At 59.9% G+C, this 57,093-nt stretch carries 54 protein-coding genes (2 of these 54 only partly in view); 29 read left to right on the forward strand and 25 right to left on the reverse strand.

Going from position 1 to position 57,093, the window contains the following annotated elements; all coding sequences use genetic code 11:
• Together mgtE and ACP15U_RS03090 are read left to right on the forward strand one after the other, a co-directional pair.
• Positions 1-461 carry the end of a magnesium transporter gene (gene mgtE, locus ACP15U_RS03085; RefSeq protein WP_425043652.1) on the forward strand. Its footprint begins 937 nt before the window's first position, so the window shows 461 of its 1,398 coding nt (coding positions 938-1,398); the start codon falls outside the window, past its left edge; the stop codon is at positions 459-461.
• Entirely contained in the window at positions 458-1,015 is a 558-nt protein-coding gene (locus ACP15U_RS03090) for a 5-formyltetrahydrofolate cyclo-ligase (RefSeq protein ID WP_425043653.1), read from the forward strand. The genes mgtE and ACP15U_RS03090 overlap by 4 nt, the downstream gene beginning before the upstream one ends.
• Positions 1,016-1,042: 27 nt before the next feature.
• Here ACP15U_RS03090 and ACP15U_RS03095 read toward each other — a convergent pair whose 3' ends face one another.
• Positions 1,043-1,270, reverse strand: coding sequence for a DUF333 domain-containing protein (locus ACP15U_RS03095; protein WP_425043654.1), 228 nt, complete (start codon positions 1,268-1,270; stop codon positions 1,043-1,045).
• A gap of 86 nt (positions 1,271-1,356) precedes the next feature.
• Between ACP15U_RS03095 and ACP15U_RS03100 the strand changes: the two genes are divergently transcribed.
• The 4 genes from ACP15U_RS03100 (at position 1,357) to ACP15U_RS03115 (ending at position 5,907) form a co-directional block, all read left to right on the forward strand.
• A complete protein-coding gene (locus ACP15U_RS03100; RefSeq protein ID WP_425043655.1) occupies positions 1,357-2,169 on the forward strand; it encodes a TIGR00282 family metallophosphoesterase in 813 nt (270 codons plus the stop codon).
• Entirely contained in the window at positions 2,166-3,119 is a 954-nt protein-coding gene (locus tag ACP15U_RS03105; protein WP_425043656.1) for a DMT family transporter, read from the forward strand. Before ACP15U_RS03100 ends, ACP15U_RS03105 begins: the two co-directional genes overlap by 4 nt.
• Positions 3,120-3,149: 30 nt before the next feature.
• On the forward strand, positions 3,150-4,928 hold the full coding sequence (locus tag ACP15U_RS03110; RefSeq protein WP_425043657.1) for an SLC13 family permease: 1,779 nt from the start codon (positions 3,150-3,152) through the stop codon (positions 4,926-4,928).
• Positions 4,929-5,232: 304 nt separating this feature from the next.
• Positions 5,233-5,907, forward strand: coding sequence for a YbaY family lipoprotein (locus tag ACP15U_RS03115; RefSeq protein ID WP_425043658.1), 675 nt, complete (start codon positions 5,233-5,235; stop codon positions 5,905-5,907).
• A 47-nt stretch (positions 5,908-5,954) separates the two neighbouring features.
• On the opposite strand, the gene ACP15U_RS03120 is transcribed toward ACP15U_RS03115, so the two are convergent.
• From ACP15U_RS03120 to ACP15U_RS03135, 4 genes are all read right to left on the reverse strand, one after another.
• On the reverse strand, positions 5,955-7,616 hold the full coding sequence (locus ACP15U_RS03120) for an FAD-binding dehydrogenase (RefSeq protein WP_425043659.1): 1,662 nt from the start codon (positions 7,614-7,616) through the stop codon (positions 5,955-5,957).
• A gap of 22 nt (positions 7,617-7,638) precedes the next feature.
• Positions 7,639-8,514 (reverse strand): bile acid:sodium symporter family protein, encoded by an 876-nt coding sequence (locus ACP15U_RS03125; RefSeq protein ID WP_425043660.1) that lies wholly within the window; start codon positions 8,512-8,514, stop codon positions 7,639-7,641.
• A 76-nt stretch (positions 8,515-8,590) separates the two neighbouring features.
• Positions 8,591-9,325, reverse strand: coding sequence for a glutamine amidotransferase (locus tag ACP15U_RS03130; protein WP_425043661.1), 735 nt, complete (start codon positions 9,323-9,325; stop codon positions 8,591-8,593).
• 110 nt (positions 9,326-9,435) lie between these two features.
• Positions 9,436-11,208 carry an SLC13 family permease gene (locus ACP15U_RS03135; RefSeq protein ID WP_425043662.1) on the reverse strand — a complete coding sequence of 591 codons (1,773 nt, stop codon included), beginning with the start codon at positions 11,206-11,208 and terminating at the stop codon, positions 9,436-9,438.
• Positions 11,209-11,324: 116 nt separating this feature from the next.
• Between ACP15U_RS03135 and ACP15U_RS03140 the strand changes: the two genes are divergently transcribed.
• A complete protein-coding gene (locus ACP15U_RS03140; protein ID WP_425043735.1) occupies positions 11,325-12,065 on the forward strand; it encodes a YebC/PmpR family DNA-binding transcriptional regulator in 741 nt (246 codons plus the stop codon).
• Positions 12,066-12,401: 336 nt separating this feature from the next.
• Entirely contained in the window at positions 12,402-13,049 is a 648-nt protein-coding gene (gene trhA, locus ACP15U_RS03145; RefSeq protein ID WP_425043663.1) for a PAQR family membrane homeostasis protein TrhA, read from the forward strand.
• Positions 13,050-13,227: 178 nt separating this feature from the next.
• Here trhA and ACP15U_RS03150 read toward each other — a convergent pair whose 3' ends face one another.
• The 4 genes from ACP15U_RS03150 to ACP15U_RS03165 form a co-directional block, all read right to left on the reverse strand.
• Entirely contained in the window at positions 13,228-13,578 is a 351-nt protein-coding gene (locus tag ACP15U_RS03150) for a cupin domain-containing protein (protein WP_425043664.1), read from the reverse strand.
• 205 nt (positions 13,579-13,783) lie between these two features.
• Positions 13,784-14,587: a hypothetical protein gene (locus ACP15U_RS03155; RefSeq protein ID WP_425043665.1), complete on the reverse strand. Its 804-nt coding sequence runs from the start codon at positions 14,585-14,587 to the stop codon at positions 13,784-13,786.
• 102 nt (positions 14,588-14,689) lie between these two features.
• Positions 14,690-15,379, reverse strand: a complete 690-nt coding sequence (locus tag ACP15U_RS03160; RefSeq protein WP_425043666.1) for a nitroreductase family protein — start codon at positions 15,377-15,379, stop codon at positions 14,690-14,692.
• A gap of 24 nt (positions 15,380-15,403) precedes the next feature.
• Entirely contained in the window at positions 15,404-16,309 is a 906-nt protein-coding gene (locus tag ACP15U_RS03165; RefSeq protein ID WP_425043667.1) for a LysR family transcriptional regulator ArgP, read from the reverse strand.
• Between the two features lie 90 nt (positions 16,310-16,399).
• Here ACP15U_RS03165 and ACP15U_RS03170 point away from each other — a divergent pair, with 90 nt between their 5' ends.
• The 6 genes from ACP15U_RS03170 (at position 16,400) to ACP15U_RS03195 (ending at position 22,234) form a co-directional block, all read left to right on the forward strand.
• Positions 16,400-16,999, forward strand: coding sequence for a LysE/ArgO family amino acid transporter (locus ACP15U_RS03170; protein ID WP_425043668.1), 600 nt, complete (start codon positions 16,400-16,402; stop codon positions 16,997-16,999).
• Between the two features lie 39 nt (positions 17,000-17,038).
• The gene (locus tag ACP15U_RS03175) at positions 17,039-17,944 is read left to right on the forward strand and encodes a DMT family transporter (RefSeq protein ID WP_425043669.1); all 906 of its coding nucleotides are present in this window, start codon (positions 17,039-17,041) and stop codon (positions 17,942-17,944) included.
• A 109-nt stretch (positions 17,945-18,053) separates the two neighbouring features.
• The gene (gene betI / locus ACP15U_RS03180; RefSeq protein ID WP_425043670.1) at positions 18,054-18,626 is read left to right on the forward strand and encodes a choline-binding transcriptional repressor BetI; all 573 of its coding nucleotides are present in this window, start codon (positions 18,054-18,056) and stop codon (positions 18,624-18,626) included.
• Positions 18,623-20,131, forward strand: a complete 1,509-nt coding sequence (betC, locus tag ACP15U_RS03185; RefSeq protein ID WP_425043671.1) for a choline-sulfatase — start codon at positions 18,623-18,625, stop codon at positions 20,129-20,131. The genes betI and betC overlap by 4 nt, the downstream gene beginning before the upstream one ends.
• 93 nt (positions 20,132-20,224) lie before the next feature.
• Positions 20,225-21,883 (forward strand): choline dehydrogenase, encoded by a 1,659-nt coding sequence (gene betA / locus ACP15U_RS03190; RefSeq protein ID WP_425043672.1) that lies wholly within the window; start codon positions 20,225-20,227, stop codon positions 21,881-21,883.
• 111 nt (positions 21,884-21,994) lie between these two features.
• Complete coding sequence (locus ACP15U_RS03195; RefSeq protein WP_425043673.1) at positions 21,995-22,234, forward strand: YdcH family protein; 240 nt, start codon at positions 21,995-21,997, stop codon at positions 22,232-22,234.
• Between the two features lie 122 nt (positions 22,235-22,356).
• On the opposite strand, the gene ACP15U_RS03200 is transcribed toward ACP15U_RS03195, so the two are convergent.
• Positions 22,357-23,751: a helix-turn-helix domain-containing protein gene (locus ACP15U_RS03200; RefSeq protein ID WP_425043674.1), complete on the reverse strand. Its 1,395-nt coding sequence runs from the start codon at positions 23,749-23,751 to the stop codon at positions 22,357-22,359.
• A gap of 90 nt (positions 23,752-23,841) precedes the next feature.
• On the reverse strand, positions 23,842-25,056 hold the full coding sequence (locus tag ACP15U_RS03205; RefSeq protein ID WP_425043675.1) for a multidrug effflux MFS transporter: 1,215 nt from the start codon (positions 25,054-25,056) through the stop codon (positions 23,842-23,844).
• A gap of 182 nt (positions 25,057-25,238) precedes the next feature.
• Between ACP15U_RS03205 and ACP15U_RS03210 the strand changes: the two genes are divergently transcribed.
• From ACP15U_RS03210 to ACP15U_RS03240, 7 genes are all read left to right on the forward strand, one after another.
• Positions 25,239-26,771 (forward strand): acyl-CoA carboxylase subunit beta, encoded by a 1,533-nt coding sequence (locus ACP15U_RS03210; RefSeq protein WP_425043676.1) that lies wholly within the window; start codon positions 25,239-25,241, stop codon positions 26,769-26,771.
• Positions 26,772-26,813: 42 nt separating this feature from the next.
• On the forward strand, positions 26,814-27,212 hold the full coding sequence (locus tag ACP15U_RS03215) for a cupin domain-containing protein (protein ID WP_425043677.1): 399 nt from the start codon (positions 26,814-26,816) through the stop codon (positions 27,210-27,212).
• Positions 27,209-27,691 carry a DUF6497 family protein gene (locus tag ACP15U_RS03220; protein ID WP_425043678.1) on the forward strand — a complete coding sequence of 161 codons (483 nt, stop codon included), beginning with the start codon at positions 27,209-27,211 and terminating at the stop codon, positions 27,689-27,691. The genes ACP15U_RS03215 and ACP15U_RS03220 overlap by 4 nt, the downstream gene beginning before the upstream one ends.
• A 208-nt stretch (positions 27,692-27,899) precedes the next feature.
• Positions 27,900-28,037 carry a hypothetical protein gene (locus ACP15U_RS03225; protein WP_425043679.1) on the forward strand — a complete coding sequence of 46 codons (138 nt, stop codon included), beginning with the start codon at positions 27,900-27,902 and terminating at the stop codon, positions 28,035-28,037.
• Between the two features lie 105 nt (positions 28,038-28,142).
• The gene (locus ACP15U_RS03230) at positions 28,143-28,490 is read left to right on the forward strand and encodes a hypothetical protein (protein ID WP_425043680.1); all 348 of its coding nucleotides are present in this window, start codon (positions 28,143-28,145) and stop codon (positions 28,488-28,490) included.
• 349 nt (positions 28,491-28,839) lie between these two features.
• Positions 28,840-29,043 carry a hypothetical protein gene (locus ACP15U_RS03235; protein WP_425043681.1) on the forward strand — a complete coding sequence of 68 codons (204 nt, stop codon included), beginning with the start codon at positions 28,840-28,842 and terminating at the stop codon, positions 29,041-29,043.
• Between the two features lie 150 nt (positions 29,044-29,193).
• The gene (locus ACP15U_RS03240; RefSeq protein WP_425043682.1) at positions 29,194-31,239 is read left to right on the forward strand and encodes an acetyl-CoA carboxylase biotin carboxylase subunit; all 2,046 of its coding nucleotides are present in this window, start codon (positions 29,194-29,196) and stop codon (positions 31,237-31,239) included.
• Positions 31,240-31,332: 93 nt separating this feature from the next.
• On the opposite strand, the gene ACP15U_RS03245 is transcribed toward ACP15U_RS03240, so the two are convergent.
• Positions 31,333-31,788 carry a DUF4174 domain-containing protein gene (locus tag ACP15U_RS03245; protein WP_425043683.1) on the reverse strand — a complete coding sequence of 152 codons (456 nt, stop codon included), beginning with the start codon at positions 31,786-31,788 and terminating at the stop codon, positions 31,333-31,335.
• Positions 31,789-31,896: 108 nt separating this feature from the next.
• Between ACP15U_RS03245 and ACP15U_RS03250 the strand changes: the two genes are divergently transcribed.
• The 3 genes from ACP15U_RS03250 (at position 31,897) to ndk (ending at position 35,674) form a co-directional block, all read left to right on the forward strand.
• On the forward strand, positions 31,897-32,904 hold the full coding sequence (locus ACP15U_RS03250) for a hypothetical protein (RefSeq protein WP_425043684.1): 1,008 nt from the start codon (positions 31,897-31,899) through the stop codon (positions 32,902-32,904).
• The gene (gene scpA, locus ACP15U_RS03255) at positions 32,864-34,996 is read left to right on the forward strand and encodes a methylmalonyl-CoA mutase (protein WP_425043685.1); all 2,133 of its coding nucleotides are present in this window, start codon (positions 32,864-32,866) and stop codon (positions 34,994-34,996) included. Before ACP15U_RS03250 ends, scpA begins: the two co-directional genes overlap by 41 nt.
• Positions 34,997-35,251: 255 nt before the next feature.
• A complete protein-coding gene (gene ndk, locus ACP15U_RS03260) occupies positions 35,252-35,674 on the forward strand; it encodes a nucleoside-diphosphate kinase (RefSeq protein ID WP_425043686.1) in 423 nt (140 codons plus the stop codon).
• A 61-nt stretch (positions 35,675-35,735) separates the two neighbouring features.
• Here ndk and ACP15U_RS03265 read toward each other — a convergent pair whose 3' ends face one another.
• Positions 35,736-36,071, reverse strand: coding sequence for a TfoX/Sxy family protein (locus ACP15U_RS03265; RefSeq protein WP_425043687.1), 336 nt, complete (start codon positions 36,069-36,071; stop codon positions 35,736-35,738).
• Between the two features lie 129 nt (positions 36,072-36,200).
• Between ACP15U_RS03265 and ACP15U_RS03270 the strand changes: the two genes are divergently transcribed.
• Positions 36,201-37,421: a cytochrome P450 gene (locus tag ACP15U_RS03270; RefSeq protein ID WP_425043688.1), complete on the forward strand. Its 1,221-nt coding sequence runs from the start codon at positions 36,201-36,203 to the stop codon at positions 37,419-37,421.
• A gap of 7 nt (positions 37,422-37,428) precedes the next feature.
• Here the strand turns inward: ACP15U_RS03270 and ACP15U_RS03275 are convergent, their stop codons facing one another.
• From ACP15U_RS03275 to ACP15U_RS03310, 8 genes are all read right to left on the reverse strand, one after another.
• Positions 37,429-39,519 carry a molybdopterin oxidoreductase family protein gene (locus ACP15U_RS03275; protein WP_425043689.1) on the reverse strand — a complete coding sequence of 697 codons (2,091 nt, stop codon included), beginning with the start codon at positions 39,517-39,519 and terminating at the stop codon, positions 37,429-37,431.
• 135 nt (positions 39,520-39,654) lie between these two features.
• Complete coding sequence (locus tag ACP15U_RS03280) at positions 39,655-40,815, reverse strand: ABC transporter substrate-binding protein (protein WP_425043690.1); 1,161 nt, start codon at positions 40,813-40,815, stop codon at positions 39,655-39,657.
• Between the two features lie 60 nt (positions 40,816-40,875).
• Complete coding sequence (locus ACP15U_RS03285) at positions 40,876-42,759, reverse strand: AMP-dependent synthetase/ligase (RefSeq protein WP_425043691.1); 1,884 nt, start codon at positions 42,757-42,759, stop codon at positions 40,876-40,878.
• A gap of 5 nt (positions 42,760-42,764) precedes the next feature.
• Positions 42,765-43,538 carry an ABC transporter ATP-binding protein gene (locus ACP15U_RS03290; RefSeq protein ID WP_425043692.1) on the reverse strand — a complete coding sequence of 258 codons (774 nt, stop codon included), beginning with the start codon at positions 43,536-43,538 and terminating at the stop codon, positions 42,765-42,767.
• Complete coding sequence (locus ACP15U_RS03295) at positions 43,535-44,299, reverse strand: ABC transporter ATP-binding protein (protein WP_425043693.1); 765 nt, start codon at positions 44,297-44,299, stop codon at positions 43,535-43,537. The genes ACP15U_RS03290 and ACP15U_RS03295 overlap by 4 nt, the downstream gene beginning before the upstream one ends.
• The gene (locus tag ACP15U_RS03300) at positions 44,296-45,393 is read right to left on the reverse strand and encodes a branched-chain amino acid ABC transporter permease (protein ID WP_425043694.1); all 1,098 of its coding nucleotides are present in this window, start codon (positions 45,391-45,393) and stop codon (positions 44,296-44,298) included. The genes ACP15U_RS03295 and ACP15U_RS03300 overlap by 4 nt, the downstream gene beginning before the upstream one ends.
• Positions 45,394-45,397: 4 nt before the next feature.
• Positions 45,398-46,273, reverse strand: a complete 876-nt coding sequence (locus tag ACP15U_RS03305) for a branched-chain amino acid ABC transporter permease (RefSeq protein WP_425043695.1) — start codon at positions 46,271-46,273, stop codon at positions 45,398-45,400.
• Positions 46,274-46,351: 78 nt separating this feature from the next.
• A complete protein-coding gene (locus ACP15U_RS03310) occupies positions 46,352-47,386 on the reverse strand; it encodes a zinc-binding dehydrogenase (protein WP_425043696.1) in 1,035 nt (344 codons plus the stop codon).
• Positions 47,387-47,577: 191 nt separating this feature from the next.
• Between ACP15U_RS03310 and ACP15U_RS03315 the strand changes: the two genes are divergently transcribed.
• Entirely contained in the window at positions 47,578-48,102 is a 525-nt protein-coding gene (locus ACP15U_RS03315; RefSeq protein ID WP_425043697.1) for a hypothetical protein, read from the forward strand.
• Positions 48,103-48,120: 18 nt separating this feature from the next.
• Here the strand turns inward: ACP15U_RS03315 and ACP15U_RS03320 are convergent, their stop codons facing one another.
• From ACP15U_RS03320 to ACP15U_RS03335, 4 genes are all read right to left on the reverse strand, one after another.
• A complete protein-coding gene (locus ACP15U_RS03320; protein WP_425043698.1) occupies positions 48,121-50,952 on the reverse strand; it encodes an AsmA family protein in 2,832 nt (943 codons plus the stop codon).
• Between the two features lie 181 nt (positions 50,953-51,133).
• The gene (locus ACP15U_RS03325) at positions 51,134-52,531 is read right to left on the reverse strand and encodes an NAD(P)/FAD-dependent oxidoreductase (RefSeq protein WP_425043699.1); all 1,398 of its coding nucleotides are present in this window, start codon (positions 52,529-52,531) and stop codon (positions 51,134-51,136) included.
• Entirely contained in the window at positions 52,524-52,856 is a 333-nt protein-coding gene (locus ACP15U_RS03330) for a (2Fe-2S)-binding protein (protein ID WP_425043700.1), read from the reverse strand. Before ACP15U_RS03330 ends, ACP15U_RS03325 begins: the two co-directional genes overlap by 8 nt.
• Entirely contained in the window at positions 52,822-53,943 is a 1,122-nt protein-coding gene (locus tag ACP15U_RS03335; RefSeq protein WP_425043701.1) for an NAD(P)/FAD-dependent oxidoreductase, read from the reverse strand. The genes ACP15U_RS03330 and ACP15U_RS03335 overlap by 35 nt, the downstream gene beginning before the upstream one ends.
• A gap of 222 nt (positions 53,944-54,165) precedes the next feature.
• Here ACP15U_RS03335 and ACP15U_RS03340 point away from each other — a divergent pair, with 222 nt between their 5' ends.
• From ACP15U_RS03340 to ACP15U_RS03350, 3 genes are all read left to right on the forward strand, one after another.
• Positions 54,166-55,809, forward strand: coding sequence for a hypothetical protein (locus ACP15U_RS03340; protein WP_425043702.1), 1,644 nt, complete (start codon positions 54,166-54,168; stop codon positions 55,807-55,809).
• 108 nt (positions 55,810-55,917) lie between these two features.
• Positions 55,918-56,043 (forward strand): hypothetical protein, encoded by a 126-nt coding sequence (locus ACP15U_RS03345; RefSeq protein WP_425043703.1) that lies wholly within the window; start codon positions 55,918-55,920, stop codon positions 56,041-56,043.
• Positions 56,044-56,331: 288 nt separating this feature from the next.
• A protein-coding gene (locus tag ACP15U_RS03350; protein WP_425043704.1) for a tyrosine-type recombinase/integrase crosses the window boundary here: on the forward strand, positions 56,332-57,093 show its 5' portion. The gene runs 432 nt beyond the window's last position; the window shows 762 of its 1,194 coding nt (coding positions 1-762); it begins with the start codon at positions 56,332-56,334; the stop codon falls past the right edge of the window.

The following is a 57,093-nucleotide window of genomic DNA, read 5'->3' on the forward strand; positions in this document are numbered from 1 at the left end:
TCTGTGCCTCGCTGGTGATTTCACAATTCGAGGCGACGATCTCTCAGTTGGTGTCGCTGGCGATCCTGATGCCCATCGTTGCGTCTATGGGGGGCAATGCAGGAACCCAGTCACTGACAATTGCGGTGCGGTCGCTGGCAACCAAGGACCTTACCGGTGCGAATATCTGGCGGGTGATCCGTCGCGAGCTTCTGGTAGGGCTGCTCAACGGGGTCAGTTTTGCAATCGTGCTGGGGATTGTCGGGATGCTCTGGTTCCACTCGCCCATGCTGGGTGTGGTGATCGGGTCGGCGTTGGTCGTGAACATGATTATTGCCGGTTTCGCGGGAACGGTGGTGCCGATTGCGCTGGACAGGATCGGTATAGACCCGGCGCTGGCATCGGGCACCTTTGTGACGACCACAACCGATGTCATGGGGTTCTTCATCTTTCTTGGATTGGCGTCGGTGGTGTTGCTGTGACGGATCTTTCGGAAATCAAGGCACAGGCACGCAAGGCTGCGTTCGCCCGCCGCAAAGCCGCGTTCGAAACATGCCGGCCAGGCGCAGCAGGGCGGCTGTCAGAGATATTGGCCGGCCATCGCGGGGTTTCGCTGGCGGGATATGTGCCAATCCGGACCGAAATCGATCCGCTTCCCGCCATGGCAGAAGCCTCTGCCTATGGCCCGGTGAGTGTGCCGGTCATACAGGGTGCGGGCCTGCCCCTGAAGTTTTCCCGCTGGGAGCCGGGCCTGCCCATGCGCGAAGGGCCATTCGGGGCAAGCGTTCCCGAAGTGGACGACTTCTTCGAACCTGAAATACTGATCGTGCCGCTGGTGGCCTTTGACAGCAACGGGGGGCGGCTGGGTTATGGCGGCGGGTTCTACGACCGGACGCTTGAACTCCTGCGGGCGCGCCGGGCGACGCTGGCCATCGGGTTCGCGTTTGATGCGCAGGAGGCAGAGAACCTGCCATTGGAGCCCACGGATCAGACGCTCGACATGCTGGTCACGGAAACCCGTGTGCTCAGTTTCTGACGCACCGCGCAGTCAAACCTTTCGCGCTCAGTCCGGGTTGCTGTCGCGGAAATACTGCCATGCGTCGACCTCGGTTCCATCCGCAAGAACGCAGATCCCGACCTGTCCGTCATTGCCTTCGCGAATGTCGTATCGGCCGCCGTTTTCGATGCAGAAAGTGGCCGCGGGATTTGCCGTTTGCGGTCTCTGATCCGGCTGCGGGGAACAGGCGACCATGAGGGAAAGACTGACGCAGGGGATCAAAAAACGGGTCACAACAGGCTCCTGAAAGGTGATCACGGGTTTTCTCTCGCCATCCTATTCACTTGCGCTTGTCGAATGCCAGACTTAGGAGCAACCCTATGAGGATTTTGTTTCTTGGAGATATCATGGGCCGGGCCGGACGCTCGGCGGTTCAAACCCATCTTCCGCGCCTGCGCGATGAGTGGCGGTTGGATTTCGTAGTGATCAACGGCGAAAATGCCAGCAATGGCATGGGGCTGACGGGCGCGCATGCCCGGCTTCTGCTCGAGGCTGGTGCGGATTGCGTGACACTGGGCGACCACGCCTTTGACCAGAAGGACATGCTGCAGTTCATCGAGAGTGAGCCCCGCATCATCCGGCCGATCAATTTCGCCAAGGGGGCTCCGGGCAAGGGATACCGCCTGTTTGATGCGCCCGGAGGACGCAAGGTGCTTGTGGCTCAGGTGCTCGGGCAAGTCTTCATGAAACGCCCCTTTGACGATCCGTTCTCCGCCATCGAGCCAGTGCTCAAGTCTCACCCGCGGGGCGGACTTGCCGACGCAGTGATTGTCGATATGCATTGCGAAGCAACGTCCGAAAAGATGGCAATGGGCCACTTTTGCGACGGCAGGGCAAGCCTTGTTGTCGGCACGCACACGCATGTTCCGACCGCCGATGCACAGGTTCTGCAGGGAGGCACGGGCTATTTGACCGATGCCGGTATGTGTGGCGACTACGACTCGGTGATCGGGATGGAAAAGATGGAACCCATGCGCCGGTTCATCACTGGCATGCCGAAATCCCGGTTTACCCCCGCAGTCGGTGAGGCAACCTTGTCGGGAGTATTTGTCGAAACCGATGATCGGGGCGGGACGGCCAAGTCTGTCTGCATGGTCCGGGTCGGCGGACGGTTGCAGCAATCGGGGCCGTGACCCGGCGCACGCTCTGGGCTTATGGCCTGTTTCTCGTGATCCTTGGCATGGGGTGGGGGCTGACCCAGCCGCTGGCCAAGTTGGCCGTCAGCACCGGGCATGGCCCGATCGGCCTTATTTTCTGGCAAATGGTGATCGGAGCGATCGTGCTGGGCCTTGTATCGCTTGTGCGGGGCAAGGGAGTGCCGTGGACACCGGCTGCGCTGCTGTCATCCATCCTCATAGCGCTGATCGGGACGGTGATCCCCAATTCGGCCTCCTACACGGCTATTGCTTATCTGCCGTCGGGAGTGATCTCGATCCTGCTGTCGCTGGTTCCGATGATGGCCTTTCCCATTGCGCTCGGCCTTGGGCTTGAACGATTCTCGCCCCGGCGCCTGGCCGGGCTCGCGATTGGGCTAACCGGGGTGATGCTGCTGGTGCTGCCCGAAGCAAGCCTGCCGGATCGTGCCATGCTGGCATGGATCCCCTTGGCGCTGTTGGCGCCGCTCTGTTACGCGTTTGAAGGCAATTACGTGGCGCGCTGGGGCACCGGCGGTCTCGACCCGATCCAGACGCTCTTCGGAGCCTCTTTGGCAGGGGCGGCGATCTCCCTGCCGCTTGCAATCTTCAGCGACCAGTTCATTTCGCCGCTCAGGCCGTGGGAAATCGCCGAATGGGCGCTGGTTGCCTCTTCGCTGATTCATGCCGTGGTCTATACCGGATACGTCTGGCTGGTTGGGCGGGCTGGCCCGGTCTTTGCAGTGCAGGTGAGTTATCTCGTCACAGGGTTCGGCGTGATCTTTGCGATGCTGCTGCTTGGCGAGCGATATTCGCCCTTTATCTGGCTTGCCATGATGCTGGTGCTGGCTGGCGTGTTCCTTGTGCAGCCGAAACGCCGGGCGGCAACGGATGAGCGACTTGCCCCTGCGGCAGCAATCGGGGAAACTGGGGATCAGGCTGAACAATAGCCGGTCAGAACGGGCAGACAGAACAACCGAATGGATATTCTCTCTCTGAGTGATACCGGCAGCGCGGTCTTGTCGCTGGTCATTGTCGCGGGCATGTTCGTCATGTTCCTACGCGAAGCCTATCCGACCGAGGTGGTGGCCATAGCCGGCGTCGCCCTGATGCTGCTGACAGGAATTCTGCCGTATCAGGCCGCGCTGACCGTGCTGTCTAACCCCGCGCCGTGGACCATCGCGGCCATGTTTATCATCATGGGGGCACTGGTGCGCACCGGGGCGCTCGACGCGTTCACTACCTTGGCGCAGAAAAACGCCGAACATAAACCGCGTATGGCAATCGGTCTGTTGATGGCCTTCGTGGTCATCGCCTCGGCATTCGTCTCCAACACGCCAGTGGTGGTGGTGATGATCCCGGTGTTCATCCAACTGGCGCGCACGCTGGATGTTTCGGCGTCAAAACTACTGATCCCGCTCAGCTATGCCGCCATTCTGGGGGGCACACTGACCCTGATCGGAACCTCCACCAACCTGCTTGTGGACGGTGTGGCCCGGGCACAGGGTTTGAAACCATTCACAATCTTCGAGGTTACACCACTGGGCCTGGCGCTTGTGGCCTGGGGCATCATCTATCTGCGCCTTGTTGGTCCGCGTCTGCTACCCGATCGCGACAGTATGGCGACGCTGCTGTCGGACCGGTCGAAAATGAAATTCTTTACCGAGGCGGTAATACCACCGGAATCCAACCTGATCGGGCGCGAGGTGACCGGCGTTCAGCTGTTCAAGCGCGATGGTGTCAGGCTGATCGACGTGATCCGGGGTGACGCCTCGCTGCGGCGCAATCTCAAGGGTGTCGAGTTGCAGGTTGGTGACCGGATCGTGCTGCGAACCCGCATGACCGAGTTGCTGAGCTTGCAGCGCAACAAGGAACTCAAGCGTGTCGATCAGGTCTCGGCTGTCGAAACCTCGACGGTCGAGGTACTTATTACGCCGGGGTGCAAACTGGTCGGGCGGCGCCTTGGCGACACGCGCCTGCGCCGGAGATACGGGATCTATGTTCTGGCCGTTCACCGCCGGAACCAGAATATTGGTCGCCAGCTTGACGATCTGGTTGTGCGGGTGGGTGACACGCTGCTGCTCGAAGGCGCTCCGGCGGATATCCAGCGGTTGGCCAGCGACATGGACATGGTCGATGTTTCGCAACCTTCGGTGCGGGCTTATCGGCGCAGCCATGCACCGATTGCCATTGCCGCGCTGGTGGGAATCGTGGCCCTTGCGGCGATTGGCGTCGCGCCGATCCTGCTGCTCTCGGTGGTCGCGGTAGCCCTGGTACTGATGACCCGCTGCATCGACGCGGACGAGGCGTTTTCCTTTGTCGATGGACGGCTGCTGGCGCTGATCTTCTCGATGCTGGCCATTGGCGCCGCCCTTCAAAGCTCGGGCGCCGTGACCATGATCGTCGATGCGATCGCCCCGGGACTCCGCATGGTTCCGCCATTCCTTGTCGTCTGGGCGGTCTATCTGCTGACCTCCGTTCTGACCGAGCTCGTTTCCAACAATGCCGTGGCCGTCGTGGTCACCCCGATCGCCATCGGGCTGGCCGAGGCGATGGGGATCGATCCGCGCCCGCTGGTGGTGGCGGTGATGGTCGCGGCCTCTGCTTCCTTCGCCACACCGATCGGTTACCAGACCAACATGCTGGTCTATGGCCCGGGCGGATACCGGTTCACCGATTTCATGCGCGTGGGCATTCCGCTTAACCTGTCGGTCGGCTTGCTGGCGTCAGCCCTGATCCCGTTCATCTGGCCGCTCTGATCCCCGCAATACACTCCACCTCCTTTCATCTTTTCGGAAGTACTCCGGGGGAGGCGCGCGCAGCGCGACGGGGGCAGAGCCCCCATCCGTCCTTTTCTCAAGACGCCGCGTCAGCCGGCGGAAACCCGCGGTATTTCGCAGGCTTGACTTGAACCGCGCAGATCTGTTCCGATCTCTTGTGCGAACAGATACTTGCAAAGAGGACTGCACCGTCATGGGATACGGAAATCTTGACATGAAACAGCTGGGGAAACGGGTCGCAGTTGCGGCACTGACAGCTTCCCAATTGTGCGGAGGAGCACTAATGGCAGGCACCGTTTCAGGAACTGTGACGTATCTGGAGCGGATCGCTGTTCCGCCCGGAGCGGTGCTCGAAGTGCAGCTGCAAGACGTGTCGCGAGCCGATGCACCATCGGTGACACTGGCCAGCCAGCGCTGGGCGCTGTCCGGTGTTCCGATACCTTTCTCGCTGACCTATGATGACGCTCTGATCGACGAACGGATGCGCTACAATGTTCAAGCCGCAATCTGGGTCGGGGATGAGCGCAGGTATCTTACGACCTCTGCCTACCCGGTACTGACCCACGATGCGCCGGCTCAGGTCGACGTGGTGGTCGATCGGATCTCGAAATCGGCAGCGACGACGCTGGAAAACTCCGGTTGGCGGGTGACCGAGATCGGCGGAAAACCAATCGAAGGTGAACAGCCTTCCGAGATCCACTTTGCCGAAGGCGGTGCGTTCGGCGCGCTTGGTGGCTGCAACCGGTTCCGGGGCAAAGCAGAGATCTCTGCCGGCGCTCTCTCGTTCCCTGACAACATGGCCGGAACGCTGATGGCCTGTCCGCCGCCTCTGGACGAGCAGGAACAAACGTTCCTCAAGGTTTTGGGCGATGTTGCAGGATACCAAAGGGACGGCAGCAATCTGCAGCTTCTGAACGCGGAAGGCGAGACTGTGCTCAGGCTGATCCTGTTGCCATAAATTGCGCCCGGTCTGGCATCCGGTCAGGCCGGGTCTTTGTGCTCGGGTCAGGCAATGGCGCGGCTTCGGCCGGCATTGCGTCCGGAAAAAATGCACCCGCCCAGGAATGTGCCTTCGAGCGCGTTGTATCCGTGATACCCCCCGCCGCCGAACCCGGCGACTTCTCCGGCGGCGAACAGGCCTGGCACCACGGTCCCGTCGGGGTCGAGCATCTGGCTGTCGAGATTGGTGTGCAGCCCGCCCAGAGTCTTGCGGGTCAGCACGTGCAGCTTGACCGCGATCAGCGGGCCGTTGGCAGGATCGAGAAACTTGTGCGGTTTTGCTGTGCGGATCAGCCGGTCGCCGCGATAATTCCGGGCCGCATGGATAGCCATTAACTGGGCGTCCTTGGTGAACGGGTTGTCCACCTGCGAGTCGCGCGCCTCGATCTGTTCGCGCAGGCGAGCTTCGTCGATCAGGCCATTGCCGATCTGGTTCATGCCACGCACCAGATCGCCGAGTGTATTGGCGACAACGAAATCCTCGCCCTTTTCCTTGAAGGCTTCGACCGGTGCCGTCGCATCTTTTCCGGACAGAATGCGCTGCCGGATCACCTCGGCCCATTTGCCTGAGGTGAAATCGGGGTTCTGTTCCGACCCTGATAGGGCGAACTCCTTCTTGATCACTTTCTGGGTCAGCACGAACCAGCTGTATTCATGTCCGGTCTTCAGGATCTCACGCAGAGTGGTCAGGGTGTCGAAACCCGGCAGGCACGGCGGTTCGAGCCGGTTTCCGTCGGCATCGAACCACATTGACGATGGCCCCGGCAGGATACGGATACCGTGATTGGGCCAGATTGGATCCCAGTTGCGCACGCCTTCGGTATAGTGCCACATCCGATCGCCGTTGATGACATGCCCTCCGGCGCGTTCCGAGATCGGTATCATCCGCCCGTCGACATGGAACGGCACGCCCGCGACCATGTCCTGCGGCGGCTCGCCCAGCCGGTCGCGCGGCCAGGCCTTGCGCACCAGATCGAGGTTTCCGCCGATCCCGCCCGAGGTTACGATCACCGAGGGGGCATAGACCTCGAACTCGCCAACCTCCTCACGGTTGGTGCGGGCGCCTTGCGGAGCTTCGTCACTGGCCAGAATCTCGCCTGACACGCCGTGGGCGGCGCCGTTGACCATGATGATATGGCTGACCTGATGGCGGAAACGGAGCTCGACCAGCCCGGCCCGCTGATGCGCCTGCACCCGGCGCACGAAATGCTCGATCACGCCCGGGCCCGTACCCCAGGTGATGTGGAAGCGCGGCACCGAGTTACCATGCCCATCGGCATAGGATCCGCCACGTTCCGCCCAACCGACAACGGGAAACCAGCGTAGTCCCATCTCGTGCAGCCAGGGACGCATTTCTCCGGCGGCAAATTCGATATAGGCGTGGGCCCACTTGCGCGGCCAGTCATCTTCGGGCCGGTCGAACTGGGCGCTGCCCATCCAGTCGCGCAAGGCCAGCTCGCGGCTGTCGCGAATGCCCATCCGTCGCTGTTCGGGCGTGTCGATCATGAACAGGCCGCCGAGCGACCAGAAGGCCTGACCGCCCAAGAAATGGGCCGGTTCCTGATCCAGCAGGATGACTTTCTTGCCGCGGTCGCCCAGTTCTGCCGCAGCTACCAATCCGGCCAGACCAGCCCCGACGATGACGGCATCTGCTGAGTTCTGGGGCATGATCGTGATCCTCTTTCGGGTTTCATGGACGGCTGCGGAACCACCACAGGAACGGCAACGCCACGGCATACATGGTGATGCCGTAGACGGCCGAGGGAAGGGCGAGCGTGCTGAAGCCCTCGGTCACACCGGTGATCAGCCCTGCAAGCGTGATCCCCAACGTAGAGTTCTGGATGCCTGTCTCAATGGAAATCGTCTTGGCTTCGGGCCATGTCAGCCCGGCCAGATGTGCCAGTCCGAGCCCGATCAGCAACAGAACGAGGTTCAGGGCAATCAGGGCTGGTCCCATGCTGGCAAGATTGTCAACGAACAGCTGCCAGTTGCCGGCAAGGGCCGCCAGAACGATGAGCACAAAAAGGATCGTGGCCAGCACCGAAAGCGGTCGTTCGATCGCCATAGCAGCGCCCCTGAAAAAACGGCGCAAGGTCACGCCCAAGGCGACAGGCAATGTGGTCAGCAGAAACATGGCAATGGCCAGTTCAGTCACCGAAACCTCGGGGGCGTTTTCCCCCATGAAATGCACAACCGACCATGCAGCGAGAATGGGAACCGTGAACAGCGACAATAGGCTGATGATAGCGGTTAGTGACACCGACAGTGCCACGTCCCCCTGCGCCAGTTTCGACAGGATGTTGCTGGTCACACCGCCGGGACAGAGGGCCAGCAACATGATTCCGACGCTGATCTCGGGGGGCAGGCCGGCAACCGAGACGATGACAAACGCCGTCAGCGGCAGCAGGATCACCTGACTCAGAGCGCCGATGACAAAAGGCAGGCCACGCCGGGCCACGCGTTTAAAGTCGGCCACCTCCAGTTCGACGCCCAGCGACAGCATGATGATCGCCAGCGAGACCGGCAGGCCTACGTTAACTAGGAAATCCAGAACAACTCCTCCCAAAGCTGTCTTGCTTGGGACAGACTAGCGGGGAGGGGCGGCGTCAGGCAATGGGCCTGAGCGCCGGAGTGCCGCAGGGTCATCCATATCGTTCGGCAAACCTTCGCAGGATTTCTCCGGGTTGGGTGACGTCTGCAGCGTGGCAGATCTCGATGAGCGTTTCGGCTGTTTCGGGCGGGAAATAGCCGTGATTGCGATAAATCCGGATTCGCTGCTCGAAATCGGCAGCGTCTGCCTCGGGGTGAAACTGGGTGGCATAGACGTTCTGTCCCCACCGGACCATCTGGAACGGGCAGGGTGCCGAACTGACCAGATGCACACATCCCGGCGGCAGCGATTGAACCGCCTCCTTATGGCCCACAAAGGCCTCAAACTCACGGTCCAGCCCGGCGGTGAGCGGGTCGTCAGCTGCGTCGGGCGTCAGAGCGCAGTCCGAAGGACCAACCGGTTCCGAAAAGCGTGCCTTGCTGACCTCGCCACCCAGATGCTCGGCCAGAATTCCCAGTCCATAGCAGCATCCCATGAATGGGTGATCCGCCCCGGTAATCTGCGGCATCAGCCCCATGATCGCGTTTTCTATCCGGGCCTCGGTTTCAGATTTCTTTTCCGGCGCATCACTGACGCAGCCTGGACCGCCGCCGACGATCACCCCGGCATAGTCGGTCACATTCAATCCTTCCGGCAGATTCTCGCAATCCAGCCGGATTCGGTGAACCCGGTCTTCGGTCAGATTCGCGCGATGCAGGATTGAGGCGAACTCGGCATCCGAAGCATCGGTTTCAGGGCGCAGCTGCAGGATCAGAAAGCGTTTCATGCTGCGGCTTTAGCCTGTGGCAGAGGTGCGGGCAAGCGGCGGGGTGACGCGTCAGGTGAAATTGCACAACGGGGCAGGGGCACCAGCGAATGAGTTCTGGGCCAAAGGAGCTAAAGCGGCCAGAAGACCAGCAGAGCCGGGATGCTCACCGCCACGATCAGGATCTCGAGCGGCAGGCCCATGCGCCAGTAGTCCCCGAACCGATAACCTCCGGGGCCAAGGATCAAGGTGTTGTTCTTGTGGCCAATAGGGGTCAGGAACGCAGCAGAGGCCGCCACCGCGACAGCCATCAGGAACGGATCGGGTGAAACGCCCAACCCTTCGGCCATGCGGATTGCCACCGGAGCCGCAACGATCGTGGTGGCTGTGTTGTTGAGCACGTCCGACAGGGTCATCGTCACAACCATGAGCACGGTCAGGATCACCCAGGCGGGCATGCCTTCGGTCAGGGTCATCAGACCCGAGGCAATCAACGCGGTCCCTCCCGAACTCTCAAGCGCCGCGCCAAGCGGTATCATCGAGCCCAGAAGGACAACCACCGGCCATTCGACATGGTCGTAGATCTGTGCAATCGGCAGGATTTTGGTCAGCACGTAGCCGACCACCACCAGCCCCAGCGCCACTGGCAGATAGATCAGCCCGAAACTGGCGGCTGCCACCGCAACGGCAAAGAGACCGATTGCAAGCCAGACCTTGTCATTCGCAGTCACGGCAAGCCCCCGGTCGGCCAATGGCAGGCAGCCCAGCCACTCGGTCACGTCCGGGCCGTGGTCACGAGGGCAAAGCAACAGCAGGATGTCGCCCGGTTCCACTTCGGTCTTGCGCACCTGCTGGCGGATCTGACGGCCTTGCCGCGAAATGCCCATCAGCACCGTGCTCTGCCGCCATGCCAGCCCGATGCCCTGCGCCGTTTTGCCCGAAATTCGGGCAGTTTCTGGGACCACCACCTCGATCACGTCCAGCCCTTCTCCGGCGGCTTCCAGCAACTCCTGCCGCTGAGTGTCGGAAAACGCGAGGTTCAGGCTCGACCGAAACTCGTCCAGTGCCTCCGGTCCGGCCTCAAGAATGAGCGCATCCCCTGCCTGCAGGCGGGTGCGAACCGCGCGACCATATTGCCGACGATCGTTGCGGATCACTCCGAGAATTGCCACGTCTGCGGCCTCGGCGGCTTCTTCCAGTTCAGCAACACGCTTGCCGATATGAGGCGAATCTTCGGGAACCGTCAGTTCCGCAATATAATCGGTGAGCGCGGCGGCTCCTTGCACAGTATCTTCGCGGGTCGGGATCAGCCGCCATCCGATCAGAGCCACAAAGGCCAGCCCGGCAATGGCTGCCACGCCCCCAACCGGGGCGAAATCGAACATCTTGAACGGGGCACCCAGAGCCTCTTCCCGGATCGCGGCGATCAGAATGTTGGGCGGCGTGCCGATCAGCGTGACCATGCCGCCAAGGATCGTTGCGAAACTCAGGGGCATCAGGCTCAATCCGGGCGGCCGCCCCGCCTTGCGGGCGGTCTGGATATCGACCGGCATCAACAAGGCGAGCGCCGCGACGTTGTTCATAAAGGCTGACAGCACTGCGCCGATCCCGCCCATCAACGCGATATGGGCGCCCAGCCCGCGAGACGCATCGACCAATGTGCGGGTAATCAAAAAGACTGCCCCAGAGCGGACGAGCCCGGCCGATACGATCAGCACCAGGGCCACGATGATTGTCGCGGGATGGCCGAAACCCGAAAACGCATCCTTGACCGGCACCACGCCGAGGACAACGCCCAACAGAAGGGCGGTGAACGCAACAAGGTCATAGCGATATCGCCCCCAGAGTAACATGGCGAACACGGCCCCAAACAGGCCGAACAGGATGATCTGGTCAGACGTCATTGCCCCACCTTATCGGCGCGGTCACATCCGGCAAGCGGGTTCTTGATCCCGCCTTGATAACCAGGGGGGCTCGGGTCTATATGAGCGCCAGGAATTCAATCATCGACGAGGACATCATGGCCGGCCACTCAAAATGGGCAAATATTCAGCACCGTAAGGGGCGGCAGGACAAACTGCGTGCAAAGCTGTTCTCCAAGATGTCCAAGGAAATTACCGTTGCCGCCAAGATGGGCGACCCGGATCCCGACAAGAACCCGCGCCTGCGCCTGGCCGTGAAAGAAGCCAAGTCGAACTCGGTTCCCAAGGACGTGATCGACCGCGCGATCAAGAAAAGTCAGGCGGGCGAAGGCGACGATTACGAGGAAATCCGCTATGAGGGTTATGGCCCCAACGGCGTTGCCGTGATCGTCGAGGCCATGACCGACAACCGCAACCGAACCGCCTCGACCGTGCGCTCCACCTTTTCGAAGAATGGCGGCAATCTGGGCGAGACCGGCTCGGTCGGCTTCATGTTCGAGCGCAAGGGCGAGGTGGTTTACCCCGCAACCGCCGGCGATGCGGACACCGTGTTCGAAGCTGCGATCGAGGCCGGTGCCGAGGACGTGGAAAGCGCGGAGGACGGCCACATCATCTGGTGCGCCGACACCGATCTGAACGAAGTGTCGAACGCTTTGGAGGCTGCACTGGGTGAATCGGAGTCGACCAAGCTGGTGTGGAAACCGACCACCACCACCGAGCTTGATCTGGAAGGTATGCAAAAGCTGATGAGGCTGGTGGATGCGCTGGAAGACGATGACGACATCCAGCGGGTGACCACCAATTTCGAGGCCACCGATGAGGTGATGGCGCAACTCTGAGCGCGACCGCGGAATGGAAATAGGGGCCGGCCCACATAGTGCTGGTCGGTGCTGTGAGTGCCCAAACGATACCAGCCCGCTGCTTTGTCGGCGGGCTGTTTTTTAGGCCGCAGTACCGCTGCAACGCCAAATCGAGTGTTCCGCGAACGCGACTTCTCAAAGGGCTGCATAAGAAGTGTTTGATGTGATCTAAATCAGACCTTCACGCGACCCAATCGACAATCCCTTTGCGGACAATACGGCCATCTTTCGCAGCAACGAGCTCTTACGCGTCGGAAGTATGGACACTCCCTGTGTCTGGATGTAGCGCCAGACAAACCTTTGCCCGGAACCAAGATGACAGAAACGACGTATCCAAGCCCGATCCAATCTAACCGCCATGCCGACATTGCCGTCCATGCCATCGGGCTGGTGGCGATCCTGACGGCCGGCGGAATACTTGTTTCCAAATCAATCTCCGGCCTTGAACCCAGATTGGCCCTTGCGGTCATGGTTTACGTGTTTTGCGCGCTGGCATCCAATCTGGCATCTGTCGCCTATCACTTTTCCACATGGCACCACCGGCGCAAACTATTGCGACGCATTGATCACGCCGCGATCTACCCCAGTATTTCGGGTACTTTCACTCCCTTTTTCGTATTGGCAGGCACGACATGGACGATGACCTTGCTGTGGATTTGTTGGGGGCTGACAGCCGTGGCCGTCTGGAACAAGATCACCAACGACACGGTCAAGTCGCGATGGTCAACTGCATCCTACCTTGGACTGGGTGCAATTGGGTTGAGTGCCCTGCCAGACCTCACGAATGTACCTGTCACCACATTGTGGTGCATATTGGCGGGGTCCGCCGCCTACGTCATTGGAACTGTGTTTTACGCCCGAAAAGCCATGCCTTACCGGTATGCTGTTTGGCACACATGGGTAAATATCGGCGGAGCGCTGATGTTTGCGGGCATATGGATAGCCTTATCCACTCAATGGTAGATTTAGTGGAGGCAGGGGAAAACTGTTTCACGACAGGCTTGTTGAATGTTGCAGTGGGACAATAGGTCTGCTTTGAGCGCAGACCGATCACCAGAGGCTTTCCCTCAGGTCCGGGAACGCCTGAAACGGGTTCAAGCTCGGATATGCAGACAATGCGAGCACGAGCAAGATTGGAAATCTAACTCATCTGCTCTTCTAGGTTTTTGGCTTTCTCAGTGGTCGCATTGCCAAAGTGCTTGGTTGAGGCCGGTTCGATCAAGACGACGCGGCATTCCTCCTCGGCGATTGGGTTGTGCATGACACCGCGAGGAACGACGTGCAGGTCACCCACCTTTAGCTCAACGGTGCGATCCTCGTATTCCATCTTCAGGATACCGGAGACGAGCAAGAACATTTCGTCTTCGCCATCGTGTTTGTTCCAAACATTCTGGCCCTTCAGCTTAGCGACCTTCATAAGTTGATCATTGACCTGACCAACGACCCGGCGAAACCAAATGTCTTCAAGGTCAACATCGGCAGGAGTAATCACTTCACGATCCGAGGCTCTCGTTTTCAACTCCCTTTGATGTTCAGATGCGCTGCTTGGCGGCGGACCCGAATTTGCTCGCATCAACAATTTTGGCTCTGAGCACTCCTGTCGGATGGCCACGTCCCGATACTCCGGAGCCGCTGGTTTGGACCTTGTCGAGCGCTCGCTTCAGCGGCGGCGGTATGGGCCAAAGCGGAGGGTCCTTTTAGGGGTGCAGCAAGCCCGCCTCCTGGGCCTCCGTCACGCCAAGATACCAAAGGCTGTCTTGCGGAGTGTCGAACATCCTATCCAGAAAGGCGTCGGTTGCGCCCCGGCTTTCAAAATAGGTCCGATCTCTGGACTGCTCTGCGGCGATGTCGATATGCGGCAGATCGCTGACACCTTCCAGCCCATAGCCGTGAAACCCAAGCCGGACGCCGGGGTCCATGCTGCGGGCCGTTCCCGCTGCGAAAAGCAGGGTGCAGGCGGACAGGCAATCGCCTTTGGCGTGAGTGTCCAGATTGCCGGCAAGTATCAGCTTTGTTGCGCCGCGTGCTTCGTAGATCTGGCCGCCTTGGCCGGACAGAACAATGACCTTGGCAGTCGGGTTCTCTTCGAGCAGGGCGGCCAGACGTTTTATCAGTCCAAAAGTGATCAGGCCTTCGAAATGGATTTCGCGGCCTTCGGCACGGACCTCCAGCCGGTAGGCCGAGGCATGTTCTCTGTCCATGCGGTCGGTGAACAATTCGGTTGCCTCCGGCTGGCCGGCGTTCAGAAAGGCGCCCCACCAAAGAGCGGCGCCCGTAAAGGCTGCAAATAGCAGCGCCAGCTGCCCGCCCCAGACCGGGGCCAGCCCGCCGTGATTGCGAACATGACTGTCGGCGCTGCGCTGGAAACAGAGGATCTGCCATGCAAACAATGCGAGATCGCAGGCAAGCAACCCGAAGAGCAGGGCCATGGAAAGTGGTGGCGCAGATCCCAACCCCCAGACCAAAAGCAGTGCCGCACCCCTAGGGAGCGCCGCAAACATCCAAAAAGCCCGCCGCAGCGATGGTGTCGTGTCCTGTGTCACGGGAGCATGATCGTGGGCTGATGCCGCCACCGCAAGAGGGCGATTGCATGGCCTGAGCGATCAGTAGAAGCTTGCGATTTCGTCCAACGGTTTTTTTAGCTTTGCCACTTCTGGCACTGTTGCGTCATCGGAAGGATGGCCAACAGCGATAATCATCGTGGGCTTTTCCGAAGCCGGACGATTCAGCGCATCGTTCAGAAACCGCATCGGATTCGGCGTGTGGGTCAGCGTGCTCAATCCCGCGTGATGCAGCGCGGCCAGCAGGAACCCGGTGGCGATGTTCACGCTCTCCGGCACGTAATAATTTTTGTAGCGGGTGCCGTCTTCGAACTGACCCCAGCGTTGGGCAAAGACCACGATCAGCCAGGGGGCAATGGTCAGGTGGGGTTTATCCGCATCTGTCCCGATCGGTTCGAGTGCCTTGATCCACTCGTCTCCGGCACCGCCCGCATAGAACCTGCGCTCTTCCTCTTCGGCCTCTTCGCGGATTCTCGCTTTCAGCGCCGGGTCGCTGATCGCCGCAAAATGCCACGGCTGGTGGTTGGCCCCCGAGGGCGCGGTGCCAGCGGTGCGGATTGCAGTTTCGATGACCTCGCGCGAAACCGGTCGGTCGCAATAGTCGCGCACGGAATGGCGCTTGCGCATGGTGTCGTGAAAATGCCGTGCGGCCTCCAGCATCTCATCGTCGGTCATGTCCGACCGGTCAGGAAGCGGAAGCGTCGAATAGCGGAGGGTTTCTCGGGAGAACATGCCGGGCTCCGTGAATTTCTCGGGTCAGGATGTTATCGGCTTATCGGCGGGCGGGATCAAGACCTTGGCGGCCGCCTTGCGAACCGCTTTGGTCAGATCCTGCAGCGCCGGAGCCATCACGCGGCTGACCTGCCATGTCAGAGCGACGTCCATCGGAGTATCCGGGATCAGTTCGACAAGGCGGCCGTTTTTCATCGGGCCTCGGATCAGCGGGGCAGGGTTCATGCCCCAGCCAAGCCCCGACCGCCCCGCGTCGATAAAGGCGTGGGTAGACGGCAAGAAATGAACGGGTGCAGCAATTCTTGCCCCGGCGTTCCGGGCCATCCACTGCCGCTGCAGGCCGTCCTTGGCGTTGAACGTGATGCAGGGCGCAGACGAAAGGCTGACTGCGTCCACGCCATCTGCAAACCAGTTCCGGTGAAACCCCGGGCTTGCCGTGGCGTGATAGCGCAGCGCACCTATTGCAACCGCGTCGCACCCTGCCACCGGTTTGCCGCTGGCACAGACCGCCGCGCTGACTTCGCCGCGACGCAGCCAGTCGGCCGAATGATCCTGATCGTCGATCACCAGATCGAACAGCATGTCGGGCACAGAGGCGAGGGCCGGAACAAACCATGTCGCGAGGCTGTCGGCATTGACCGCGATCCTGACACGGGTGGCGCCGGGGCTGTCTTCCAGTGACAATTCGCGGCTCAGCTGCTGTTCCAACAGCCCGACATCCTCGGCATGTTTGGCCAGACGCTGCCCGGCCGGCGTGCCCGTGCAGGGAGTGCCCCGGTTGATCAGCGTGGTTCCGACCCGCTCCTCCAGCGCTTTGATCCGCTGCGATATTGCCGAAGGTGTGACCGACAGGTCATGGGCGGCCGCCTCAAACGAGCCAAGCCGCAGAACCGCCGAAAGGGCAGAAAGGTGATGAGGGTCGAACCGCATTAGAACCTCTAATGTGAGATGAGTATCTTTAACTGGATTACGCTTGGGACAGGGTTTAGTCAAATCGCAAGCCAAAAGGATAGACGTTGTATGGGTCTTTCATTTCTGCCCGGATTTGCTCTCGGTTTCAGCCTGATCCTTGCGATTGGAGCTCAAAATGCCTTTGTACTGCGGCAGGGATTGCGGCGCGAGCATGTTCTGCCGATCTGCCTGACATGCGCCGTGTCTGATGCGGTGCTCATCGCGGCCGGTGTGGCGGGATTTGGAATGCTTGCATCGGCCGTGCCGTGGCTGGAGCCGGTGATGCGCTATGGAGGGGCCGCCTTCTTGATCTGGTATGGCGCGCGCACCCTACGTTCGGCCTGGCGGGGCGGCGAGGTGTTGGATGCCGGAAACGGTACCGGGCTGACACTCGGGGCTGCCTTGATAACCGTGCTGGCACTGACATGGCTCAATCCACATGTCTACCTCGATACGGTTATGCTGATTGGTTCAATTTCCTCGCAATATCCAGACAGGTTGCAGTTTGCATTAGGAGCGATGGCCGCAAGCTTTGTCTTCTTCTTTTTGCTTGGCTACGGGGCAGGGTTGTTGGCCCCGTTTTTTCAGAAGACCCGAGCTTGGCAGGTCCTCGATCTGGTGATCGGTCTGACGATGTGGGCTATCGCCGCAAAGTTGCTTGTCATGTGAAGGGTTGTGCGAGGCGGCAAATGGGTGTTCAACCGGCCCATGAGCAACGCTGCCACCCCCCGCCCAGTTGCCGGTATTCTTTGGATGCTGGCTGCCGGGCTGTCCTTTGTCGGCATGACGGCTCTGGTCAAATCCATGGGTGATGACATGCACCCGATTCAGGCGGCCTTCCTGCGTTATGTCTTCGGCCTTGTCTTCTTGTTGCCAGCAATCAAGCCAATGTTGCAGACATCGCTGAAACCCCGCCACTGGCAGCTTTTTGCCTTGCGCGGCGTGCTGCATGCAGTTGCTGTCATGCTTTGGTTCTTTGCCATGACACAGATCCCGCTGGCCGAAGTGACCGCAATGAATTATCTCACACCAGTTTACGTCACGCTGGGTGCTGCGCTGTTCCTTGGGGAAAAGCTTGCGGCTCGTCGATTGACTGCTGTCGTAGTCGCCCTTGTCGGAGCGATCATCATCCTGCGGCCGGGCATCCGCGAAGTCAGCCCGGGACATCTTGCGATGCTGGGTATGACTTTTCTGATGGGCGGGTCCTATCTTCTGACAAAGCGCCTGGTGAATGAGATCAGCCCAGTCGTCATCGTGGCGCAACTGTCGATCTGGGTGACAATCATACTCACTCCGTTGGCCATTTCGGTCTGGACACCACCGCAACCCGAAGACCTTGTTCTGCTGCTCATCGTAGCGTGTTTTGCCACCGCGGGGCACTATTGCATGACACTGGCACTGCAGGCCGCGCCAATCGCCGTGACGCAGCCAGCCACGTTTCTCCAGCTGATCTGGGCCACGTTGCTGGGTGCGCTGGTCTTTGCGGAGCCAGTGGATATCTGGGTGGTTGCCGGCGGATCGCTGATCCTCGGGGCGGTCAGTTTCATCACCTGGCGCGAAGCCCGGTTGAACCGGCGAGCGGTCACCCCGGCCAATCTTCAAACCAAACCCTAGGCTTGTTCCGTTGCGTTTTTTCGCAGGCGGCGATGCAGTGCGTGTTTATTGATTGACGAGTCAATAAACCCGTTCTAGCCTGCGTTCCTACACCAGCGGAGGGCGCACGATGCCGAAACTCGGGATGGAGCCGATCCGGCGCGATGCAATCGTCAAGGCGACGATCGCCGAGCTGGGGGCCAACAAATCTCTGGACGTGACCGTCAGCCAGATCGCCAAGCGGGCGGGGATATCCAGCGCGTTGGCGCATCACTATTTTGGCGGCAAGGATCAGATCTTTCTGGCCGCGATGCGACGCATCATGTCGGATTTCGGCGCCGAAGCTGTTACAGAGCTAAACAAGGCCGCACCCGATCAACGTGCGCAGGCCATCATCCGGGCCTGTTTCGCGCCGAGCTGTTTTACTGCCGATGCCACGCGCGCATGGATGACTTTTTATGTCCTGGCCCAGACAAACGACAGCGCGCTGCAGCTGTGGCGTGTTTACCAGCGCCGAATCCGATCCAATCTGCGCCACGCCTTTCGCGGGCAGACCGATGACCCGGATGCCGCTGCGCGGACGTTGATTGCCCTGATCGACGGGCTTTATATCCGCGCGGCCCTGACCGCCCCGGGCGAGCCGCGTGAGGCAGTGGACCACGCCCTGCGCGTACTCGACATGTTGTTGAAGGACCAGCCATGACCCGCCCCAACATTCTGATCCTGATGGTGGATCAGCTCAACGGAACCCTTTTTCCCGACGGTCCCGCTGACTGGCTCCACGCGCCGAACCTCAGGAAACTGGCCGAGCGCTCGACCCGGTTCGCCAACGCCTATACGGCCTCGCCCCTTTGCGCGCCGGGCCGCGCCAGCTTCATGTCCGGGCAATTGCCGTCCCGCACCGGCGTCTATGACAACGCAGCCGAGTTTCGCAGCGATATCCCCACATATGCCCACCATCTGCGGCGGGCGGGATACTACACCTGTCTTTCCGGCAAGATGCATTTTGTCGGCCCCGACCAGCTGCACGGGTTTGAGGACCGGCTGACGACCGACATCTATCCAGCCGATTTCGGTTGGACCCCGGACTATCGCAAACCAGGTGAACGCATCGACTGGTGGTACCACAACATGGGTTCGGTCACCGGGGCAGGCGTGGCGGAGATTTCCAACCAAATGGAATATGACGACGAGGTCGCCTACCACGCCGGCGCGAAACTCTATGATCTCGCCCGGGGAAAGGATGAACGCCCGTGGTGCCTGACCGTCAGCTTTACCCATCCGCATGATCCGTATGTTGCGCGCCGTAAATACTGGGACCTCTACGAGGATTGCGAACATCTGCTGCCTCATGTTCCGGACCGTGGATATGACAATCAGGATCCGCATTCCAAACGGATATTCGATGCAAACGACTGGCGCAGCTTCGACATAACCAAAGAGAACATCCAACGGTCCCGCCGGGCCTATCTTGCCAATATCTCCTATCTCGACGACAGGATCGGCGAACTTCTCGATATTCTGGAGGCCACAAGGCAGGATCCCATCATCCTCTTTGTCTCGGATCACGGTGACATGCTGGGAGAGCGAGGTCTCTGGTTCAAGATGACCTTCTACGAAGGTTCGGCGCGTGTGCCGCTCATGATCAGCGCGCCGCAAATGCCTGCGGGTCGGATCGACACGCCAGTGTCAACAATTGATGTCACACCGACATTGGGGGCGCTTGCCGGCGTGGACATGGATGAAATCGCTCCGTGGACGGACGGGAACGATCTTGTGCCGCTTGCCAACGGCACCGAGCGTTCGGCGCCGGTCCTGATGGAATATGCTGCCGAAGCCTCCTATGCGCCGCTGGTTTCCATGCGCTACGGCAAGTGGAAATACAACCGCTGTGCGCTTGATCCGGACCAGTTGTTCGACCTCGAAAACGACCCCCACGAGCTGAAAAACCTCGCCGAAATCCCTGCGCATGCAGGAACCCTCCAAACATTGCGGGCCAAATCCGAAAAACGCTGGGATCTCGAACGCTTTGACGCCGAAGTGCGCGCCAGTCAAGCCAGGCGGTGGGTGGTCTACGAGGCGCTGAGGCAGGGCGGGTATTACCCGTGGGATTACCAGCCGCTGCAACAGGCATCCGAACGATATATGCGCAATCATATGAACCTCGACAATCTGGAGGAAAGCCAGCGCTACCCGCGCGGGGAATGACCTCTTCATCTTTTTGAAAATACTCCCGCCGGAGGCATGAAAACGAAGTTTTCACCCAGACCACTTCGCCGGGATCACAGGAGTCCGAAAGACATGGAAGCAGATTTCGTCATCGTCGGCGCCGGATCCGCCGGCTGCGCGATGGCTTACCGGCTCAGCGCGGCCGGTGCCTCGGTTCTGGTGATCGAACACGGCGGCAGCGATGCCGGCCCGTTCATCCAGATGCCGGCTGCATTGAGCTATCCGATGAACATGTCACGCTACGATTGGGGTTACAAATCGGAACCCGAACCGCATCTGGGCGGGCGCCAACTGGTATGTCCGCGCGGCAAGGTCATCGGGGGGTCGTCCTCGATCAACGGCATGGTCTACGTGCGCGGACACGCAATGGATTTCGACAGCTGGAACGAGATGGGGGCCGACGGATGGTCCTTTGCCGATGTGCTTCCGTACTTTAAGCGAATGGAAAGCTGGCATGACGGTGGCCATGGCGGTGACCCGGCATGGCGCGGTAGCGACGGGCCTTTGCATGTCACGCGTGGCCCGCGTTCGAACCCCTTGTTTCACGCGTTTGTAGAGGCCGGACAACAGGCCGGATATCCGGTCACCAATGACTATAACGGAGAGCAGCAGGAGGGGTTCGGCCCCTTTGAGCAGACCGTCTGGAAAGGCCAGCGCTGGTCAGCGGCCAATGCCTATCTGAAACCGGCCCTCAAGCGGGAAAACTGCGAACTGGTTCGGGGCCTGGCGACACGTGTGGTGATCGAAGAGGGCCGGGCCACCGGCGTCGAGATCGAGCGTGGCGGCAAGCGGGAGATTATCCGCGCCCGCCGCGAAGTCATTCTGGCAGCCTCGTCGATCAATTCGCCAAAGCTGCTGATGCTGTCGGGCATCGGGGCTGCCGAGCATCTGTCAGAACATGGTATCGATGTCGTGGTCGACCGGCCGGGTGTTGGTGCGAACCTGCAAGACCATCTTGAGGTCTATGTGCAATATGCATCGAAGCAGCCGATCACGCTGTATCGATACTGGAACCTGTTCTGGAAGGGCCTGATCGGTGCGCAATGGCTTTTCACCAAGACCGGGCTGGGAGCATCGAACAACTTTGAAAGCTGCGGCTTCATTCGCTCGCGTGAGGGCATCGCCTATCCCGATATCCAGTTCCACTTTCTGCCGATTGCCGTGCGTTATGACGGGCAGGCGGCGGCCGAGGGGCACGGGTTTCAGGCGCATGTCGGGCCAATGCGCTCTCCGTCGCGCGGGGCAGTCACGCTGCGCAGCGCCAATCCCAAGGACGACCCACGGATCTTCTTCAACTACATGTCAACCGAGCAGGACTGGCAGGATTTTCGCACCTGCCTGCGGCTCACCCGCGAGATCTTCGATCAATCTGCCATGGCGCCCTTCGTCAAACACGAGATCCAGCCCGGAGAGGCGGCGCAGAGCGATGACGCGCTCGATGATTTTATCCGAGAACACGCCGAGAGCGCCTATCACCCATGCGGAACCTGCCGGATGGGGGCTGTTTCGGATCCTTTGGCTGTGGTCGATCCGCAGGCCCGGGTGATCGGGGTGGAAGGTTTGCGTGTGGCCGACAGCTCGATTTTTCCGCAGATCACCAATGGAAATCTGAACGGCCCCTCCATCATGGTGGGCGAGAAAGTGTCGGATCATCTATTGGGTCGCGACCCTCTGCCACGCGGAAACAGCCAACCCTGGATACACCCTCAATGGCAGACCGCGCAAAGATGAGGGAAAGGTGCAAAAAAAGTTCCTCAAACCCTGAGTGTTTGATCCGTGTCAAAGTTGGTTCGGAGTGCGGCCTCTAGCCTCTGTAGCGAAGGAAAGAAAAGGAGCGAACAGATGTCGCATACCCCGCACGAACTGGCCGAAGAGTTTCCGGACAAGGCCGAGCTTATGAGCACCCTGAAGCAGTCGGACGCTCATTTCGCGCGCCTCGCAGAAGAGTATCACGAGCTCAACCGGCAGGTGCACAGGGCGGAGACCAATGTTGAACCCATTGAGGAGCTGGCCGAGGTCGAGCTGCGCAAGAAACGGGCGCTGCTGAAAGACGAGATCTGGGGCATCCTGTCCAAGGCATGACGCGCGCTGCATCTGTTGCAGCGCGAGTCGGATCTCACGAGTTCGAAAGAAGGGGGCCTGGGGCTCCCTTCTTAGCATCAGGCATCGGCCGCTGATGCCGGGGGCAGTTCGCCACCAACGGTTCAGGTTACCTCATAGGGCAGGGTGCCGCGCGCATCGGTGTTTATCGTAAGGCGCCGTTCCAGCGGCGGGACCGAGCGCTGGTGACAGGTGCGTCGCTCGCAGATCCGGCAGGAAATCCCGATCGGCTCGAATGCGTTGGCGTTGTTGACGTCCAGATTGTCGGCATAGACCAGCGCATCGGCGTGGCGGATTTCGCATCCGAGAGCAATTGCATAGCGCCGCACCGGCGCGCCATAGGATCCGCCCGGTTTCGACACGTCGCGAGCCAGCGAGATGTATCTCACCCCGTCCGGCGTTTCCGCAAGCTGGCGCAGGAAATGCCCCGGTGTCTCAAAGGCGCGGTGCACGTTCCAGAGCGGGCACGCCCCGCCAAATCGTGCAAACTGAAGTCGGGTGGCCGAGTGGCGCTTGGTGATCGTTCCGGCCTGATCCACCCGCACAAAGAAAAACGGAATGCCCTTGGCGCCGGGGCGCTGCATGGTGGACAGCCGGTGGGCCACCTGCTCGATGGACGCGCCGAAGCGGGTTGAGAGCAGTTCGAGATCGTGCCGGCAATCCTGCGCAGCTGCAAGAAAGCGGGAATAGGGCATCAGGGCGGCGCCGGCGAAATAGTTTGCCAATCCGATCTTGGCGATGGCGCGGGCTTCTTCGCTGTGAAAACGGGCGAAATCCAGCGTTGCTTCGAGAAGCTTGTCCTGACTCAAAAGGGCCAGTTGCAGCAGAAGCTGGAAAACCTGTGTCTGGGGCGAGCTACGGTCAGATAGTGTCAGCGTTTTGCGATCTGCATCATAGACACGCAGGGCCTCGCTTCCTGTCAGTTCGACGCGAATACCGAGCGCCTCCAGTCGCTTTTGAGCCAGGGTCCTGATATCGCCCGAAGCAGATTCGGCGAAATGTTCGGCGGCGCGGTCAACCGCATCGATGTAGTTGTCGCAATAGTGGAAGAAGTCCCGGACTTCCTCCCAAGGGCTGGCCTGCAGCGCGGCATCCTCGCGGCCAAGGGCCTCGTCAAGCGAAGCCAGCCGTTCGTGCGTTTGCCGATAGGCCCGGTGCAGCCCGATGAAGGCGCGCGCCAGCGCCGGGGCGTTGGAGGCGGTCAGGCGAAGATCTGCCAGCGGCGGCATCCCCTCGGCAAAAACCGGATCGGCAAGCGCCTCACGCATGTCCGAAACAAGCCGTTCGCTGTCACCGGTATTCAGTTCGGTCACGTCCAGTCCGAACTCCTGCGCCAGAGCCAGCACAACGGTGGTGCTGACAGGCCGGTTGTTGTTCTCCATCTGGTTCAGATAGGGCAGCGATACCCCCAGCTTGGTGGCAAAATCCTTTTGGGTCAGCCCCAGTCTGGTGCGGATTTCGCGCAGCTTGGCGCCGGCATAGAGTTTCTGGCTGCTCATGGTCTGGCTCTGCACTTCGTGTCTTTTGATGGCTTTGCTGATTTGCTGGGTTCTAAGAGTATCTTTGCAAACCCGGTGGGGCAAGGGCGCTCAGAGGCCCAGTTTCCGCTCGCGTCGGATCACCACAAAGATCGAAACCAGCCCAAGTGCGGCCGTTACCAGCATCAGCAACAGAAGGGGCATGGCGTCGGTGCCCGGCTTGAGAAGCAGACTGCTCAGACCGCTGAGCGCGGCGCCACCGATCAGCATGATGGCGCCGCTCAGACCTGACGCAGTGGCGGCAAGGTGCGGACGCACCGACAGCGCCCCGGCTGTCGCATTGGGAATGGCCATACCATTGCCGAGGCCAACAAAGATCATGAAGCCAAAGAAGGTGAACTCATTGCCCAGCCCCGCCACGATGAGAGCGGTGGACATGGCAACGCCCGAGAAATTGATCCAGCATCCCCAAAGGACCATCCGATTGATTCCGAACCGTGTCGAAAACACGCCCGAAAGCCAGTTCCCGACAAAGTAACCCGCGGCCGGGGAGCCGAGAAAGAGGCCGAGTGTTCCGGGCGCCATTCCATAGACCTCGGAGCCGACATAAGGCGCGCCCCCGAGATAGGCGAAGAAGCTACCCGAGGCGAGGCCGCTGGCCAAAGAATAGCCCCAGAACCGCGGCGACCGCAGCAACTCCGGGTATTCGCGGAACTGTTCTCCAAGCGTTTTGCCGCTTTTCAGCGCAGTTTCGCCAAAGTCCACATAGGTAAGGATCAGGCTGAAGGCCCCAACGGCGAACAGCAGCCAGAAACTGGCCTTCCAGCCGAAAAACGAATCCAACACGCCTCCCAGAGGGGGCGCCAGCAATGGCACAACGGCCATGCCCATGGTGACATAGCCAATCATACTTGCAGCTTGGTCCTGATCGTACATGTCCCGCACGGCGGCCCTGCTCAGCACTATTCCCACCGAGATCGCGGCCTGACACATGCGGAAGGCGAGAAAAACGTAGACGTTCGGGGCCATGATGCACCCGAGGGTCGCAATCAGGAACAGGGTGATACCCCACAGAATCACGGGGCGGCGTCCGAACTTGTCCGCAATGGGACCCATCAGGATCTGCAGCACCGCGTTCATCGCGAGATAAAGCGACACCGAAAGCTGGATCAGCTGGTAATCTGCTCGGAAATACTCGGCCATATTGGGCAGGCTGGGCAGGAACACGTTCATGCCCAGTGCCGAGGCACCCGACAGCAAGATCAGCGTCGCGATATGCGGCGGTCCCCTGTGGGCTGACGGCGAAGGCGTTCCGGTTGTCTGCATGTTGTCGGGTCTATGGGTTGGCCATTGTGCTGTCCATACGGTCGTCGCGTTACAATCGATGTTTGCAAATTTGCGAATTGCTGAAATTTGGCTGCGGAGAGTTTGCAAATTTGCCGAATAGGCCTTTGGGCTACCCGGATCAGCCTATATGGTGCGCACAAATTTAAAAGGGGACAAACGCCATGAAAGACATCCTTGCCGAGCTCGAAACCCGCCGCGAAGCAGCGCGCAAGGGCGGCGGGCAAAAGCGGATCGACGCGCAGCACGCCCGTGGCAAGCTGACAGCCCGCGAGCGGATCGAACTGCTGCTCGATGCCGATAGCTTCGAAGAATTCGACATGTTCGTAACCCATCGCTGCACCGATTTCGGGATGGAAGAGCAAAAACCCGCAGGCGATGGCGTCGTTACCGGATGGGGAACGATCAACGGACGAATGGTCTATGTCTTCTCACAGGATTTCACTGTGTTTGGTGGGTCGCTGTCGGAAACCCATGCGCAGAAGATTTGCAAGATCATGGATATGGCGGTGCAGAACGGAGCCCCTGTGATCGGCATCAACGATTCTGGCGGGGCGCGGATTCAGGAAGGCGTGGCCTCGCTGGCGGGTTATGCCGAAGTGTTCCAGCGCAACATCATGGCGTCCGGCGTGGTGCCGCAGATCAGCGTGATCATGGGGCCGTGCGCCGGTGGTGCCGTTTACAGCCCCGCGATGACCGACTTCATCTTCATGGTCAAAGACACCTCCTACATGTTCGTAACCGGGCCGGACGTCGTGAAGACCGTGACCAACGAAGTGGTCACCGCCGAGGAGTTGGGGGGCGCTTCGACCCATACCCGCAAAAGTTCGGTCGCTGACGGCGCTTTCGAGAACGACGTCGAAGCACTGGCCGAGATTCGCCGGCTTGTCGATTTCCTGCCCGCAAACAACCGGGAAAAGCCGCCGGTGCGCCCCTTCTTCGACAGCCCCTCACGGTCGGAAACCTCGCTCGACACACTGGTGCCCGAGAACCCCAACACGCCCTACGATATGAAGGAACTGATCCTCAAAGTGGCGGACGAGGGTGATTTCTACGAGATCCAGCAGGATTACGCCAATAACATCATCACCGGTTTCATCCGGCTTGAGGGTCAGACCGTTGGCATTGTGGCCAACCAGCCGATGGTTCTCGCCGGTTGTCTCGATATCGACAGCAGCCGCAAGGCGGCGCGGTTCGTGCGGTTCTGCGACTGCTTCGAAATTCCGATCCTGACACTTGTCGACGTGCCAGGATTCCTGCCGGGCACCAGTCAGGAATACGGCGGCGTCATCAAGCACGGCGCGAAACTGCTTTTCGCCTATGGCGAAGCCACAGTTCCGAAGGTGACGGTGATCACCCGCAAGGCCTATGGCGGAGCCTATGACGTCATGGCGTCCAAACATTTGCGCGGCGATTTCAACTATGCGTGGCCCACCGCCGAGATTGCGGTGATGGGGGCCAAGGGCGCGACCGAGATCATCCATCGGGCGGATCTGGACGATGCGGAAAAGATCGCGGCGCACGCGGCCGACTACGAAGATCGGTTCGCCAATCCCTTTGTTGCCGCTGAACGGGGCTTCATCGACGAGGTGATCCAGCCCAAGTCCACCCGCCGCCGTGTCTCGCGTGCGTTCGCATCGCTGCGCAACAAGAAGCTCGAGAACCCGTGGAAGAAGCACGACAATATCCCGCTTTAGGGCCACAAGGTGGGGACGACCCCCGCCATCGGAGGTAATCGCATGACCAATCTCTGGAAGAATCAGGCTTTCAGCATCTCTCACGCCGACGATTCCCCTTTTGTCGGCGAAGGGTTGCGGGCTTTTTTCGAGTATCGGGATCTTGGGATCGATAGTGCCACAAAGGGCCGCTTCGGGGCGCATGTCATTCGTGCCGTTCCGGGCATGGAGAGCCCCGGCGCATGGCACAGCCACGATCTGGATTTCCAGATGGTCTACGTCACCAAAGGTTGGGTGGTCTTCGAATATGAAGGGCAGGGGGAGCATATGCTGCGAGAGGGTTCCTGTGTGCTACAGCCCCCCGGAATCAAGCATCGGGAGGTGAGGCATTCCGATGACATGGAACTGATCGAAATCATCTCGCCCGCAAAATTTGACACCAAGGACGAATCAGCCCCATGATCCGCGCCACCGGAAAGAACCACGCGCACGCCGATGGCGCAGCGCCAGCAACCCCGGTAGGAGGAGCGCGCATCTTGCGTGGCCGGGGTTGCCGACTTTCCGCGGCTTTTCTGTCTGTGTTGCCCACATTGTCCGGTGCCACCGAAGCCTTGCCTGTGCCGTCCGGCCAACCGGTGGTTCTGTCTCAGGTTCTGCTTGATGAGAACCCCGGCGAGCTTTGGGTGCGTTTCCGGTTCGTGGCCCCCAAGATCGGCCAGACTGTCGGTCGCATCGGCTATGACGTGACCACGCTCGACATGGCACATCTGTGTGAAACGCTCGCCCGGCCTTATCTTGATCAGCATCAGCTGGCTCCCGCCCGCATTGTTATTTCCTTTGCTGACCGGGTGCTGGATTTCGGAGTTTCCGATCCGCAGGCCACCCAGTTCTTCGAAGCGTATCGCATTGCGGATTCAGGCTGTATCTGGGAGGGGTTTTGACGATGGCACAACATGTTGCGAGGAGAAACTCATCCATGCTGGAAATTGAGGCTTTGGAGTCACAACGGGCCCGGATACTGGGCGACGCATGTCCTTCGGTGCGGAATTCGATTATGCTCGGCGACGGTCGCAATACTGCGGCCGAAACCCTGAGGCAGGCGAAAGAACTTTCTTTCGCTGGTTTCATACACACGATCAGGAGACCGAGATGTCGAAGAGCATCAAGTTCCTGGCAATGGTCGCCTTTGTCGGCGCCGTTGCCGCATGCGGCAACTCTCAGCAGGAAGAGTTCGTCGTGGTCGAGCCCATCTCGACTGAGCCGACCTATACAGGAAAGCTCAAGTAAGCTGCATTCGGGGCCGGCCTTCGTGCCGACCCCGACCCGCTCTGCATGGTCCAGCCGGGTCCGGTTTCTGACCCAAGCACCTTCTGTCACGGCGGAGGGGGCATCATGCTGAAGCACCGTGGGTTCCCGAGCCGCCTCCCAAGCACCGATTTCCAGTTCACGATCCGTCGCCCCAATCCCAAGGGCGTGACCAAGATTATCCGGCGCGAAAGACATCGCGACCGCAAGCCGGCGGACCGACGCGCGGATGCGGGTTTCATGGCCGCGCTCTGGGCGCATTTCGGCGAAGAGCCCTTTGAACGCGGAAATCTCGATGCGGGCCGGATCAGCTGGCTTTTCGGCCGCGAAGTTGTGCCCGCCGAAGATCCCTTTGACCCAGAGAGTTACGAGGCTCTGCTGAAAATCGACGTGAATGCTGCGCGGGTGGCCTTCCCTGAGATTATCGAGGGGTAATCGGCATGAATCTGCGCGCGCATATCACGGATCGGCGGGTATCGGCTCAAATCTGCAATCCTTCCGACGGCGCCTTGGATGGCGTTCTGCAATGCTGCAACGTGATCTGCGTGTCCGGGATCGACAATCCTGCGCCGGTGTCGGGCCATCTATTCCGTACCCCTTTCCTGGTCGGGCAGATCTCCCTCCCCCGAGGTGATCTGCCCGAACTTTTTACCATTCGCACCGGGCACGAAGGGCGGCAGGCTTTCGCTCAAATCATCGCGTCAAAGCGCATCCACTTGTTCTCTTTGGGTTTCGGCGTTTGTGTTGCGCCACAATCCTCGAACGAACAAGAAGGACAGGCAGGATGCGAGCAAAACGGACACTTATTCTATTGGCAATGTGCGGCGGGCTCGCCGCATGCGGAGACACGCCAACCGAGCAGGCGCTCTATGGTGGCGGTGCCGGTTTCGTCGGCGCGCTTGCGCTTGACGGCGACCCGGTGCTCGGCGCGGCGGCTGGCGCGGCTGGCAACCTGCTCTATTGCCAGAACAACCCGGGCAAGTGCTGACGCGCTGACGCGCCGGACACCGGCCCGGCCGAACCGAATTTCATCGGGGTCTTTCGAGACCCGTAACGCATACGCGCACAACACCGCTTCGGAGCCTTTGCTCCGGGGCGGTGTTTTGCGTTCTACCGAACACAAGACAAGGGACTGCACATGTTCAACAAGATCCTGATCGCGAACCGGGGCGAGATCGCCTGCCGGGTTATCAAGACAGCCCGCAAGATGGGTATCAAGACCGTCGCCATCTATTCGGACGCGGACAAGCAGGCGCTGCATGTGGAGATGGCGGACGAGGCAGTCCATATCGGCCCGCCACCCGCGAACCAGTCCTATATCGTTATTGACAAGGTGATGGACGCCATTCGTCAGAGCGGCGCTCAGGCGGTGCACCCGGGTTACGGCTTTCTGTCCGAGAACAGCAAATTCGCAGAGGCGCTCGAAGCCGAGGGTGTCGCATTTGTCGGACCTCCGAAAGGTGCCATCGAGGCGATGGGCGACAAGATCACCTCGAAGAAGATCGCTCAGGATGCGGACGTATCGACCGTGCCCGGTTATATGGGTTTGATCGAAGATGCCGACGAAGCGGTGAAGATTTCCAACGAAATCGGTTATCCGGTGATGATCAAAGCCAGCGCTGGCGGTGGCGGCAAGGGCATGCGGATCGCATGGAACGACGAAGAGGCGCGCGAAGGCTTTCAGTCATCCAAGAACGAGGCGGCGAATTCCTTTGGCGATGACCGGATCTTCATCGAGAAATTCGTGACCCAGCCGCGGCATATCGAGATTCAGGTTTTGTGTGATGCCCATGGCAACGGCATCTATCTTGGGGAACGGGAATGTTCGATCCAGCGACGCAATCAAAAGGTTGTCGAAGAGGCACCCAGCCCATTCCTCGACCCGGGAACCCGTAAGGCAATGGGCGAACAGGCAGTGGCTCTGGCCAAGGCCGTGGGCTACGCCAGCGCCGGAACCGTGGAATTCATCGTCGACGGCGAAAAGAACTTTTACTTCCTTGAAATGAATACCCGCCTGCAGGTGGAACATCCGGTGACCGAACTGATCACTGGCGTCGATCTGGTTGAACAGATGATCCGCGTTGCTGCCGGCGAACCGCTCAGCATTACGCAGGATGACGTGACCCTGACCGGTTGGGCAATCGAGAACCGGCTTTATGCCGAAGATCCTTACCGGGGGTTCCTGCCTTCGATCGGCAGGCTGACCCGCTATCGCCCGCCGGCGGAAATCGCGGCCGGTCCGATGCTGGTGAACGGCAAGTGGCAGGGGAAAGCGCCCGAAGGCGATGCTGCGGTGCGCAACGACACCGGTGTCTACGAAGGCGGCGAGATCTCGATGTATTATGACCCGATGATCGCCAAGCTCTGTACCTGGGCGCCGACCCGGGCACAGGCAATCGAAGCGATGCGCGTTGCGCTGGACGGCTTCGAAGTCGAAGGCATTGGTCACAACCTGCCGTTCCTTTCGGCGGTCATGGACCATCCGAAATTTATCAGCGGTGATATGACAACCGCCTTCATCGCCGAGGAATATCCGGAAGGGTTTGAAGGTGTCGAACTGTCTGAGGATAATCTGCGCCGGGTGGCGGCCGCTGCATCGGCCATGTTCCGCGTTGCCGAGATCCGGCGCACCCGAATTTCCGGCCGGATGGACAATCATGAGCGCAAGATCGGCAAGCGCTGGGTGGTATCGCTGCAAGGCCAGCACTATGCGGTGAAGGTCAAGGCGGACAAGCACGGCTCCACGATCAAGTTCGAAGACGGACATAAGATGCGCGTGACGTCGGATTGGACGCCGGGCGATAGCCTTGCCCGTCTGCAAGTCGGCGAGGCACCGCTTGTCCTGAAGGTGGACAAGATCACCTCGGGCTACCGGCTACGCACCCGTGGTGCGGATCTGGTGGTGACGCTGCGCACCCCCCGGCAGGCCGAACTGGCGTCGCGGATGCCGGAGAAACAGGCGCCGGATACCTCCAAGCTGCTGCTTTGCCCGATGCCCGGCCTGATCGTGAAGGTCGATGTCGAGTTGGGTCAGGAAGTTCAGGAAGGGCAGGCCCTTTGCACCGTCGAGGCCATGAAAATGGAAAACATCCTGCGAGCAGAGAAAAAAGGCGTGGTCTCCAAGATCAACGCAGGTGCCGGCGATAGCCTCGCCGTCGACGATGTGATCATGGAGTTCGAATGATCCCGTGACCGATTGTGCGCGCGAGAACGGTTTTGCTCTGGCTGGAGTCCCGGAGACGATCCGGGGCTGGTCCGGGTGCCGCTCGGGTTGGGGCTATTTTTCAGCCCCGATGCCGCGGCGCTCGCGCAATTCCTGTTCGCGCAACGGAAATTTGTCGATGGACCGGCTGAGCTCGCGCACGCTCCACGGAAAAGGTTTTCGCAGCTTGACGCCGCCATCCTTGCCGATCAGCACCAGTTGGAACCCGCGTGGCCGAAGTTTCGAACGCAGCGACCCCCGCGCGGCCGGATCGGTGTCTGTCAGCACCACGACCTCGCGATCTCGCAGCATCTCTTCGCCCTGTGCCAGCATGTTGATCTGCTGTTCAAACCGGGGATCCGAAGGCGTGTCGGCAAAAACCACTATCGGCCGGTTTGTCCATAAAAATTCACTCAAATCGCTTTCGCCCGCCGGGCGGATGAGAGTTTCATTCTCTGGCGCCGTGGCATCTGCGGCCAATGCGGCCATCGGCAGAAAGGCTGTCATAACAAGGGCTAGCGTGCGGTTCATGCGATCTCCTGTCGGGTTGAATATAAACCTCAATTCCGGGATTGCGACCGGGGAAACGTCTGAAGGCGGCAAAAAGTTTAACGTTAATGGCTTCGTCAGGGGTTGGGCATGACCATCGCTGCAATCCCCTCCTTGCGGCCGCGTCGGGCGGTCCGGGGCAATCGGACGGGCAAAACCATGGACGTCATCCTGCATATTGGCGCGCATCGTTGCGCCACCACCAGTTTTCAGGCCTACATGCGCCGTAATGCAACAAGCTTCATGGCGGATGGCACCGGATTCTGGGGGCCGAAACGCACGCGAAATGGGCTGTTCTGCGGTGTCGTCCCCGGCGGGGTTTCGGCACCGGTTCGCAATCCGCGTCGCCGCGCTGCGGGCCGAATCAGAATGCAGCTCGATGGCAGCGCCCGACAGGGTGTTCGGCTGTTGGTCGTCAGCGACGAAAACATCATGGGAAACATGCGTCGCAACCTGCATGACCGGGCGCTTTATGCCGGAGCAGGGCAGCGCCTGTCGCATTTCGGCACCGCCTTTGGTGGCCGGGTCACCCGTGTGGCAGTGAACATTCGGGCGCTCGATCTGTTCTGGAGTTCGGCATTGGGCTACGGGCTGACCCGGGCGCATCCGTTGCCCGACAGTCAGGCGCTGGCTGATATTGCCGAAAACAGGCGTGGTTGGCGCGAAGTCATCGAAGACGTGGCCTGCGCGCTGCCGGATACGCCAATAACCGTCATGCCATTCGAGCGTTTTGCAGGGCGGCCAGATCGTCAGCTTTCTGCGATGACCGGTGGCGCCGTGCCCACGAAGAATGCTCAAGACTGGTTGAACGCCACCCCTAAACTGGCACGCCTGCGGCGCGATCTGCCCGAAGAGATTGCCACGCAATTGCCCGCCGGTGAGGGGCGTTGGCTTCCGTTTTCGCCAGCCCAGGCCGCAAGGCTGCGCGGTGTATATGCCGAAGATCTGAGCTGGCTTATGGCGGGGGCCGACGGGCTCGCCCAGCTGGCTGTGGTGCCAAACAAAACAACGGCGGAGAAAACTCCGCCACAGACCGATTTGACAAGAGGAAGACCCCATGACCAAGACCAACAAGGGCGATTGGCAGGCGCTGGCTGAAAAGGAATTGCGCGGCCGCCCGCTCGACGATCTGACCAAGGACACGCTCGAAGGGATTGCCGTCAAACCGCTTTATACCGCGGAAGACAACGCCGACCTCGACCACATGGGAACGATGCCGGGCTTTGGCCCGTTCACCCGCGGGGTCAAGGCAACCATGTATGCCGGGCGCCCTTGGACAATCCGGCAATATGCCGGTTTCTCGACGGCCGAAGAATCGAACGCTTTCTATCGCCGCAACCTGGCTGCCGGTCAGCAGGGCGTGTCGGTGGCCTTCGATCTGGCCACTCACCGCGGCTATGACAGCGATCATCCCCGCGTCGTGGGCGATGTGGGCAAGGCCGGCGTGGCAATCGACAGTGTCGAGGACATGAAAATTCTGTTCGACGGTATCCCGCTCGACAAGGTGTCGGTGTCGATGACCATGAATGGCGCGGTGGTTCCGATCCTCGCCAGCTTCATCGTGGCGGGCGAAGAGCAGGGCCATGACAAGAGCCTGCTGGCCGGGACCATCCAGAACGACATTCTCAAGGAGTTCATGGTCCGCAACACCTATATCTATCCGCCCGAGCCGTCGATGCGGATCATCTCGGACATCATCGAATATACTTCGAATGAGATGCCCAAGTTCAACTCGATCTCGATCTCCGGCTACCACATGCAGGAAGCCGGGGCGAACCTCGTGCAGGAACTGGCCTATACGCTGGCCGACGGGCGCGAATATGTGCGCGCGGCGATCAATGCGGGCATGGATGTCGACAAGTTCGCCGGCCGTCTGTCGTTCTTCTTTGCCATCGGCATGGATTTCTTCATGGAGATTGGCAAGCTGCGCGCGGCCCGCACGCTCTGGCATCGCGTGATGACCGATTTTGGTGCCAAGAACGAGCGCTCCAAGATGCTGCGGACCCATTGCCAGACCTCTGGCGTGTCGCTGCAGGAACAGGACCCCTACAACAACGTGATCCGCACCGCCTACGAGGCGATGAGCGCGGTGCTGGGCGGCACCCAGTCGCTGCACACGAATGCGCTGGACGAAGCCATCGCGCTTCCCACCGATTTTTCAGCCCGGATTGCGCGGAACACTCAGCTGATCCTTCAGGAGGAAACCCGCGTAACCAACGTGGTCGATCCGCTGGCGGGGTCCTACTATGTGGAAAGCCTGACCGGCGAACTGATCGAGAAAGCCTGGGCCCTGATGGAAGAGGTCGAGGAAATGGGCGGTATGACCAAGGCCGTCGAAAGCGGCATGCCAAAGCTGCGTATCGAGGAATCTGCCGCGCGCCGGCAGGCAATGATCGATCGCGGCGAAGAGGTGATCGTTGGCGTCAACAAGTATCGCAAGGAAAAGGAAGACCCGATCGATATTCTCGAGGTCGACAATCAGGCAGTGCGTGAAGCGCAGATTGCCCGACTCGAGAAAATGCGCGGCAGCCGGGACGAAGCTGCCTGTCAGGCCGCGCTTGATGAACTGACGCGCCGCGCCAGTGCGGGCGGCAACCTGCTCGAAGCGGCTGTCGAAGCCGCACGGGCCCGTGCATCCGTGGGAGAGATCAGCATGGCAATGGAAAAGGAATTCGGTCGTCACCGCGCCGAGGTCAAAACTCTGGCCGGAGTGTACGGCGCTGCTTATGAGGGCGACGAAGGCTTTGCCGCGATCCAGAAGAGCATCGACGAGTTCGCCGAAGCCGAAGGTCGGCGTCCACGTTTGCTGGTGGTCAAGATGGGGCAGGACGGACACGACCGGGGCGCCAAGGTGATCGCTACGGCCTTTGCTGATATCGGCTTTGACGTGGACGTGGGCCCGCTGTTCCAGACCCCGGAAGAAGCCGCGCAGGACGCGATCGACAATGACGTGCACGTGGTGGGGATTTCCAGCCAGGCGGCAGGCCACAAGACACTGGCGCCGCAGTTGGTCGACGAGCTGAAAAAGGCCGGGGCCGGCGATATCATCGTGATCTGTGGTGGAGTCATTCCGCAGCAGGACTACGACTATCTCTACAAGCACGGTGTCAAGGCCATATTCGGGCCCGGCACCAACATCCCCGAAGCCGCACAGGACATTCTGCGGCTGGTGCGCGAAGCGCGCGGTTGAAACGAAACGGGCAGGGGGCATAACGCCCCCGCGTTCCATGCCTGAGCAGGCTGTGACACACGAAATACTCCCGCGCAGCGCCTTTGCCCACCGGTGAAACGGGACGTCAGGTGCGAAAGTTCCATAGGATTGCGTGGATTGCTTCGGGATCCTCTTCCCAAAGCTGTCCGGGCGTGTTACGCGGCGCGCGACATGTCGCGGTCGGGTCGATACCGGCCGCTGTTTTTCGCCTCAGTTTCTCAAGGAGATCGCCCGATGGCACTGGAACGCACCTTTAGCATCGTCAAGCCCGACGCAACCCGCCGCAACCTGACCGGCGCAATCAACGCCAAGCTGGAAGGCGCTGGCCTTCGCATCGTTGCGCAAAAGCGCATTCACATGACCAAAGAGCAGGCCGGCAAGTTCTACGAAGTCCACAAGGAACGCCCGTTCTATGACGAACTGTGCGAGTTCATGTCCTCGGCTCCGGTTGTCGTTCAGGTTCTGGAAGGTGACAACGCCATCGCCAAGAACCGCGAAGTGATGGGCGCAACCAACCCCGCAGACGCGGCACCGGGCACCATTCGTGCCGAGTTTGCCGAGTCGGTTGGTGAAAACTCTGTCCACGGTTCCGATGCACCGGAAACGGCCGCGGTTGAGATTGCCTATTTCTTCTCGGGCATCGAACTGGTCGGCTAAGAAACCGACCCTCGGTTTCCGCGGCTCGGATCTTGTTTCAAGATCCGGGCCGTTTTTTTGTTCAGTCGTTGCGTTTCTCGATCACACCGATGGCGTTCAATGTCGCCTCCAGATCCGAACGGCCCTTGTCAAAGGCGCGGTCGACCAGCGTGTCGAAACGCTTTCGCAACGCCTTCTTTTCCTCTCCCTTACAATCGTTCCATGGGCGTCCCTGCAAGGCCATGACGAGCACGTAGTAGCCAATGAAATGCGGGCGCGACCCGGCTTTCAGCAGCCTCTCATAGGCCGCATCCGCCCCAAGGGCGCGCAGGTCATCGGCGCTGTGGATGCCAGCGCGGGCGCAGCTTGCCTCGTAGGCTGGACCAAGATTGCGGATCGAAGAGACAGGTTCGGTCATGGCGGCAATCTAGCGCTGCTCCCCGGGGCTGTCACCCGAGACTGCAATGGTCGCTTGACCGGTTGATCCCGGCTTGACAGTCACAAATGCCGGACAGACCGTGGCCACAACCGATATGGGGAAGAATATATGAAAGTTCCGGGCGAGACGATTGGTGATCTTGATCTGGCACATCCGCCAGCTGGCTTCGTCGATGATCCGTTTCCATTCTACGATGCGCTTCTGGCGCATGCACCTGTGTTGGACCAGCCGGACGGTTCGGTGCTGTTGTGCAAACACGCCGACCTTGATCGCATCTATCGGGACACAAAGGTTTTTTCGTCAGACAAACAGGCAGTGTTTGGCCCCAAATTCGGGGTCGGCTCACCGCTGTTCGAACATCATACGACCTCTTTGGTTTTCTCGGATCCGCCGCTGCACACGCGGGTCCGCAAGATCATGACATCAGCTCTGACGCCGCGGGCGATCGCGCGGATGGAGCCGGGGCTGATCGACACGGTTGATCATCTGCTGGACCGGATGCAGGGGCGCGAAACGGTGGATCTGATCGATGATTACGCAGCGTCGATCCCGATCCAGATCATCGGAAACCTGCTCGATATGCCGATGGATGAACGTGATCCCCTTCGGGACTGGTCGCTGTCCATTCTGGGCGCGCTTGAGCCGTCTCTAACGGAGGAACAACTGGCGCGTGGGCACCGCGCGGTGGAAGAGTTCAAGGACTACCTTACGGATCTGATCGCCCGCCGCCGCGCCCGGCCCGGTGACCCGGAAACCGACGTGCTGACACGGCTGATCCGGGGCGAGGGGGCCGATGCGCAGCTCTCGGAGATCGAGTTGATCCAGAACTGCATTTTCATTCTGAACGCCGGGCATGAAACGACCACCAATCTGATCGGCAACGGGCTTGCGCTGTTGGCTGACCATCCCGATGAAAGGGCGCGTTTGCAGGCCGACCTGTCCCTGATCAACCCGGCGATAGAGGAAATGCTGCGGTTTCGTTCGCCCAACCAGTTCGGCAATCGGGAGACCAAGGCAAAGGTCGAAATTGGCGGGCGGGTGATACCGGCGGGCACCAACCTGCATCTGTGCATAGGGGCTGCCAACCGGGATCCCGAGGTATTTGCCGACCCGACCAAATTCGATATCTCGCGCAAGCCCAACAAGCATCATGCCTTTGCTGGGGGCCCGCATATCTGTGTGGGCCTGACACTAGCCCGGCTCGAGGGGCGGATCGCCATTGCCCGCTTCTTGCAGCGTTTCCCGCGATTCCGGATTCTTCCCGGGCGCGAAAACGGAGGACGGATCCGGTTCAGGGGCTACGCACGCCTGCCTGCGGCCCTTGGCTGAACCAAGCTCAGGCTGGTGCGAGCGTGACCGGAACCCCATTGAAGGCGGCATTTCCGGTGACAGGATCCACGCGCCTGTCGTCAGTCAGATCGTTGATCGAAACCGTCCCTGCCGCCTTGGCCGTGCGCATTGTCTCTTGCGACTGACCCCAGCCTTGCGGGATCGAAACCACGCCCGGCGCCATTTCATCCGTCACCTCGGCATTCAGGGTCAGTTCACCGGCCCGCGCCGAGACCCGCACCGGCGCGTCGTCTTCGATGCCCAGCCGTGCTGCGTCCTCGGGGTGTATCTGAATGGTGCAGCGGTTCCGGCCCTTGACCAGTCGTGCGCTGTTCTGGGTCCAGCTATTATGGCTGCGCACCTGCCGCCGGCCAATCATAACGATTTCTCCGGTTCGGGCGCTGGCCGCGTGCTCCAGCAGGCGTGGGAGGTCGTCCACAAACACCTGCGGGGCAAGGTTCAGCCGCCCGTCCGGGGATTCGATCCTGTCGGTCAGGTTTGGGGTCAACGGGCCAAGATCGACGGACCCTTTTGCATCAAGGAGCCCTTCGACGGTCAGGTCCGGGTGGTTGCCGAGCGACAGCATGACCGACAGCTTCTCTTCTGGTGTGGGGCCAAGATCGTTGGCGCCGGTCAACCGTGCAATGAGCCGTGCAAGCACTTCCCATTCCTGCGGATTTCCAGCCGGAGGGTCAAACAGGGCGCGCGCATAGGCGGCGGTATTGCGAACGGCAAAGGTGTGAAAGACCATGTCATACATGACTTCCTCGAGCGCCACGGTACCCGGAAGGATCAGGTCGGCATGGCGGGTCGTGTCATTGACGTGGATGTCCAGCGAAACCATGAAATCCAGCGATTTCAGCGCCTCTTCGATCCGCCGACCGTTTGGTGCAGTCAGAACAGGATTGCCAGCGACGGTCATCAACCCGCGGATCTGGCCGGGGCCGGGGGTTTCCATCTCTTCGGCCATGACCGCGACGGGAAACTCACCATTGTAGAGCGGCTGCCCCGACACCCGTGAATACGCCGAGGGGTAGCTTCGGGTCTTGCCCTTGCGTGATGTATTGGCGACGTAGTCCACCGCTGGCAGGGTGAACATCGCGCCACCTTCGCGGTCGAAGTTGCCGGTAATGATGTTGAGAACGTTGTTCGCCCACTGGCAAAGACCGCCGAAGCTCTGGGTTGATGCGCCCATTCGGGCATAGCTGACGGCATGGGGCGCGGCGGCGAAATCTCGGGCAAGCTGGCGGATCACGTCGGTGTTGATGCCGGTGGCGGCGGCTGCCCGCTCTGGTGTGAAGGGGTGCACTGCCTCGCGCAGGGCCGGCATACCTTCGATGATCGCAGCAAGATGCCCCATGTCCTCGGTCCCGTCGGCAAGGACCTGATGGATCAGCGCCAGCAGCAGCACTGCGTCGCTTTCGGGGCGGATAAACAGGTGCTCGCCCGCCTTTTCCGCGGTCTCGGTGCGACGTGGGTCAATCACAACGACACGACCACCGCGGGCCTTGATCTCGTCGATCCGGCGCCCGAACCCCGGTGCGGTCATCATGGACCCGTTGGACACCACCGGGTTCCCGCCGATGATGAGCATGAAGTCAGTGCGATCGATATCCGGGATCGGCATCAGCATGGGATGGCCCATCATATGAATCGAAGCGACATGGTGCGGAATCTGATCGGCGGTGGCGGAACTGTAGCGATTGCGCGTTCCCAGCGCCCCGACCAGCCCCGGCAGCATCATCTGGTTGCCGAATTTATGGGCGTTGGGATTGCCCAGATACAGCGCCATTGCATCGGCGCCATGTGCCTCCTGAACGCTGCGGATCTTGTGCGCAGCGAAGTCCAGTGCCTCGTCCCAGTCTACCTCGTGGAATGCGCCATTGATCTTGCGAAGTGGGTGGGTGACACGGTCGGGATCGGTGCGGAAATCCTGCAAAGCGACAGCTTTTGGGCAGATATGTCCGCGCGACAGTGGATCGTCCTTGTCCGGCTTGACCGAAATCACTGTTTCACCGTCATGGGTGATGGTCAGGCCGCACATGGCCTCGCAAATATTGCAGGTGCGAAAATGGGTTTGTGTCGGTTGTGGAGACATGGCTGACCTTGCTGGGCTGGGGATCACGGTAGGCGGGGTGTTCTGCCCGCTTTCGATCCATTGCAGTGGCCGGAAATCCGTGGGTCGATGCCCGGGATAGAAGGGGCGCCCGCGGCAGCGGGCGCCCTGTTTGCATCACTCTTCGTGGATCTTCTTCCAGTTGCCGTTTTCGACAACGCTGACATAGACGGAATCGGCGCCCTGATGATCGTCGGGGCCATAGGTCATGTGGTTGCCGACGAGATCATCGGTGTAGTCAAGCGACTCCATCGCGGCGATAAAGCTCTCGTGGGTCAGATCCGGGCCTGCCGCCTCGAGGGCCATAACCATCATTTTTGCCGCAGAGTAACCGAGCATGGCAAATCCAACAGGGTCTTCGCCGGTGGCGGCCTTGTATTCCTCGATAAAGGCCTTGGGCGCGGCTTCATCGGCGCGGGCCCAGAGATCCTGCCACGACGCGGCCGCATAGAAACCTTCGGTGACACCGCCCGGAACCTTGGCCACCACGGTCAGGAAGCTGGCTGACGTTCCGAGGAATTTCATATCCGCCAGGCCCATCTTCTTGGCGGTGCCGACGATCGTGATCGCCTGACGCACACCAACCGCCATCGTGACGATGTCGCAACCAGCTTCTTTCAGCTTGGAGAGCGATCCCACAAAGTCGGTCTCGTCCGGCTTGTGGGTGGTCTCCGCTGCGAAGGCAATGCCTGCCGCTTCGGCGCCAGCTTTCGATCCTTCAAGGATTTCCTTACCGAAATCGGTTGGCAGATACATCGAACAGACGTTCTTCGAACCAAACTCTGCCGCAAGATACTTCACACCGACCTCTGCCTGATCGAAATAGCTCGAGAACGAGGTAAACTTGTTGTCCATCGGGTCTTGAAGCATCTGGCGCGCGGCCGAAAGGGGCGCCACGTTCGGGATGCCCTTGGGGTCAAGCAGTTTGAACCCGGCAAGGTTCATCGGTGTTCCGAGGCTTTGCAGCATGGCGAACACCTGATCGCGATTCAGCAGCTTGTTATAACCCTGCATGGCGCGTGGCATCTGATAGCCATTGTCCTCGACGACGTAGCGGATCTTGCGGCCATGCACGCCGCCGGCTTCGTTCACCTTGTCGAAATAGACATTGGCGCCTTTTACCGCGGGCACGCCGACAGCAGCGAAGATGCCGCTGAGATCACTCACCGCGCCGATGATGACCTCGTCATCCGTCACACCCTGCGTTTCCGCCTGCGTCATCGTCGCGGCAGCGGTCAGCGCGGTGGCTGCGGCCAATGTCTTGAAGAGATGTTTCATTTGGTTCCTCCCTATGGACCTCTTGTTGTCTCTTTTGGTTTCGGTCGTTTCAGACCCTGTTCAGTACATGTCCTCGATCAGATGGCCGTGACGCTTTTCGACATAGCTGCGTTTGAGCTTCATCGTCGCGGTCAGTTCCTCGTCTTCGGCGGTCAGCAGCACGTCGATCAGACGGAAATCCTTGATCTGTTCGACGCGGGCAAATTCCTTGTTCACGGCATTGACCTCTCCGGCAATCAGGTCTGTTACTTCCTTGGCCGCACATAGCGACGCGAAGTTCGAGAACGGCACCTTGTGATCCTGAGCGTATTTCTCGACGTTCTCCTGATCAATCATTATCAGCGCGGTCAGATACTTACGGCGGTCCCCGATGATCACTGCATCCGAAATGTAGTGGCTGAACTTCAACCGGCTTTCGATCTCGGCAGGGGTGATGTTCTTGCCGCCTGCCGTGATGATGATGTCCTTGAGCCGCCCGGTAATGGTAACATAGCCGGCTTCGTCCACGCGCCCGACATCGCCGGTTCGCAGCCAGCCGTCATCTGTAAAGGTTTCAGCGGTCTTTTCGTTATTACGCCAGTAACCCTGAAAATTGTTCAGCCCGCGGGTCTGAATCTCGCCGTCATCGGCAATGCGCAGGTCATAGCCGGGGATCGGTTTGCCAATGGTGCCAACCGTATTTTCGTGACGGGTGTTCATGGTGGCAAGGCCCGATGTCTCGGTCATGCCATAGCCTTCGACAAGCGGAACACCGATGGACCAGTACCATTTCAGCAGTTCCGGTGAGATTGGTGCCGCTCCGGTGCCGCCCCTTCGCATTTTGTCAAAGCCCAGTATGCGGCGCAGGTTGCGCAAAACCAGCCGGTCCCAGACCCAGTAATTGGCAGCGACCCCCGAGGGCACTTCCTTTCCGGCCAGCATGTAATCGGCCCGCTTGGCCCCGGCTTTCAGCGCCAGACCATAGGCAGCGCGCCCGATCGGAGTGGCTTCCTGCACGAGGATGAGAACCTGCGAATAGATCTTCTCCCAGACGCGGGGAACGGCAGTGAAGGTGTCGGGTGAAACCTCCTGCAGATTGTTGAACACCGTCTCGGGGCTTTCGGCGAAATTCACCACGCATTTCGCGGCCAGTGGGAAATAGATCGAAACATCGCGTTCGAGGATGTGGCAAAGCGGCAGGAAACACAGCTGGTTGTCGCTTTCGAGGCATTGCAACCGTCGCGCGCCGGCCTCAATCGCCGCCATGATGTTTTCATTCGACAGCATGGCGCCTTTGGGCATTCCGGTTGTCCCGGACGTATAGATCAGCAACGCGGTGTCTTGCGGTTGCGCCTTGTCGATTTCTTCTTCGAAAGCTCCGGGATTCCGGGACTCGGCAAATTGCCCGATCTCGTAGAGGTCGCCTATGAACATGCAACGCGGATGATCCAGATCGAGCAGGCCTTCATTCTCAAGAATGATAACCTCTTTCAGTCCGGGCATTTCATCTTCGTGGCTGAGGAACTTGTCGAGCTGTTCCTCGTTCTCAACCACGAGAAACCGGCTGTCGCTGTCATTTACGAGGTAGGTCAACTGCGATCCGGAATCGGTGGTGTAGACGCCCGATGCAATGCCGCCGACGGCCTGGATGCCCATGTCGAAATAGGCCCATTCCTTGCGGTCTTCGGACAGGATCGAGACGACCTCTCCGCGTTTCAGGCCCAACTTTTTCAAAGCCAGCCCGATCCACTTGGCATGGTTCCAGTAATCGTCCCAGGTGTAGGATTTCCAGATGCCCAGATCTTTTTCACGGTGCACGGTCCGCCAGCCCATTTCGGCACAGCGTTGCTTGAAGAGCTGAGGAATGGTGACGCATCCATCGACCTGCACGGGTCGCTGACCGGCATCGGCATTGTAGGTGACACCGTTGATCACCACGGATTTCAGAGGGGTTTGCACGTTCATACCACTTACCTCCAGGTCTTCTTACGTTTCCAGCGACGGGTTTCCCGCGCCCCTTCTTCCTGAACGCCGAGATAGAAGTTCTGAATATCTTCCGAGGCCATCAGTTCTTCGGTTGTGCCGTCCATCACGATGCGACCGACCTCCATGACATAGCCGTTATGGGCCAGTTCCAGTGCGGCAGAAGCATTCTGTTCCACCAACATCATGGTCATGTTCTGCTCCTGATTGAGGCGACGCAGAATCCCAAAGATCTCCTTGACCAGAATTGGTGAGAGACCCAGCGACGGTTCATCCAGCAGCATCACTTTGGGGTTGGCCATCAGCCCGCGTCCGATGGCAAGCATCTGTTGCTGGCCACCCGACAGTGTCCCGGCTTCCTGATCTCGGCGTTCGGCGAGAATTGGGAAATAACTGAACACCAGATCCCGGTCTCGTTCGATCTGCGCTTTGTCAGTGCAGGTATACGCGCCCAGAGACAGGTTCTCGTTCACGGTCAGCAGCGGGAACACCTCGCGTCCCTCGGGAACATGTACAATGCCGCGTTCCACCACCTTATGTGGTTCGAATCCTTGAATCTCCTCGCCTTCAAAAGTGATCTGCCCCTTTTCGGGATCCATCACGCCAGAAACCGTTTTCATCAAGGTGGTCTTGCCTGCGCCGTTGGCCCCGAGGATCGACACCACACGGCCAGGATGCACATCGAGCGACACGCCGCGAATGGCCATGATTGGACCGTAAAAGCTTTCGACATTGCGGATTTTCAGAATGGGATCGCTCATGCCGCATGTCCCAGATAGGCTTCGATCACCGCGGGGTGCGATTGCACCTCGGCCGGGGTGCCAAGCGCCAGCATCGCACCATCGGCCATGGCCAGAACCCGGTCAGAGACACCGGAGACCAGCCCCATGTCATGTTCGACCATCAAAACGGTGATGCCCATCTGCCTCCGGATATCGTCGATCCACCAGCGCATATCCGTGGTTTCCTCGACGGACAGGCCCGAGGCCGGTTCATCCAACAGCAGCAGCTTTGGCCCGGTGGCCAGCGCCCGGGCGACCTCAACCACCTTGCGAACACCATAGGGCAGTCCGGCGATCATCTTGTCCCGATAAGCCTGCAGATCAAGAAAATCGATGATCTCCTCTACCATGTAGCGGTTCTTTTTTTCCTGCCAGCGTGCGGAGGGGGTAAAGAAGATCTCCTGCAGCAGGTTGGTGGAACGGTGCCGATGGCGCCCGACGAGAAGGTTCTGCAACACGGTGGCATGATCGAACAGTTCGATGTTTTGGAAGGTTCGCGCCACACCGTATGCGGCCACGCCCGACGGTTTGACCTTCAACAGGTCATGACCGTCGAACCGGATTGATCCAGCATAAGGGTCGTAAAACCGGGAGATCAGATTGAACACAGTCGATTTGCCCGCTCCGTTGGGGCCGACGATGGCAAAGACCTCGCCTTCCTCGACCGAAAAGGACAGATTGTCCACCGCCGTCAGACCACCGAATTTAAGGGTGACGTCCTTCAACTCCAGCAGGCTCATCTCAGGCGCTCCGTCTTGAGGTAGGATTTCTGACGTTTGAACATGTCTTTCCGGTAGAAGGGGAACAGTTCGAACCATGTCCGCACCTTCAGCCAGCGGCCATAGATACCCATCGGTTCAAACAGGATGAACAGGATCAGGATCATTCCGAATATGCCGAATTCCAGCCCCGGAATGGCGACAGTGCCGCCTCCGAACACAGCGCCGACATATTCCTTGGCGATCGATAGAAACTGCGGCAGGAACCCGATCACGATCGCACCGAAAAAGGCGCCGTGGATCGAACCCAGCCCGCCAATCACGATCATCATCAGCAACTGGATCGAGATGACAACAGAGAAGGTCTCGTTGTTGAAGGCCCCCGCATAGAGCCCCATCAACGCCCCGGCCCAACCCGTTACCATGCAGCTCAGACCAAAAGAGATCGTCTTGGTCCGGGAGATGTCGACACCCATCGCCTGTGCCGAAACCTCACTGTCGCGGACTGCAATGAAAGACCGGCCCAGCGGCGCCCGCAGCAGGTTGATGTAGCCCAGTGTCACGATCACAGTGACAACCAGAGTCAGCCAGTAAAATGCATTTGGCGTGCCCCAGCGATCGACGGTGAACCCGAAGATATCCACGCCGCCGATATACTTTCCGGCGACACCGCCTGTAATCGGTTCGGTCAGCACGATGATGTCGTCCATCAGGATCGACAGGGCGAGCGTAAAGATCGCAAGGTAGATCCCATGCAGCCGAAGGGCCGGGACGGCGATGGTGGCCCCGATCACACCGGTTAGAATTCCGGCTACAGGAAAGGCGATCAGAAAGGGAACACCGGCCTCGATCAGGATGACATTGGCATAACATCCAATCGCCAGAAACGCAGCATGGCCGAGGCTGGCCTGCCCGGTGTGGCCGGTCAACACCATCAGCCCCAGTCCGGCGATGGCCCAGATCAGCACATTCGTCAGCTCTCCAAGATAGAAGTCGTCCAGCAGCCACGGGGCAGCGAAGACCACCGCCAGCAGGATCAGGTAAAGGCTCAGCTGATATCCGTGCTTCCACGGGCGGATATCCTGCATGTAGTTGGTTTTGAATACGATCCGCATCTGGCTATACCTTTTTCACGCGAACTTGGCTGAACAGCCCGTGCGGGCGGAAAATCAGCACCGCCAGAAGCAGCGCATAAGGAGCAACCTGACTGTAGCCCGCAGCGATATATCGGCTGGCGAAAGGTTCGATCACACCAACGATGAGACCGCCCGCCAGGGCACCGGGAAGGCTGCCAAAGCCGCCGATCACCGCCGCTGCAAAGGCCTTGATGCCCATAAGTCCGGTGTTCGGGTCGACGGATCCCTTGGCGGCAAAAAGGATCCCCGCAACACAGGCCACCACTCCAGCAAGGGCCCAGATCAGCCCCTGAACTCGTTTGACGGGAATCCCCATGTAATAAGCCGCAAGCTGGTTTTGCGACGCGCCCTGCATCGCAAGCCCCAGTTTCGTGCGCGAGAAGAACAGGTAGAGACCCCATGTCAGCAGCAAGGTAACAACGATGACGGCCACGTCTTCCATCCCCAGCACGAGGCCGCCAAACTTGACCTCTTTGCCGGCAAGCGGGTTTTGCAGCGTATGGGGTTCATGCCCCCAGATCAGTCCGGCCACGAACCGGATCACGAACCCCAACGCGATGGTCAAGATCACCACGGCGGTCTGGCTTTCGCCGAACATCAACCGGATCAGGAACCGGTCGAGCAGATAGCCGAGCACGGCCATCAGACCCAGCGATATCGGCAGCGCCATCCAGAAGGGCAAGCCCATATACTCGGTGTTTGTCAGTCCGATGGTGATAAAGGCGCCCAGCATCATCAGATCGCCCTGGGCAAAGTTGACGGCCTCTGTCGCCTTGTAGATCAGCACGAAGCCAAGAGCGATCAGGCCGTAAACACAGCCATTCGCCAGCCCGCTTATCAGCAGCTGCAAGTTGTCCAAATTTTTCCTCCCCGGCCGCATTGATGCAGCTCTTTGTTCACCTGGCAAGGGCTCCTCATTCCCCGGCCACGCAACCCACTATGGCGTGATCATCACCTTTCCGTCAGTCTTTTTCAGCGCTTCAGGCAAACCTGACACAACGTCACCAAGTTTCAGATGGGTCGAAACGTCGGTTTTCCAACGTCCGTCGGCGAACCGCGCCTGTACTTCTGCAATCACCCGCATCTGATCGGCGGGCGGTGTGGAGCGCATCCACGAGGTCAGCCAAAAGCCCTCGATGCGTTTGCCCATGAAGATGAACTGGCCCATCTGGGTCAGTTGCGGCGGTTCGGCGCTGAGCTTGCCATAGCTGATCCAGCGGCCTCCGTTCGGCATGGCCGTAAAGATCTGTTCCGAGATCTGGTCTGACACAGCATCAAGGAAGACTCTGGGTTTCAGTGCCTTGCTGATCGCGACGAATTTGCTGATCATCTCCGGGTCGGTGGTGACGAGAACCTCTTCGGCGCCCAGTGCCTTGAGCGGTTCGACGGCGTTGTCCCGGCGAACCATCGCGATGGGTTTCAGCCCCAAGTCACGGCCAAGCGATGTCATCAGCTTGCCCAACTGGCTGGTCGCGGCGGAAATGATGAAGGAATCGCCGGCTTCGCGGGCAATATCAACCATTGCCATAGCGGTCAGCGGGTTCACGATTTGGGCGGCCCCGTCGTCATCAGAGACGTCGGGGCGCAGCGGTATGCATGTCATCGCTTCGGTCATGGCATACTCAGCCCAGGCTCCGGATCCGCCGGGCGAAGCAACAAAGCTCACGCGTTGTCCCAACAGGCCTTCGGCACCTTCGCCGGCGGCGACCACATCGCCGCATCCCTCAAAGCCCGCGGGTGTGCCCTTGATCCGGGGCTGGCCATATTCGCCTTTGATGAAATGCAGGTCCGATGGATTGACCGATGCAACGCGCAACCGGATCAACACCTGACCGGGGCCGGGCGTTGGCACCGGGATTTCGGCAGTTTCGAGATATCTGGACGCATCGGTTATGGCCGGGCCTTCGGCAGTGCCGGAATAACCGTCACCCTTCTGCAGCAGCGCGGTCATGGTCTGGGGCAGGGCTGTCATGTCTGATCCTTTTGGCATGCAGGGGAGAAGGTGTTATCGAATGGCGGCATATCGGGTGGCCTCCTGTCAACAGCCCTGTTTCGGTTCCGTGGGGTAATGGGGCGGCTTTCGGACTCTTGGCACAGCGCGCGGCAAATGGCAGTCTGGAAACGCCGCAGTGCATTTTGTCTGCAAGTTAGAAGGACGTGATCATGAGACAAGCAGTTTGGGCATCTTTTCTGATGTCGGCCGGGTTGCTGGCGACAACGGCTGCGGCAGAAGGTGAGCCGGAACAGTGGGGAGAGTCCGGATCGTGGAAGATCCTCGTGGATCAATCCAATGGCAACGGGTGCTTTGCGCAGAAGGATCTTGAAAGCGGCGCGCGAGTCGAAATCGGGTTTGCGCCCGTGCGTGGCGGCGGGTTCTTTGCGGTGATGCACCCCGACTGGACCGACATCGAAGACGGGCAAAAGGCCGTGATCGAGTTCGATTTCAAGGACGCCCGGTTTGCAGGCGAAGTGGTCGGGGCAATTCGGCAGGGGCTGCCCGGCGGCTACGCCTATTTCGACAACCCCGCATTTGCAGACGAATTCGGCAAGCGCAATGTCGTGACAGTCAAGGGCGAACAGGAAGACCGGGTCGTCGACGTGAACCTCAAGGGCAGCATGAAGGCCATCGGGGCGGTCAAGGAATGTCAGAAGCAACAGCCCGACCCCAAGCCGGCCGAATCCAATTAGAAAGGCTGCAAATCAGCTTTATTGCAGTTGACGGGCATCCGGCTTGCACGGCTGCCGGTCAGCGGGCATGGCGCCCTCGCGTTGCTTGGGACGGGAGCCGCCAACCAGCAGTTTGAAATCCGGCGAAGACAGCCGCCCGGTCACCTGAAAGGGCCAGGCGCTGCGGGACAGGGGCTGGCCGACGCGTCGTGGCTCGGCCCTGAGTGCGATCGTGTCACCCTTCCAGTCGATTCCGCCAGCTGCAACCAGTTGCACCGATTTCGTCTCGAGCACGACCGCATTGGAATTCACCTTGCCGCCGTTGATGCTGAGCGGGGCAACGATGCAGACGATATCGGTGTATCCCTGCTGCCTCTCCTTGGAGAACAGCCACGGGAAAACACCCAGACCCGCCAGTTCTAACAGGCTGCTTGCAATTGCGCCCTGTCCCATTGACACGGTAACCGATCCCGCCATCGAGTTCACAAATGCCTTTGCCGAGGTCAGGTTGCCCGACAGGTTAAACCGGCCTCGGACCTTGCCGCGCGCGTCCAGCGAGACCCCCGCCAGATCCAGCAGTGTTTTCAGGCGCCACCCGCTGGTGTTGCCGCTGATGGTGACCCATCCGGGATTTTTCACCAGATCCGACCCGGCGTGAATGCTGAAATAGCCGCCACCATAAGTCACTTCGACCGGCCCAAGATCAACCTTTCCATCGCGCGCCGTCAGGGCGCTGACCAAGCGGGTCACCCCTTCCTGTCCGGCAATCTTCTCGATCTCGATCGCCAGTTCCAGATCGGTTTTCTTGAGCAGGGTATCCGGATCCAGCAGATCCGCCGCGTCACGCTCTTCTGCGGGCAGGACCAGCGGTTGCACTTCCGGGCCGTCATCTGTCGCCGCGTCGTTGGCAGCAGTCTCTTGTGCGTTGCCCCCATCCTCTTTCTGGTCTTTCGCGGTATCTTCGAGCACCAGCGGCTGCACTTCCGGGCCGCTGTCTTCTGCGTTCTCCGATGTCGTTTGGGTTGTGTCCGGGTCTTCCAGAACCAGTGGTTGCACCTCCGGAGGCTCCTCGGACAGGGCCTTTGACAATCTGTTGATGTTCTGGATTCCCAACCGGAGATCGGCCACATCGATAAAATCGCTATAAAGCCGTCCACGCACCACCGGAACGCCGGAATTGGTGTCACCGCTGAGTTCCAGGTCAATCCGCGATTTGCCGCTGCGCAACCCATATTTGGTATCCAGCCTGTGCTGGCTCGACTTGGCGCCGAATGTCAGTTCGAATTCGCGGCCTTCGGTGGCTTCGATGCCCATCGGGGCAAAAAACTGTCCTGTATCCGGAACGTCGAGGTCAAAGGCCATCGCGAACCCGTCCAGCCCGAGAATGTCGGTCATGGAAGCGTTGAAATCGAGCGACCAGAGCGTGCTGCCTTCGGTCCGGGCCGTGAATTCCGACAGGGTGAGATGGCCGGGCGCGTCATTGAGCGCGAAACTTGCGACGGCTTTTCCGTACTGCCGCGCCACGTCGGACCCGAGCTTGCCGAGCATAAGGCTGGCCGAAGCGGTCAGGGTTCCCTTCAGATCGATCTCTTTGAGCTCCAACACGTTGCCCAGCGCGCCTTTGGCGACAAGTATCGGGGCCTCCTCAGGACCGGCTTGAAGGTGAATGTTGTCAAAGGCCAGATGGCCTTCTTCGGTGCGGTGGATATGGCCCAATGATATCGGGCCGACCTTGTTCAGATCGCGCTCGAATGCGTTGGTGTTCAGGAACAGGGTTTCGAATTCCAGATTTCCGCGGTCGCCGACGATATGGGCTTCGATCCCTGTCAGTTTAAGGTCTTTGAGCGCGCGGGCCTTGGGCGGCGGCGCGTCCTTTGGGTGCAGTCGGGCGTTCACGTTGATGTCGACATTTGTGCCGGTGATCAGATCCTCGGTAGTTGCTTCGATCAGCAGGTGTTGCCCTTCGCTGAACTCTATATCGGTCAGGAACCGATCCACGACCAGCGGGCCGGTGCCCCATTCGAGATCCGCTTCGATTGTGCCTTGCCCGTCCAGAACCGGGGCGAGGGCCAGAACTTCCAGAAGATCGGCAATCTGACCGCTGTCGAGATCAAACCGCCCCTGCCACAGGTCGGGCGTGCCCGGGGCAGGGGCCCCGTCAAATGTGATGACCATGTTTCCGAACTCGGCTCGTGTGGTGAATGCAGCCCCGCGTGGATAGGTTCCCGCAATGGTGAATTCCTGCTCGTTTACCTTGCCATCGCTTTGCAAGGTCACGGTTTGGCCCCCGTCCTTCTGTTCGAGATCCAGAGCATTCAAGTCGAACGTGAAGTCGAACCCTGTTTTTTCGTCGACCGTGGACAGACCGATTTGCTTGAATTGCGCAGTTCGAGTGGACAGGAACGACAGAATGCTGTTCTGCCTGACATTTTCAGGTTCGTCATCGTCTTTGGTGTCTGCGGTGTCCTGTTGCTCGATCTGGTACCAGTTTCTGGTCCCGTCTTGCTGGGTCAGCAGGTCGACCTGAAGCCCATGAACGAGAAGATTGTCCAGATCCACGGTGCCGCCGACGAGTTTCATCAGGTCGACATCTAACTCCAGACGTTCAAGTTGGGCCAGCGTGTTTCCGGCGATGATCTCGCTCGGGATTTCGACCTGAGAAACATGCAGCCGGCTGATCGGAGCAAGAACGATACGCACATCGCCGTTCACTTTCAGTCCGTGTTGCAGCTGTTCGCTGAGCACCCGTTCGACCAGATCGGCGCGCATCCGGGAAAAGAACGGCGCCGCAAGAACGACTGTGACCACGACAATGGCGACCACGATCAGACCGGCAAAGACAGCCAGAAGGCGCAGGTATCGTCGGGGCATGGTAGCCTCCGTTCTGAGTAATTCCGGTTGGCCGGGCTCAGACAGCACCCGGCACAGTTGCAGCTTAAGTCATGCAGGCCATTGAGCAAAATGGAAAATTCTGAATTTAGTTTGCCGTTTCAGGCTCTGCCGCACGTCCGTTCCATCCAAAAACAGAGCCGTTGCAGGCCCACACTCGGCGTCAAGACGATTGAGTTTCGTCCGCGGCCAACGAGGCCAGCTCGCCCAGCGTTACCGGTTTGACCGGATTACGCGCGCGGGGCGGGATGGCAGGCGGGATACCCCGTTGTTCCGAAAGGATCCCGCGCACGGTCGCATCGCACATGCGTCCCTGACAGGGTCCCATCCCGGCCCGCGTGGCCGTCTTGAGCAGCCGGTGACCTGTCGCGCCTTCGCCGATGGCCTGTCGCAGTTCGCCGGCCGTGATCTCTTCGCATCGGCAGACAATGGTTTCATCCGGCGGCGTCAGGAACTCTTTTGGGGGGGCATAGAGGGTATCAAGCAGCGGGCGAACCGACCGGGCACACAGCAGCCCGCCCAGATCGGCGGCAGAGGTCTGATTGCGGGCATCGGCGCTGATCCGCCCCAACCGAAAAAGAATATCCCTCGCGGCCAGCCGGCCAGCGAATTTGGCGGCATCTGCCCCGGCGATCCCAGAGCCGTCCCCGGCCACGTAGATCCCGTCGACGCTACTGCGCCCCCACTGGTCGGTGACGGGGTGAAAACACTGTTGCAAGGGACTCCAGTCATGGGTGATCCCGGCAGCTCGGGTTATGCTTGTCGACGGTATCACGCCCTGATGGGTCAATAGCAGCCTACATGTCAGGTTCTGTTGTTCGCCACGGCTGCGGAACGAGAAGCGCAGGCTTCCACCTGTTTCCGCATCGGCGCGGAAACCGGATGCGCCGGTAAAGCGCGGGATGCCGTGCGCCCTGATCTTGTAAAGAAGCGCCATCCCCTTTCTCAGAACCGGAATGCCCAGAGTCGCCCGCGGCAAGTGTCGCAGTCCTGCCAGTAATGCAGTTCGCGATCCCGTTTCGACCAGCGCCAAAGGTGGAGTTCCGGCATCGATCATTTGTGCGGCCATCAGATAGAGCAGCGGGCCTGACCCGGCCAGCACCGCGTCGCGCGGCAGCATCGCTGCATTCTTCATCAGGATCTGTGCCGCTCCTGCCGGCATGACCCCCGGCAATGTCCAGCCGGGAAAGGGCACCGGGCGCTCCTGCGCGCCGGTGGCCAGCAGCAGAAAAGGCGCTTTGCTTGTATGGCTCTGACCGTCCCGCGACCATGCAACCTTTGGGCCGGCATCGATGCGCCAGACCGTGGCGCCAAAGATCCGGGTGATGTTGGGATGGTCCAGAGCATCTACCAATGCAGCACCCTGCGCATAGTCCTGGCCCAGCCAGTCGAACCGGTCGCGGTTTCGGTCGACATCGCGATAAATCTGACCGCCGGGAGCGGGTTGATCGTCAAGCAGCAAGACGCGCGCGCCTGCCCGGGCCGTCGTCGCCGCGGCGGCCATTCCAGCCGGGCCGGCGCCGATGATGATCAGATCGGGTGGCAGTTCCGGATCAGTCATCAAGGCTCTCCTGACCCGGTAACCCCCTTTGCCGACGCACTACCATCCCGTCGCGGACCGGGGTGATGCAGGCCTGAACATTCTTGCGACCGTCGACCTCGACCATACAATCGAAGCAAATACCCATCATGCAATAGGCCGTCCGGGGCGCATTTTCGCGCGGTGTCAGGCGGCTTGCGGATCCCGAATGGGCCAGCAACGCCGCGGCAAGGCTGTCACCCTCGCGCGCCACAACGGTTTCACCGTCGACCGTCAGCCGCAGGTCAGAGCCTAGCGGTTCGCCCGGGCGCTCAGGCAGCCTCAGAAATCTTGAATCTATGCTCATCGAACGGGTCCAGTTCAGGGGCGTCAGATGCGCCTTCTATCCATTTTGCAAGCGCACCGGCATGGTTCGGGGCCAGCGTTACGCCGCTGTGACAAGTCACGAGACAGGCATCGGGGTGGTCGGGGGACCTTGCATAGACCGGGTAGCCATCCCCGGTCATGATCCGTAATGCGCCCCAGCTGCGCAGTACACTAACGCTGGCCAGCGCAGGCAGCACATCCACTGCGTGCCGGGCCAATCCGGCGGTCTTGCCCAATGTGTCATTGTCATCCAGCCCCACCTCGGCCTTGGTTCCGCCGATCTGGATGCCGCCTTCGTTGACTTGCCGGATTGTGCTGGACAGAAAAGGCAGGTGGGAGCCCAGCTTCTCGGTGATCAAAAGCTCACCCCGCTGTGGTCGCACCTTGGTGCGGAAACCGAGCTGCGGCGCGAGTGTCATCGCCCCCAACCCGGCGCACAGAACCAAACGTCCGGTATGGCGAAGTTGTCCCTGACGGTCGCGCAGGGCAAATCCACCGCCCGGCGTTGGCGAGATCTGATCGACATGAACGCTTTGTTCCACAAGGCCTCCGCGACGCCGGACGGCGCGGCCCAATGCGCGCAGCAACAGCAGCGGGTTCACATGCCCGTCGCGCGCGCAGTAAGTCGCGCCTACGACAGCAGGACCCAAGGACGGGATGCGGCGCCGAACTGCCTCTCCCGAAAGGGTTTCGCAGGGCAGATCATCGACCAGTGCTTCTTTCTGAAGCGCGAGATCGCCGGAAAACTCAGCGAATTCGGTTTCGTCGGTAAAGAACTCGTAGCCGCCGGGTTGCTCCAGTTTCACATCCATTCCGCTGATGTCGGAGAGGGTGGCGGCAAATTCCGGCCATGCGGCGACCGCCTTGCTTGTCCAATGTGCATAGGCCGGATAGCGCGCGCCCTTACCCTGTAGCCAGACCAGCCCGAAATTCCCCTGGCTGGCCCGCAAGTCGCCATCGGCACCGTCAAGCACGGTGACACGCTGCCCTGCATCCAGCAGCCCCAATGCCACGGACAGGCCGACGATACCGCCTCCGATGACAGTGATGTCAGTTTGCGTCGTCACGGTGTCTCCTCCCCGGGTTTCATGGCACAATTTCCGGCCCTGTGAAACTCAGCTTTTGAGACCCATACAGGCGAAAGTTTTCGTGCGGGCCAAAGGCCCCAGTACTGAATGCTCTGGTTGGATGCGGGTTTATGGTATTCTGCGCTGAAGGGTTATACAAGGCAGGGACAGGATACAGGCGCGCGAACCGCATCCGGGCAGGGTTTCACGGAGGCATTTACGATGACTGAATTTGATCTGGGCACCTATTCAAGGGCGATAACCACCCGTTCCGAATCCGCCAAAAAACAGTTCGATCAGGGGCTGGTCTGGTTGTACGGCTACAATCACGAAGCGGCCGCCGCCTGTTTCGAACAGGCAGCCAGGGCAGATCCGAACTGTGGAATTGCCCATTGGGGCATCGCTCATGCGATCGGACCCAACTATAACAAGCCCTGGGACTTCTTTGAGCCCGATGAAAAGGTTGAGACCCTGAAAAAGGCGCATGAATCCATTGCAACGGCCGTCGCGCTGCGGGATGACGGGTCCGCCGTTGAGGCTGCGTTGATCGATGCACTGGCTCACCGGTTTCCTGATGACCCCGAGATCGAGGATTACGGCCCATGGAATGACGCCTTTTCCGACTCGATGCGAAAGGTCAATGCAGCCTTTCCCGATGATCTGGATGTCGCCTGCCTGTTTGCCGAAGCATTGATGAACCGAACCCCTTGGCTGTTGTGGGACCTCAAGACCGGCCAGCCTCGGGAAGGTGCCTCGACCGTCGAGGCACGGGCGGTGCTGGAACGGGCCTTTGATGAATTGCCCGGTGCATGGAGCCATCCGGGTCTGCTGCACATGTATATTCATCTCATGGAGATGTCGCCGACCCCGGAAAAGGCATTGTTGCATGGTGACCGGTTGATGGATCTGGTGCCTGACAGCGGCCATCTTGTGCATATGGCAACCCATATCGATGTGCTCTGTGGTGACTATCAAAACGTGGTTCGGCGCAATCGACAGGCAGCTGTGGTGGACCGCAAATACGAGGCGGCAGCCGGGGGCGAGAATTTCTATACCGTCTACCGAATTCACAATGTTCATTTCGAAGCCTACGGCGCGATGTTTCTAGGTCAGCCCGACGTGGCCCTGGCCGCGTCCGAAGAGCTGATGCGGATGCTGCCCGAGGACGTGATCCGTTTCTTCCCGGATCTGTTCGAAAGCTTCTATGGCAAGAAGATCCACGTCATGGTGCGTTTCGGTATGTGGCAAGCCATTCTCGATGAGCCGTTCCCGCCGGACGCCGAGCTGTTCTGCTATACAACTGCTGCCATGCATCAGGCCCGCACCATCGCACTAGCCAATCTGGGACGGTCTGGCGAAGCCCAAATGGAACGGGAAACCGCCGTGGCGGCGCGCAAGGCCGTGCCCGAAAGTCGCCTGGTTTTCAACAACACCGCCGAAGACGTGCTGATGATCGGCGAAGCGATGATGGATGGTGAACTGGCCTATAAGTCGGGGCAGGTCGAAGAGGGGCTGGGCCATCTGCGTCGCTCGGTCGAACTGGATGATTCCCTGGTCTATGACGAGCCCTGGGGTTGGATGCAGCCGACCCGGCACGCGCTGGGCGCATTGCTGATGGAGGCCGGGCAGTTCGAAGAAGCCGAGGCCGTCTATCGCGCGGATCTGGGGCTCGACGACACGCTGGCGCGCGCGTGCCAGCATCCCGGCAATGTCTGGAGCCTGCATGGCCTGCATGAATGTCTCGGCCGGCGTGGTGAAGAGGTTGAGGCGCGGCACATCAAGCTGCAACTGGACAAGGCCGCGGCCCGTGCCACCGTGCCGATTCATGCGTCGTGTTTCTGCCGCAGTAAGTCCAGGGCGGCCTAGAGCCGAATACGGAATAGTGCCCAAACGACTACTCGTGTCGAAATTCGGCGACGTCAGGGAAATTCGCCCTATCATGCATCGGAAGAGGCTTGGTTGCGGAGGCCACGAATGAAACCAACGAGGATCGCAGTCATGCTATTCGTCTGCATGGCAATGACGGGCTGTGAACCCTCCGGTTCGCAGGGCAACCGCCAGTCCTACAAGGACTATGCCCATGTCTATGCGGGGCCGTAGAAATCCGGTGCAGTTACTGCCTAGGAGCGTTTCCATTGAAACGAAACAGGTCGGTGGCTGCCGCTGTTCTACCGCAGATCAAATTAGATCAAGCCAGTGGAAATTGGGAAATTGGCTCCGGCGGTAGGGATCGAACCTACGACCAATTGATTAACAGAGCACAACTATAGATTGTAAACGAACGGGTTTCATCGGGTAACCTACTGCAAAACATATAAAAACTGTGTTCCACCTTCATCTCCGGTTGGGCGCTTGGTGGGTTAGGTCGTATTACGTCAGGAACGAATGTTGCAGAAACTGTTGCAGAGCCTCGATATGCCCAATCTCGCGAACCTACGTTCCCGCCCGAAAATTCAGGCGATCAAGCCGTCGAAAGGCAACACGGTGTTCTATCGTCATGACGGCGACGCATTCCAAGGTTTGCGTCTTGCTGTTGGTAAGCAGACCAAAACATGGGTGATGTCAAAGCGGATCAGCGGAAAAGTCCGATCCATAACCGTCGGTCGTTGGCCTGAGATCGCGAATGGCGAAGCGGCGATGGATGTCGCGCGTGAGAAAGTCGCTGCCCTCGAGGCCGGAACGGATGCTGCTGCAACACAAGTTGTGACACTCATGGACGCTTTCGAGTCTCACATTGCTCGGTCTTCGGCAAAGCCCGAGACAAAGGACAACTATCGTCTTCAGATAAAAAACCATCTCGCCGACTTGTTTGGCAAACCTGTCGAGCGGATCACTTTGCCGATGCTGGAGATTGCGATCAAAGGCAAGTCGCCCTCAACGCAACTCCATCTGGCGCAGATCATTAGAATGGCCTTCCGACGGGCCTCAACGTTGCGACGTTGTTTCGATGTGTCGGCGGACCTCGAGGTTATGGAAAAGCACAAGCCGGCAAGTCATGTTCTCTTTGATCCGCAAGAAACGTGGCCTGCGGTTGACCTCATCCTGGGTCGACGAAGTCTCGTCCATCGAACCGCATGGCTGACGATGCTGTTCGCAGGGTTCCGGTCACTCAACACTCGAACACTGACATGGGATCAGGTCGATCTCGAG

The organism is Primorskyibacter sp. S87 (assembly GCF_049801055.1).
Classification (GTDB): Bacteria; Pseudomonadota; Alphaproteobacteria; order Rhodobacterales; family Rhodobacteraceae; genus JBNAGF01.

Bases quoted from the DNA above. Each gene is read 5' to 3' on its own strand.
- ACP15U_RS03115 (WP_425043658.1), top strand. From the start codon at position 5,233: ATGGCAGGCACCGTTTCAGGAACTGTGACGTATCTGGAGCGGATCGCT.
- ACP15U_RS03270 (WP_425043688.1), top strand. From the start codon at position 36,201: ATGAAAGTTCCGGGCGAGACGATTGGTGATCTTGATCTGGCACATCCG.
- ACP15U_RS03160 (WP_425043666.1), bottom strand. From the start codon at position 15,379: ATGTTCTCCCGAGAAACCCTCCGCTATTCGACGCTTCCGCTTCCTGAC.
- ACP15U_RS03300 (WP_425043694.1), bottom strand. From the start codon at position 45,393: ATGCGGATCGTATTCAAAACCAACTACATGCAGGATATCCGCCCGTGG.
- ACP15U_RS03245 (WP_425043683.1), bottom strand. From the start codon at position 31,788: ATGAACCGCACGCTAGCCCTTGTTATGACAGCCTTTCTGCCGATGGCC.
- betC (WP_425043671.1), top strand. From the start codon at position 18,623: ATGACCCGCCCCAACATTCTGATCCTGATGGTGGATCAGCTCAACGGA.
- ACP15U_RS03345 (WP_425043703.1), top strand. From the start codon at position 55,918: ATGAAACCAACGAGGATCGCAGTCATGCTATTCGTCTGCATGGCAATG.
- ACP15U_RS03100 (WP_425043655.1), top strand. From the start codon at position 1,357: ATGAGGATTTTGTTTCTTGGAGATATCATGGGCCGGGCCGGACGCTCG.
- ACP15U_RS03325 (WP_425043699.1), bottom strand. From the start codon at position 52,531: ATGACTGATCCGGAACTGCCACCCGATCTGATCATCATCGGCGCCGGC.
- ACP15U_RS03290 (WP_425043692.1), bottom strand. From the start codon at position 43,538: ATGAGCGATCCCATTCTGAAAATCCGCAATGTCGAAAGCTTTTACGGT.
- ACP15U_RS03265 (WP_425043687.1), bottom strand. From the start codon at position 36,071: ATGACCGAACCTGTCTCTTCGATCCGCAATCTTGGTCCAGCCTACGAG.
- ACP15U_RS03205 (WP_425043675.1), bottom strand. From the start codon at position 25,056: ATGCAGACAACCGGAACGCCTTCGCCGTCAGCCCACAGGGGACCGCCG.
- ACP15U_RS03165 (WP_425043667.1), bottom strand. From the start codon at position 16,309: ATGCGGTTCGACCCTCATCACCTTTCTGCCCTTTCGGCGGTTCTGCGG.
- ACP15U_RS03220 (WP_425043678.1), top strand. From the start codon at position 27,209: ATGATCCGCGCCACCGGAAAGAACCACGCGCACGCCGATGGCGCAGCG.
- scpA (WP_425043685.1), top strand. From the start codon at position 32,864: ATGACCAAGACCAACAAGGGCGATTGGCAGGCGCTGGCTGAAAAGGAA.
- ACP15U_RS03215 (WP_425043677.1), top strand. From the start codon at position 26,814: ATGACCAATCTCTGGAAGAATCAGGCTTTCAGCATCTCTCACGCCGAC.
- ACP15U_RS03200 (WP_425043674.1), bottom strand. From the start codon at position 23,751: ATGAGCAGCCAGAAACTCTATGCCGGCGCCAAGCTGCGCGAAATCCGC.
- ACP15U_RS03340 (WP_425043702.1), top strand. From the start codon at position 54,166: ATGACTGAATTTGATCTGGGCACCTATTCAAGGGCGATAACCACCCGT.
- ACP15U_RS03230 (WP_425043680.1), top strand. From the start codon at position 28,143: ATGCTGAAGCACCGTGGGTTCCCGAGCCGCCTCCCAAGCACCGATTTC.
- ACP15U_RS03110 (WP_425043657.1), top strand. From the start codon at position 3,150: ATGGATATTCTCTCTCTGAGTGATACCGGCAGCGCGGTCTTGTCGCTG.
- ACP15U_RS03170 (WP_425043668.1), top strand. From the start codon at position 16,400: ATGGGTCTTTCATTTCTGCCCGGATTTGCTCTCGGTTTCAGCCTGATC.
- ACP15U_RS03295 (WP_425043693.1), bottom strand. From the start codon at position 44,299: ATGAGCCTGCTGGAGTTGAAGGACGTCACCCTTAAATTCGGTGGTCTG.
- betI (WP_425043670.1), top strand. From the start codon at position 18,054: ATGCCGAAACTCGGGATGGAGCCGATCCGGCGCGATGCAATCGTCAAG.
- ACP15U_RS03250 (WP_425043684.1), top strand. From the start codon at position 31,897: ATGACCATCGCTGCAATCCCCTCCTTGCGGCCGCGTCGGGCGGTCCGG.
- ACP15U_RS03130 (WP_425043661.1), bottom strand. From the start codon at position 9,325: ATGAAACGCTTTCTGATCCTGCAGCTGCGCCCTGAAACCGATGCTTCG.
- ACP15U_RS03120 (WP_425043659.1), bottom strand. From the start codon at position 7,616: ATGCCCCAGAACTCAGCAGATGCCGTCATCGTCGGGGCTGGTCTGGCC.
- ACP15U_RS03210 (WP_425043676.1), top strand. From the start codon at position 25,239: ATGAAAGACATCCTTGCCGAGCTCGAAACCCGCCGCGAAGCAGCGCGC.
- ACP15U_RS03135 (WP_425043662.1), bottom strand. From the start codon at position 11,208: ATGACGTCTGACCAGATCATCCTGTTCGGCCTGTTTGGGGCCGTGTTC.
- ACP15U_RS03315 (WP_425043697.1), top strand. From the start codon at position 47,578: ATGAGACAAGCAGTTTGGGCATCTTTTCTGATGTCGGCCGGGTTGCTG.
- ACP15U_RS03310 (WP_425043696.1), bottom strand. From the start codon at position 47,386: ATGACAGCCCTGCCCCAGACCATGACCGCGCTGCTGCAGAAGGGTGAC.
- ndk (WP_425043686.1), top strand. From the start codon at position 35,252: ATGGCACTGGAACGCACCTTTAGCATCGTCAAGCCCGACGCAACCCGC.
- trhA (WP_425043663.1), top strand. From the start codon at position 12,402: ATGACAGAAACGACGTATCCAAGCCCGATCCAATCTAACCGCCATGCC.
- ACP15U_RS03280 (WP_425043690.1), bottom strand. From the start codon at position 40,815: ATGAAACATCTCTTCAAGACATTGGCCGCAGCCACCGCGCTGACCGCT.
- betA (WP_425043672.1), top strand. From the start codon at position 20,225: ATGGAAGCAGATTTCGTCATCGTCGGCGCCGGATCCGCCGGCTGCGCG.
- ACP15U_RS03195 (WP_425043673.1), top strand. From the start codon at position 21,995: ATGTCGCATACCCCGCACGAACTGGCCGAAGAGTTTCCGGACAAGGCC.
- ACP15U_RS03175 (WP_425043669.1), top strand. From the start codon at position 17,039: ATGAGCAACGCTGCCACCCCCCGCCCAGTTGCCGGTATTCTTTGGATG.
- ACP15U_RS03320 (WP_425043698.1), bottom strand. From the start codon at position 50,952: ATGCCCCGACGATACCTGCGCCTTCTGGCTGTCTTTGCCGGTCTGATC.
- ACP15U_RS03240 (WP_425043682.1), top strand. From the start codon at position 29,194: ATGTTCAACAAGATCCTGATCGCGAACCGGGGCGAGATCGCCTGCCGG.
- ACP15U_RS03285 (WP_425043691.1), bottom strand. From the start codon at position 42,759: ATGAACGTGCAAACCCCTCTGAAATCCGTGGTGATCAACGGTGTCACC.
- ACP15U_RS03155 (WP_425043665.1), bottom strand. From the start codon at position 14,587: ATGTTTGCGGCGCTCCCTAGGGGTGCGGCACTGCTTTTGGTCTGGGGG.
- ACP15U_RS03140 (WP_425043735.1), top strand. From the start codon at position 11,325: ATGGCCGGCCACTCAAAATGGGCAAATATTCAGCACCGTAAGGGGCGG.
- ACP15U_RS03275 (WP_425043689.1), bottom strand. From the start codon at position 39,519: ATGTCTCCACAACCGACACAAACCCATTTTCGCACCTGCAATATTTGC.
- ACP15U_RS03235 (WP_425043681.1), top strand. From the start codon at position 28,840: ATGCGAGCAAAACGGACACTTATTCTATTGGCAATGTGCGGCGGGCTC.
- ACP15U_RS03330 (WP_425043700.1), bottom strand. From the start codon at position 52,856: ATGAGCATAGATTCAAGATTTCTGAGGCTGCCTGAGCGCCCGGGCGAA.
- ACP15U_RS03225 (WP_425043679.1), top strand. From the start codon at position 27,900: ATGTCGAAGAGCATCAAGTTCCTGGCAATGGTCGCCTTTGTCGGCGCC.